The following is a 56,229-nucleotide window of genomic DNA, read 5'->3' on the forward strand; positions in this document are numbered from 1 at the left end:
CTGGCGCCGATGCTCGACCCAGCGAAGGTTCCCAGCATCGACCAGAGCAAGCTGCCGACCTCGCCGCCGCAGAATCTGGACCCGAGCTATCTCAAGGACCTGCTGAAAGCGGTCCAGTCGCAGGGTGTGAGCACTAACCCCGCATTGCAGTCGCTCGCCTGATCGGCGGGCGTACGGCGGGTCATCCGCCTAGCGGTCTAGCGGTTGACCTCGGTGACCGGGTGCAAGTAGGGCAGTTCGTCGGCAGGCAACGGGAAGACCACGTCGCCGAAGGGCGACAGGGCGCCGGTCCGGTCGGTTGCGAGTTCACTCACGGCGTGGTCGTCGGGGTTGGTCGTCGGCCAACCGTTGTCGACGTAACGGGTCTTCTGCGCCTTCTTGTCAGCCACGCGGTCCATTCTGACAGGTCGGGTGCGGCAACGCTGGCATTGCCCTCCCTCTGCCGGAAAGGGTCACTCGCTCGGCTGCTTTACGCTGGTCAGCAATGACCGAACACACCCCGGGCATCCCGCTGGGGTCTTGGCTGGCCGAGTTGCCCGACGACCGGTTGATCCGACTGCTCGAGCTGCGCCCCGACCTGGCCCAACCGCCGCCGGGCAGTATCGCCGCGCTGGCCGCCCGCGCCCAGGCTCGCCAGTCGCTGAAGGCCGCCACCGACGAGCTGGACTTCCTGCGGCTGGCGGTCATCGACGCGCTGCTGGTGCTCCAGGCCGACGCGGCGCCGGTGCCGGTCGCCAAGCTGCTCACGCTGATCGGCGACCGGGCCCCCGAAGCCGACGTTCTCGACGCGCTCGAGGACCTGAGAGAACGCGCACTGATCTGGGGGGACGTCGATGTCCGGGTGACCTCCGACGCCGGCGGCGGTCTGCCCTGGTACGTCGGGCAGGTGACGCTGGAAGACGCGAGCCAGAGCGCCGAGCAGATCGCCGAGCTGATCGACGGTCTCGACGATCCGCAACGCGAGCTGCTGGACCGATTGCTGGAGGGCTCGCCGCTGGGGCGGACCCGCGACGCCGCGCCCGGTGCTCCGGCGGATCGCCCTGTGCCACAACTGATTGCGATCGGACTGCTGCGCCGAGTTGACGCGGACACGGTGATCCTGCCTCGTCACGTCGGTCAGGTGATGCGCGGCGAGCAACCCGGGCCGGTGCGCCTGGCCGCCCCCGATCCGGTGGTGGCCACCACGACGCCTGCTGACGCGGACGCAGCAGCCGCCGGCGCGATCATCGACCTGCTCCGCGAACTCGATCTGCTCATCGAATCACTCAGCGCCGCACCGATTTCCGAGCTTCGCAGCGGAGGCCTCGGCGTGCGTGAGGTTCGCCGTCTGGCGAAGATCACCGGTGTCGAAGAAGCGCGCCTGGGGTTGGTCCTGGAATTGGCCGCCGCTGCGGGGCTGATCGCCAGCGGCCTTCCTGATCCGCTACCGAGTGTGGGCGACCCGCCCTACTGGGCCCCGACCGTGGCCGCCGACCGCTTCACCGAGGCCCCCATCGCCGAACGCTGGCATTTGCTCGCCGCCACCTGGCTCGACTTGGCGGCGCGGCCGGCATTGATCGGGACCCGGGGGCCCGACGCCAAACCCTATGCCGCACTGTCTGATTCGCTGTACTCGACGGCCGCTCCGCTGGATCGCCGTCTGCTGCTGAGCATGCTGGCCGAACTACCGCCGGGCGCGGGCGTCGACAAGGACACTGCGTCGGCGGCGTTGATTTGGCGGCGCCCCCGGTGGGCCAAGCGGCTACAGCCCGCACCCGTGGCCGACCTCCTGGAGGAGGCTCGGCAGCTGGGTCTGGTCGGCCGCGGGGCACTCAGTACACCGGGCCGCGTCTTCATCGCCGACACCGGCGAGACCGAGGCCATCGCCGCGATGGCCCGCGCGCTGCCCACCCCGATCGATCACTTTCTGGTGCAGGCCGACCTGACCGTGGTGGTGCCCGGGCCGCTGGAACGCCATCTGGCGGAGGAGCTTTCGACGGTCGCCGCGGTCGAGTCCGCCGGCACCGCGATGGTGTACCGGGTCAGCGAGCCCTCGATCCGGCATGCCCTCGACGTCGGCAAGACCGCCGACGAGCTGCACACCCTGTTTTATAAGCATTCCAAAACGCCTGTGCCGCAGGGGCTGACGTACCTGATCGACGACGTCGCACGACGGCACGGGCAGCTGCGGATCGGCATGGCCTCCTCGTTCGTCCGATGCGAGGACCCGACGCTGCTGACCCAGGCCGCGGCCGCCGCCGAACACCTCGGACTGCGGGTGCTGGCGCCGACCGTGGCGATCTCGCAGGCGCCGATCAACGACGTGCTGACGGCGCTGCAGGACGCCGGCTTCGCCCCGGCCGCCGAGGACGCCAGCGGGACCATCGTCGACATCAGGGCGCGGGGGGCCCGGGTCCCCACGCCCCAGCGTTACCGTTCGCACCGGCCGGTGCCACAACCCAGCAGCGAAACGTTGAGCGCAGTAGTCGCGGTCCTGCGGAAGGTGACCACCGCCCCGTTCGACAGTGTGCGCATCGATCCAGCGGTAGCCATGTCGCTGCTGCAAAAGGCGGCACGTGAAAGGGACACCGTGCTGATCAAGTATGTCGACGCCGCCGGCGTGGCCACGCAGCGGGTGGTGTCGCCGATCGCGGTGCGAGGCGGGCAACTGGTCGCATTCGATTCGGCGTCCAGCAGCGCCCGTGACTTCGCCATCCACCGCATCACGTCGGTGATGACTGCCGACGAAGACTAGCTGTCACCCCGATCCGGATAATGGACTCCTATGACTGACGGACCCCTGATCGTGCAGTCCGACAAGACAGTGCTGCTGGAAGTCGACCACGAGCTCGCCGGCGCGGCGCGCGCCGCCATCGCACCGTTCGCTGAACTGGAGCGGGCACCCGAACACGTGCACACGTATCGGATCACTCCGCTGGCCTTGTGGAATGCCCGCGCCGCGGGCCACGACGCCGAACAGGTCGTCGATGCCCTGGTCAGCTTTTCCCGGTACGCGGTTCCGCAGCCGCTGCTGGTCGACATCGTCGACACGATGGCCCGCTACGGCCGGTTGCAGCTGGTGAAAAGTCCGGCACACGGATTGACCCTGGTGAGTCTGGACCGCGCCGTGCTCGAAGAAGTGTTGCGTCACAAGAAGATTGCCCCGATGCTGGGCGCCCGCATCGACGACGACACCGTGGTCGTGCACCCCAGCGAGCGCGGCCGGGTCAAACAGATGCTGCTCAAGATCGGCTGGCCCGCGGAGGATTTGGCCGGTTACGTCGACGGCGAGGCGCATCCGATCGCCCTGCGGCAGGACGGGTGGCAGCTGCGCGACTACCAGGAGATGGCGGCCGACTCGTTCTGGTCGGGCGGCTCCGGGGTCGTGGTGCTGCCCTGTGGTGCGGGCAAGACGCTGGTGGGTGCGGCCGCGATGGCGAAGGCCAGTGCGACGACGCTGATCCTGGTCACCAACACCGTCGCGGGACGGCAGTGGAAGCGCGAGCTGATCGCGCGGACGTCGTTGACCGAGGAAGAGATTGGTGAGTACTCCGGGGAACGCAAGGAGATTCGGCCGGTCACCATCGCGACCTATCAAGTGATCACCCGACGCACCAAGGGCGAGTATCGCCACCTCGAGTTGTTCGACAGCCGCGACTGGGGATTGATCGTCTATGACGAGGTGCACCTGCTGCCGGCGCCGGTGTTCCGGATGACGGCCGATCTGCAGTCGAGGCGACGGCTCGGGCTCACCGCGACGCTGATCCGCGAGGACGGGCGCGAGGGCGACGTGTTCTCGTTGATCGGGCCGAAGCGCTACGACGCGCCGTGGAAGGACATCGAAGCGCAGGGCTGGATCGCGCCGGCGGAATGCATCGAGGTGCGGGTCACGATGACCGACAACGAGCGGATGATCTACGCCACCGCCGAGCCCGAGGAGCGCTACAAGCTCTGCTCGACCGCGCACTCCAAGATCGCGGTGGTCAAGTCGATTCTGGACAAGCACCCGGACGAGCCGACGTTGGTGATCGGCGCCTACCTGGATCAGCTCGAAGAGTTGGGCAACGTGTTGGGCGCGCCGGTCATTCAGGGCTCGACCAAGACGGCCGAGCGCGAGGAACTGTTCGACGCGTTCCGGCGTGGCGACGTGACCACCCTGGTGGTATCCAAGGTCGCCAACTTCTCCATCGACCTCCCGGAAGCCGCTGTGGCGGTGCAGGTTTCGGGAACTTTCGGGTCACGACAGGAAGAAGCGCAACGGTTGGGCCGGCTGCTGCGGCCCAAAGCCGACGGAGGCGGCGCGGTGTTCTACTCCGTGGTCGCCCGCGACAGCCTGGACGCGGAGTACGCCGCACACCGGCAACGCTTCCTGGCCGAGCAGGGCTACGGCTATGTGATCCGCGACGCCGACGACCTGCTGGGCCCGGCCATATAGAAAGGGCTTACAGCGACAGGATGGTCGCGGACGCGGTGCCGGGAGCGCCGTAAACCTGGGCCAGGCCGACGCGCGGGTTGCCCGGCACCTGACGCTCACCGGCCTCGCCGCGCAACTGCCGGACCAGCTCGTGCACCTGGCGTAGGCCCGACGCGCCGATCGGTTCGCCGTTGGCGATCAGCCCGCCGTCGGTGTTGACCGGGATCGACCCGCGGATCTCGGTGGCGCCGTCGGCCAGCAGCTTCTCCTGCTCGCCGTCGGCGCACAGCCCAGTCTCGGCCATGTGGATCACCTCGGCGCCCGCGTCGGTGTCCTGCAGCTGCGCGATGTCGACGTCTTCGGGTCCAATGCCTGCAGCCTCGTAGGCGGCTTTGGCGGCGTACACCGTCGGTGAGACGTCTTCGTCCAGCGGGGCGAAAGTAGCGTGTACCTCGTACGCGCCGAAGGTCCGGGTGCGAATCTCGCTGGCGCGCACATACACCGGCTTGTCGGTGAACTTGTGCGCGATGTCCGCACGACACATCACCACCGCGGCCGCACCCTCGTCGGGCGCGCAGAACATGTACTGCGTCAGCGGGTAGTTCAGCACGGTCGAGTTGAGGATTTGCTCCTCCGACATCGGCTTGCGGCGGAACGCGTTCGGGTTGATCGCGCCGTTGCGGAAATTCTTCGCGGCGACCTTGGCCAGGGTGGCCTGGGAGATGTTGTGGTCGTGGAGGTACTTGTTGGCCTTCATCCCGAAGAACTTGGTGGTGACGAACTGACCGTTGTTGGCGTACCACTGCGGCAACGCCAGCTTGGCGGGGTCGTCGGTGAACGCACCACGCGGGTTTGTCCAACCCGATCGCGATACCGATGTCGTACTTCCCCAGCCGAATGGTGTCCGCGGTCTGCTGAATAGCGCTGGCCGCGGTGGCGCACGCATTGAAGACGTTGGTGAACGTGATACCGGTCAGCCCGACCAGCCGAGTCACCGCGTCCGGGTTGGACACCTCATGGCTGCCGCCGAAGCCGAACTGGATGTCCTTCCAGTCCACCTTGGCGTCGGCCAGTGCGGATTGGATGGCTTCGGCGCCCATCTGCATGGCGGTCTTGTCGAACCTGCCGAACGGGTGCAGGCCGACACCGATGATCGCGACGTCATTGGACATCTCAGGCTCCTCTAGACGGGCTGGAACGCGAACGTGACGATCTCGTTGCCGTCAGCGTCGGTGGTGAAGGGGATCATCGTCAGCTCGACCTCCTGGCCGAACTTCAGTTTGGCCGGGTCGTTTTCGGTCAACCGGCCTTCGACACGGATGACGTCGCCGAGCTGGACCAGGCCCACGCCGAACGGCACGAAGTCGTCACCGGTCGGTCCGGCGTAGGGGGCACCGGGCGGGAATCCCTGGGTGGTCCAGGCGATCAATGTTCCACTCCGCGGCAGTTTGACCTCGACCATGGACGCGTGGCTGCATCGCGGGCACAGGTCCTGCACCGGGAACGTGGTCGCGCTGCAGTCGCCGCACTGGCTTCCGATCAGCTGGGGGTGATCGTCGGGCCAGGTAGAGATGCTGGGATCGATTGCCTTCTGCATTGAGGGATCCTCCGTCAACCGCCGATCTGATAATGCGCTCACCGAACGGTACAACAGCATTCCGCAAAATCGGAAACCGCATTCTCATTCTTGCTCGCGGAGGCGCCCGAATTCGCCCAATGGGTCGAACGTAGGTTCAACGGTGTGCCGGCAAGCGCGCAGCGCGAAGCGACGACCACGAGGAGATGACTATGACGGTGACGGTGACCCTTGAGCTCCGATTCAAGCCCGAAGAGGTTGCCGCGGGGCGCGAGCTGATGGGTCGGACGCTGGAAGTCACTCGGGCATTCGAGGGCAACGTTCGTACCTACACCTTGGTCGACGCGGACGACGAAGCGCATTGGCTGATCTACGAAATATGGGAGAGCGTCGAAGCGGACGACGCCTACCGCGCGTTTCGCGCCGGTGAGGGCAAGGTGACCCAGCTGCCTCCGCTGCTGGCCGCTCCCCCGGTGAAGACCCGCTACGTCGACAGCGACATTTAGCTCAGCGCCGGAATGACCTGGCGCTCAAAGAGTTCGATCCCCGAGCGGTCGTACGCGGCCTCGGGGAAATAACAGATCACGTACTCGCAACCCAGGTCGCGCAGCTTCTGCAGCCGCTCGATGACCTGCTCCGGGGTGCCGGCGGCCGAATCGGGTCCGCTGGTACTGCCGATCATCGAGTCGGCCGCTGATTCCGGGACGTAGCCGACCAGGCGGTCGCGGACGCGCTGCACGCGCTCTTTGACGCCGTGCTGGTCTTCGTCGACGATCGCGTTGACGTTGATCGACCGGACGATCGCGTCGAAGTCGGTGCCCACGTCACGGCAATGGCCGGCAAGCACCTCCGACTTGTGCTTGAAACCCTCCGGCTCGCCGGTGAAGTTGGTGTACTGCGCGTATTTCGCGGCGATGCGCAGCGTCTTCTGCTCACCACCACCGGCGATCCACAGCGGAATTCCATTGTCCTGCAGCGGCTTAGGCTCGACGATCGCGCCGTCGACCTGATAGTGCTTACCCTCGAAGGTCACTTTGCCGTCGCGCCAGGCGTCACGCATGATCTGGACACCCTCGTCGAGACGTCCCAGTCGCACGCCGGCGGACGGAAAGCCGTACCCGTAAGCCTTCCACTCATGCTCGTACCAGCCACCGCCGATGCCCATCTGGATCCGGCCGCCGGAGATGATGTCCGCCGTCGCAGCAACTTTGGCGAGGTAGGCCGGGTTGCGGTAGCTCATCGCCGTGCACATCTGCCCGAGCTTGATCCGCGACGTGGTGGCCGCGTAAGCCGACATCAACGACCACGCCTCGTGGGTCGCCTCGCCGGTTGGCATTGGCACGGTGTGGAAGTGGTCGTACACCCAGACCGAGTCCCACGCGCTGCCATCGGCGTAGGCGGCCAGCTCTCGCATCACCGCCCAGTGCTTCTCGACCTCGATATCGACCAGGTCCAATCGCCAACCCTGCGGGATGAAGAATCCGAAGCGCATAGCCTAGGACCTTAGCCCGACGACAGGTGGCCCGATTACGCGGCGGCGCTCAAGTAGCGAGTCACATCGTCGCTCGCCGAGGCGGTGTCCGATGTGCCCGCCTCACAGCGACAACCGCAGTCGATGTCGTACCGGCGTGCGACGTTTCGGTGATGATTCTCAGCGGTACCAATTTGCGCTATGTGCTGACTTTCCATCTAGCGAACCAGGGTCCGGCGACCGTCAGCGAGTTAATCAAAGGCCTCCGCCACCACGGTTTCTCCGTCAAGGGTCGGCCATCCAAAACCATTTCCGACGCGCTGCGCTGGGAGATCGAGCACGGGCGAGTACACCGACTCGCGCGTGGTCGATACGGCCCGGCCTACATTCCGCGTTCGACCGATTACCGGATCCATCGCCGGGTGCTGTCGCTGCGATCGGCAGTTGTCGCTGAGAGGCGGGCACAAGTGTGACAACTCCGGACCGGCCTACATTGGACCCATGGCTTCCAAGCACACGCTGTTTCGGATCTTCTACCGCATCGGCTTCACGCCATGGGACGGTCATCCGATCGCCGACAACCTTCAGGCCCTCGTCGAAGAGCTGCCCGCCGGCAAAGCCCTAGATCTCGGGTGCGGCACCGGGGACGCGTCGATCTATCTCGCGCAACACGGCTGGACCGTCACCGGCGTCGACTTCGTGCCGCAGGCCCTCGACAAGGCGCGGGCCAAGGCCGACGCGGCCAAGGCCTCGGTCGACTTCGTCAAAGCCGACGTCACGCAGCTGAGCCAGGAGGGTATCGGCGCCGATTTCCAGCTGATCGTGGATAACGGCTGCCTGCACAACATGAGCGACGGTGACCGGGACGCCTACGTCCGCGAAGTCAGCGCGGTGGCCGCACCCGGTGCGCGCCTGTTGATCGTCGCGTTCCTGCCGGGTGGCCGCTTCGGTGTGCGCGGCGTCCAGCCCGCCGAGATGGAACGACGATTCACCGCCGACTGGACGCAATTGTCGACCGGAAGCGAGCGCGAACTCGACCAAGAGCAAACGCCCGCGAAGTACTACATGTACGAACGCAAGACGCGATAACGGCGCCGGCTCATGCGTACCGCGACCCGGGACGCACGATCATCAGCACCACCACCGCGGCCCACAACAGGTTGAAAACACCGGCCAGCATGTGCAGGCTGCGCATCCGGGCGCCTGCGTCGGCGTGCGCCAAGGCATACCGCTGCCGCGGCAGGATCTGGAAGGCGAGGACGCCTCCGGCAACCGCGGTGAGGCCGATCGATACAAGGATCCATATTTCGGCCAAGCGGCCCTGCACCACCGCAAGCGCCAGTCCGAAAATTGGAACTACCAGCGCCAACAAGGCATAGACCCGAGTCACGCGGTGCAGCAGCTGCGCGGCATCACCGGCGGCCCACGCATACCGGGGAAAGAGGCTGGTGGCCACGGCCACCGGACCGACAAACACGATGGCGGCCATGACGTGCGCGGCAAGCAGGAGAGGCTTCATACCTTCAGTTTAACTGAAGGTATCTCCGGTCGCGATAGCACGCGCCAGATAGGCGCGCAGCGCCTCGGTCAACTCAGGGTGCCGCGCCGCGAATTCGGTGTCCAAGCCCACCACGACCTCGCGAGCGCGCGCCAGCAACGACTCACCCTCAGCCGTCACCCGCAGTGTCGACGCGGACCCGGCGTGCGCGGTTCCGTCGTCGACGAGACCGGCATCGACGAAAGCGGCCACCGCGGTGTGCGCGCTCTGCACGGTGATGCGCGACCGCCGGGCCAGTTCGCTGAACGAAATGCCCGGCGTTCCGCGAATATGCCCCAGCAGCCCGTACTTTCGGGTCGTCAACCCCAGTGGCTTGAGGGCTTCGGCGAACGCCGCGTCCCACACCCGGCTCACCGTCAACAACGTGACGGTCGGGCTGAACGGCGGCGGCTCGGGCATGGGGGCAGGCTACCCGCCGGGCACATCCGCCAACGCAAAAGCCCCTGAAACCGTTGGGCTCCAGGGGCTTTCGCGTGCTCGGCGTTACGTCAACGACGGCGGCGGCAGGAAGCGGTCACCGTAGCGGGCAGCCAGCTCGCGAGCCCGCGCCACGAAGGCTTCCTTGCCGATACCGTGCGCACCCTCGTACCCGACGATGAACTGCGCGCTACCACCGGTGTACGGCGGGAAGCCGATGCCCATGATCGAGCCGATGTTCGCGTCGGCCGTCGACGTGAGAACGCCTTCGTCCAGGCACTTCTGGGTTTCCAATGCCTCGGCGAACAGCATCCGGTCGATCATGTCCTGCAGCGGCAGCTCAGTCGAGCCGGACTTGAACGTCTCCCGCAGACCCGGCCACAACCGGGTCCGCTTGCCGTCGACGTATTCGTAGAAGCCGGCACCCTTGAGACGGCTGGGCCGCTCGAGCTCGATCATCTTCTCGACGACCGCCTCAGCCGGGTGCGGCTCGTACGTCCCGCCGGCATCCTCGATGCCCTTGCGGCTCGCGACCGCGATCTTGTGCATCAGCTCCAAGTTGAGCTCGTCGGACAGCTGCAGCGGCGGCGCCGGGTAACCGGCCTGCGAACCGGCGTGCTCGATGCTGGCCGGCTCGACGCCCTCGCCCAGCATCGCCAGCGCCTCGTTCACGAAGGTGCCGATGACGCGGCTGGTGAAGAAGCCACGGCTGTCGTTGACGACGATCGGGGTCTTGCCGATGGCCAGCGTGTAGTCGAACACCCGGGCTAGCGCCTCGTCAGAAGTCTTCTCGCCCTTGATGATTTCGACCAGCGGCATCTTGTCGACCGGCGAGAAGAAGTGGATACCGATGAAGTCCTCTTGGCGCTTCACGCCGCTCGCCAGCCCAGTGATCGGCAGCGTCGAGGTGTTCGAACCGAGCAGCGCGTTGGGTTCGACGATGTCCTCGATCTCCTGGAACACCTTGTGCTTGAGGTCCTGGTTCTCGAAGACCGCCTCGACCACGAAGTCGACGCCCTTCAAAGCCTCTGGGTCGGCGGCCGGCGTGATCCGGTCCAGCAGCGCCTTGGACTTCTCTTCGGTGGTCTTACCCCGCTCAATTGCCTTGGCCTCAAGCTTTTCCGAGTATGCCTTGCCCTTCTGCGCGGCCTCGATGCTGACGTCCTTGAGCACCACGTCGTAGCCGGCCTTGGCCGACACGTAGGCAATGCCGGCGCCCATCATGCCCGCGCCCAGCACACCGATCTTGTTGATCTTGACCGGCGCGATGCCGTCGGGACGCGATCCGCCGCCGTTGATGTGCTGCAGGTCCAGGAAGAACGCCTGGATCATGTTCTTGGCGACCTGACCGGTGACCAGCTGGGTGAAGTAGCGGCTCTCGATCCGGCTCGCGGTGTCGAAGTCCACCTGCGCGCCCTCGACGGCCGCGTCCAGGATGGCCCGCGGCGCCGGCATCGGCGCACCCTTCAGCTGCTTCTTCAGCAGGGCCGGGAACGACGGCAGGACGGCGGCCAACGCAGGGCTGGACGGGGTCCCGCCGGGCATCTTGTAGCCCTTCTTGTCCCACGGCTGGGTATAAGAGTCCTGATTGTCCTTGACCCCTTTTATCCAAGCCTTGGCGGCGGGCACCAATTCCTCGACGCTGCCGACGATTTCGTCGACCAGGCCGATCTCCTTGGCCTTGTCGGCCTTGAACCGCGTGCCCTGGGACAGGATGTTCATGAACGCGTTCTGGATACCGAACATCCGCACGGTGCGGGTCACGCCGCCGCCGCCGGGCAACAGGCCCAGGGTCACCTCGGGCAGGCCGACGACCAGGCCTTTGACGTCGGCGGCGATGCGGTGGTGACAGGCCAGCGCGATCTCCAGGCCGCCGCCGAGTGCGGCGCCGTTGATGGCGGCCACCACCGGCTTGCCGAGGGTTTCCAGCGCGCGCAGGTCACGCTTGACGCCCTCGACGGTGTCGAACGCCTCGCCGGCGTTCTCCGGGCCGAGCTTGATCATGCCCTTGAGGTCGCCGCCCGCGAAGAAGGTCTTCTTCGCGCTGGTGATCACCACGCCGGTGATCGAATCCTTCTCGGCGACAAGGCGTTCGACAGCGTTGTGCATCGACTCGCTGTAGTGCTCGTTCATCACGTTGGCCGACCCGGTGGGGTCGTCGAGGGTCAACGTGACGATGCCGTCGGCATCCTTGTCCCAGTGAATGGTGTTCTCTGCCATGGTCTTAAACCCTCTCGATGATGGTGGCGACACCCATGCCGCCGCCGATGCACAGCGTGATCAGCGCGCGGCGCGCGTTGCGGCGCTCCAGCTCGTCGACCATGGTTCCGGTGATCATGGCGCCGGTGGCACCCAGCGGGTGTCCCATCGCGATGGCGCCGCCGTTGACGTTGAGCTTCTCGTCCGGGATGTGCAGGTCCTTCTGGAACTTCAGCACGACGGAGGCGAAGGCCTCGTTGAGCTCGAACAGGTCGATGTCGTCGACCGTCAAGCCGGCGCGGTGCAGCACTTTCTGGGTGGCCGGGGTCGGGCCGGTGAGCATGATGACCGGGTCCGAGCCGCTGGTGGCGGTGGCCACGATGCGCGCCCGCGGGGTCAGGCCCTGCGACTTGCCGGCCGCCTCCGAGCCGACCAGCACCAGCGCGGCGCCGTCGACGATGCCCGAGCTGTTACCACCGGTGTGGACGTGGTTGATCTTCTCGACGGCGTGGTACTTGGTCAGCGCCACGTCGTCGAAGCCACCCATTTGGCCGATGCCGTCGAACGCGGTCTTGAGCTGGCCCAGGCCCTCCAGCGTGGTGTCGGGGCGCATGTGCTCGTCGTGGTCGAGGATGGTCAGCCCGTTCTGGTCGCGAACCGGCACAACCGATTTCGCGAAGTAGCCACCCGACCACGCCGCGGCCGCCTTCTCCTGCGAGCGCAGCGCGTAGCGGTCGACGTCCTCGCGGGAAAAGCCCTCGATGGTGGCGATCAGGTCGGCGCCGATGCCCTGCGGGACGAAGCCGATCGAGTAGTTGGTCTCGGGGTCGGTCGCCCAGGCGCCGCCGTCGGAACCCATCGGAACGCGGCTCATCGACTCGACGCCACCGGCGAGCACCAGGTCGTCCCAGCCGGAGCGAACTTTCTGCGCGGCGGTGTTGACGGCTTCCAGACCCGAGGCGCAGAACCGGTTGAGCTGCACGCCACCGGTGGTCTCGGGCAGTCCGGCGGCCAGAACCGCAGTGCGGGCGATGTCGCCGCCCTGGTCGCCGACCGGCGACACCACGCCCAGGATCATGTCGCTGATCAAGGTCTCGTCCAGGTCGGGGAAGCGCCGGCGCAGTTCGTCGACCAGACCGACGACCAGGTTCAGCGGCTTGACCTCGTTCAGCGAGCCTTTGCGCTGCTTGCCGCGCGGCGTGCGGATGGCCTCATAGATGAAGGCTTCTTCGGACATGACTGATTCCTCTTCACGATTGATTTTCGATCCGTGCGCCGGATCGGCCGTTGGCGACGGTAGTCCTCTGGCCGCCACCCTAACAAAGTGCCCGGCCAACCTGTTGGTTGGGAGGGCCTACCCTACGCTGATCACCCATGACGGTGTCGCGACTGCAACCGTATGCAACCACGGTGTTCGCCGAGATGTCGGCGCTGGCCGCCCGGGTCGGCGCGGTCAACCTGGGCCAGGGTTTTCCCGACGAGGACGGCCCGCCGGCGATGCTCAAGGCCGCCCAGGACGCCATCGCCGACGGCGTCAACCAGTACCCGCCGGGGATCGGCATTCCCGCGCTGCGAGAGGCGGTCGCCGCGCAACGGAAGCGGAAATACGGCGTCGACTACGACCCGACGACCGAGGTATTGGTGACCGTCGGCGCTACCGAGGCCATCGCGGCCGCCGTGTTCGGTCTGGTCGAGCCCGGCTCCGAGGTGATCCTGATCCAGCCGTTCTACGACTCCTACTCCCCGGTGGTGGCGATGGCCGGCGCCACGCGAGTGGTCGTGCCACTGGTGCCCGACGGCCGCGACTTCACACTCGACGTCGACGCACTGCGACGGGCGGTCACGCCACGCACCCGGGCGTTGATGCTGAACTCGCCGCACAACCCGACCGGCACCGTGCTGAGCGCGACCGAACTGGCGGCGGTCGCCGAGGCCGCTATCGCGGCCGACCTTCTGGTCATCACCGACGAGGTGTACGAGCATCTGGTCTTCGACGGCCGGCGGCATTTACCACTGGCCGGCTTCGACGGGATGGCCGAGCGCACCATCACAATCTCCAGTGCGGCGAAGATGTTCAACTGCACCGGCTGGAAGATCGGATGGGCTTGCGGGCCAGCGCAACTCATCCAGGGCGTGCGGGCGGCCAAGCAGTACCTGAGCTACGTCGGGGGTGCGCCGTTTCAACCGGCGGTGGCCGACGCCCTCAACAACGAGGACGCCTGGGTGGACGCGCTGCGAGACTCGTTGCAGGACAGGCGGAATCGCCTCAGCCGCGGGCTCACCGAGATCGGCTTCAGGGTCCTGAACAGCGCGGGCACCTACTTCCTGTGCGCCGATCCACGGCCGCTGGGGTATTACGACAGCACCGCGTTCTGCGCGGCGCTACCCGAACAGGTCGGGGTGGCCGCGATCCCGATGACGGCATTCTGCGATCCCGCCGCCGCCGACTGGGCTACCTGGAATCACTTGGTGCGCTTCACGTTCTGCAAGCGCGACGACACGCTCGACGAGGCGATCAGCCGGCTTGCGCAACTAAGGCCATGACCTTGCGTCGCAGTCCCTCGGTCGCGGCGTAGAGGACCTTTCGGCGCGCCCGGTTCACCAGGAACTCGGGTATCGGCGCCGACGGCTCGAGCGTGATCTCGAAGCGCACCCGCGTCCGGTCCTCGGTTTCGCGCTGCATCGTGTACTCCACGTGCTGCGCGTGCTGCTGCAACGTTTTGTGGGCGTCCCACACCAGCCAGTCGGGTCCCCAGTGGTATTCGAGCACCTCGGTGTCGACGATGCCGGAGACCCGGACGGTGACCTTCACATGATGGGGGCGGCCGTCGGGATAGCAATCAATGATTGCGGCCCGCTTGTGCACCGACGACCAGGACGGCACCGAGCCGACATCGGCCAGCGCCTCCAGAATCACATCCGGTGGCGCATCGATGACAACCTCACGCGATGCTTGTACGGCCACTACTAGCAAACTAGCAACGCCACCGCATTCGCGGAGCCTACTGTTGGAATATGCAGCAACTGAGTTGGACCGACGACATGGTGCTGCGAGCGGAAACGCCGGCAACGCCACTGCAAATTCAGCTGCTGCTGATCTATGACCCGGCGTCCGCGCCCGGCGGCGCAGTGACGTTCAAAGGCATCCTCGAGGAACTCGACGCCCGGCTGCATCTCGCGGATATCTTTCGGCGGCGCCTGACCGAGACGCCTGTTGGGCTCGATCGGCCGTACTGGACCGACGATCCGAACTTCGATCTCGAGTACCACGTCCGTCACATCGGGCTGCCGCAACCCGGCGACTGGCGACAGCTGTGCATCCAGGTCGCGCGGCTGCACGGCCGCCCGATCGACCTGCGCCGCCCGCCGTGGGAGATCACCGTCATCGAGGGGCTGAACTCTGTTCCCGGAGTGCCGAAGGGCTCCTTCGCGATGGCGTTGAAAATGCACCACTGCGCGGTCGACGGCATGGCCAGCGTGCAGATGATCGCCGCGTTGCACGACCTCGCCGCAGACAGCCCACGACCGGCGCCGCCCGATCAGCCGTGGCAGCCCGCCCCGCTGCCGACCACTGCAAACTTGTTGTCGCGCACGGCAATCAAGGCGGCGCTGTATCCCGTACGGGCGGGCGCGGTCCTCGCGTCGCACGCCCCTAAAGCTGCAGTCGGACTGGCGGGGCTGCCGAAGAAGTTGATCAACAGCGTGTCCAGAATCCCCGAACTCAGCGCGCCGTCGTTTCCACCGAAGACGCGTTTCAACCAAACCGTCTCGCCGCACCGGGTTTTCGAGGCCCGGTTCCACGACCTCGTCGACTTCAAACGGATCAAGGCGCGCGTGCCTGGATCGACGGTCAACGATGTGGCGCTGGCCTACGTCGGCGGCACGCTTCGCCACTACCTGGATCGGCACGGGGAACTTCCCGACGAGTCGCTCGTTGCGGCCTGCCCGATGTCACTGCGCCCAGCCGACGAAGCCACCCATGGGAACGCGCTGTTCGGGCGGTTGCAATCGCTCGGCACCGACATCGCCGACCCGCTCGTTCGGCTTGCCACCATCGCCGAGTCGACGGCGGGAAGCCGGTCGGGACCGGACCGTTCGGTGCACACCCAATTGATCGAGCTGGCTGGGACGGTGCCCACCGCACTGCTCGGAGTGGCGGCGAAGGCGGCGAGCGCGTTTCCGTTTTCGGGGCCGAACCTCGCCAACACCACCGTGACCAACGTGCCGGGCCCACCCGTGCCGCTCTATTTCTGCGGGGCGCAACTTCTGCGCGCGGCCGGGCTCGGACCGTTGACCGGTGGAATGAACCTCATTCACGTCGTCGCGAGCTACAACGGAACGCTGTCGATCAGCGCTACCGCGGATCGCGACGCGCTACCGGACCCAGCGACCTACGCCGAATGCATGGAACGCGCTTTCTCCGAACTGCTCTCCATCGCAGAGAGCGAGTGACGGGATTCGAACCCGTGTGTACGGCTTTGCAGGCCGCTGCCTAGCCGCTCAGCCACACCCGCATGAGGACCTACCGTGCCAGCACCACCCGTTGGCCGGCCACGGTTTTACTCGGCGCGATCTCTACTTCGGTTGTTCTGAGCCGAAACTGGCCATCACCTGATCACGAAGACCCTTGGTCGCGGCGTCGAGCACGATCTCGCTCGCCCGCCGGACGACGAACGCCGGCACTGGGCCCGACGGCTCGACGGTGATGTCGAACCGCACCCGGGTTCGGTCGACGCCGACCGGCTGGAGGTTGTATTCGACGTGCTGTCCGCGCTGCTGGAAGGTGTCGCCGGCATCCCAGACCACCCAGTTGGGGCCCCAGTGGTATTCCAGGATCTCGTTGTCGACGAGCCCGAAAATCTTGATGGTGGCTTTCACATGATGCGGGCGACCATCGGAGTACCAGTCCAGCACCTGAATCCGCTTGTGCACCGGCGACCATGTCGACAGCGACCCGACGTCAGCCAACGCCTCCAGGATCACCCCCGGCGGCGCATCGATGACAATCTCTCGGGATGCTTGTACAGCCACTAACGACCAAGCTAGCAACCAGGGGCTGATTACCAGCCGATTTCGTCGAGCAGAGTGGTCGCCTGCGGTATCGGCCCAACCGACGCGGGCGGAGTTCTGGAGAACCGGGGTGCGGGCGCGGCCTGGTCGACGCCGTGCGCGTTGACGACCGTGGCGCGTGCGGTGAGGTGCGGGTCGACGGCGGCTTCGCTCCAGGTCAGCACCGGAGTCACACATGCGTCGGTGCCGTCGAAGATCTTCGCCCATTCGTCGCGGGTCTTGCTCGCGAAACGCTCGGTAAAAGCGTCGAACATCGTTGAGTAGGCACCGATTTCGAATTGACCCGGCACGTCGTCGGGCGAGAGCTCCAGTCCGGCCAGCAGCGCCGCGAAAAACTGCGGCTCGATGGCGCCGACGGCCATGTATTTCCCGTCGGAGGTTTCGTAGCAGCGATAAAACGGGGCGCCACCGTCGAGCAGAAACGATTCGCGCTCGTCGCGCAGCGCACCAGTCGACTTCATGGTCCACATCATCTGCGCGAGCATGCTGACGCCGTCGACCATCGCCGCGTCGATCACCTGGCCGCTGCCCGAGCGCTCACGCTCGTAGAGCGCGGCGACGATGCCTAGCAGGACGAACATCGAGCCGCCGCCGAAATCGGCGACCAGGTTCAGCGGCGGCATCGGCGGCCGGTCGCGGTGCCCCAACGCCGACAGCGCCCCGGTCTGCGACAGGTAGTTGATGTCGTGGCCGGCCGTGCTGGCCCGCGGCCCGTCCTGCCCCCAGCCGGTGATGCGCGCGAAGATCAGCCGCGGGTTGACCGCCGCGCAGTCGTCGGGCCCGATGCCGAGACGCTCGCACGTGCCGGGGCGAAAGCAGTCCAGCAGCACGTCGGCCTTGGCGGCCAACGCGAGCAGTTTCTGCGGATCGGCTTTGACGTCCAGGTCCACGATCCGCTTGCCGCGGTGCAGCAGGTCGAGATTCTCCGCAGGCATCGTCAGGCCGCCCGGTCGGCGAACCCGCACGACGTCGGCGCCCAGATCGGCCAGCATCATCGCCGCGTGCGGGCCAGGGCCGATGCCGCCGAGTTCGATCACGCGTACCCCGGCAAGCGGCCCGGTCAAGCGTTGCCCTTCTTCACTTTCAGCACCTGATCGCGCAGGCCTTTGGTGCCGGTGTCGACCGTTCCTTTGATGGCTCGCTTGATCACGAACCCGGGCAGCGGCACCACGGGGTCGACACTGAGCTCGAAGGTGACCTTGGTCTTGTCGCCGTCGGGCGTCAACGTGTACGACGCGTCCTGCGAGCGCTGCTGACCGGAGCTGACCAGCGTCCAGCTGACCTTGTTCTTACCCCACGTGTACGCCACCACTTGTTCGTCGGTGATGCCCGCGGCCTTCACCTTCATCTTCACTTTCAGCGGCCGCCCGTCCTTGTCCTTCTCGAGAACCTCGGCGCTTTGGTGTGGCGGCGACCAGCTGGTGACCGAGTCCATGTCGCCGATCACGTCGAGGATCTCCTCGGGGGATGCCTCGATGACGATTTCACGGGTTTCGTTGATTGCCATGACTTCGACGTTAGCGAGACAGCACCGCGCGGAGGGCGGTTTCGACGGCACACGCGTAGCGTCGACGCCGTGACTGCTGCTTCGTACACCGTCGGCGACTACCTACTGGACCGTCTGGCGGAACTCGGCGTCACCGAGGTGTTCGGTGTGCCCGGTGACTACAACCTGGAATTCCTCGACCACATCGTCGCCCACCCGAAGCTCCGCTGGGTCGGCAACGCCAACGAACTCAACGCCGGGTATGCCGCAGACGGATACGGCCGGCTGCGCGGAATGTCAGCTGTGGTAACGACGTTCGGTGTCGGCGAGCTGTCGGCGGCCAACGCCGTCGCGGGCAGCTACGCCGAGCATGTGCCGGTGGTGCACATCGTCGGTGGGCCGTCGAAGGACGCCCAGGGCACCCGTCGGGCGCTGCATCATTCATTGGGCGACGGCGACTTCGAGCACTTCCTGCGAATCAGCCGCGAAATCACCTGTGCGCAAGCCAATCTCATGCCCGCCACCGCCACCCGGGAGATCGACCGGGTGCTCTGCGAGGTCCGCGAGCAACGCCGGCCGGGCTACCTGCTGTTGTCCACCGACGTGGCGCGCTTCGAGACCGAGCCGCCGAACGCACCGCTGCCGCATTTCAGCGGCGGGACCAGCCCGCGGGCGCTGGCGTTATTCACCGAAGCCGCAAGCGCACTCATCGGCGACCACCAGCTGACCGTGCTTGCCGACCTGCTCGTCCACCGACTGAATGCCGTCGACAAACTCGAGACGCTACTGGCCGCCGACGTCGTGCCGCACGCGACGCTGATGTGGGGCAAAAGTCTGGTCGACGAGAGCGCGCCGGAATACCTCGGCATCTACGCCGGTGCAGCCAGCGCCCAACCGGTCCGCGCCGCGATCGAAGAAGCCCCCGTGCTCGTCACGGCGGGCGTGGTGTTCACCGACATGGTGAGCGGATTCTTCAGCCAGCGCATCGACCCGACCCGGACCATCGATATCGGCGCACAGCAGAGCACGGTCGGGCTCGACGTGTTCGCGCCGTTGGAGATGGGCGCAGCGCTCGACGCGCTCACCGCGATCCTTACCGAGCGGGGCATCCGCTCGCCCGCGGTGACGGTGTCGGCCGACGACGCGCCGGCCGACAGGCCGGGCCGCGCTCAGCCGCTGAACCAGAAGGTGTTGTGGGACAGGTTCTGTGACGCGCTGACCCCCGGCAACATCGTCCTCGCCGATCAGGGCACCTCGTTTTACGGCATGGCCACCCACCGGCTGCCCAAGGGTGTCACGTTCATCGGTCAACCACTATGGGGCTCAATCGGATACACGCTGCCGGCCACCCTGGGCGCGGGTCTGGCCGAACGCGATCGACGACCGGTGCTGCTGATCGGAGACGGCGCCGCGCAGCTGACCGTTCAGGAGTTGGGCAACTTCTCCCGTGAAGGCTTGTCACCGGTCGTGGTGGTGGTCAACAACGACGGCTACACGATCGAGCGGATGATCCACGGAAAGACCGCGCCCTATAACGACATTGCACGGTGGAGCTGGGCCGATATTCCCAACGCGCTCGGTGTGACGAACCATCTGACGTTCCGGGCCGAGACCTACGGCGAACTCGATGATGCATTCGTCGCAGCGGCGGAACACCAGGACCGGATGGTGCTGATCGAGGCGGTGGTGCCGCGTCTCGACATCCCCGACCTGTTGACCGATCTGGTCGCACCGACGTCGGCGGACGGCAGCCCGCGGCGATAACTCAGCCGTTACGGTCACCGCTCGGCGTGCCGAGCAGTTTGCGCAAAGTGCGGCGGCAGCGGCCGCAGTCTGCGCCCGCCCCGCACGCCGTCGCGATCTGGTTGGTCGTCGACGCTCCTCCGGCGATGGCGTCGGCCACCACTTGGCTGGTGATCCCGTTGCACAGGCAGACGAACACGAACGGCCGCCTACTCGTCGATCCGCATCATGTCAAAGAACGTGCCGACGAACACCGGCGGATACGCTCCCCTTCCGGCGCCGTCGATCCAGGGCGCCGCCGCGTCGGGGTGGTCGATCCAGCGCCGTGCCTGGTCCTCGTCGTCGAGTTCCTGCAGAATCATCACTTCGTGGCTGTCGTCGAAGGCCTGGAACAGCCGGGTCTCCCGGATACCGGCGGCCGCGAATCTCGGTAGCGCGCTGCGGATTTCGTGCGTCAGGACGGGCACGTTGTCGACCGCCGACATCGCAGCGACCACGACGCCCGGTGCGGATTGTTCCGAACGCGCCCCCGACCCGAACCGCTCGACGATCTCACCCGCGAAGACGGCCGGGATGTCGTCGACGCCGACCGCGTCGAACCATTCGAAGAACACCCGCGAGCGCAGCAGCTCCACGATCGGCTCCCGGCTGCGCACGCCGATCGTCACGAGGACACGGCCATGGTCATGCGTCGAGGTGTACAGCAGCACGTGGTGCGCACCGATGTCGGCGAGGGCGGATCTGCGGCGGGTGAGCAACGGCCAGACCTGGTCGGGATCCGGCACGCGGTAGTCGGAGGCGATCACCAGCGAATGCGAGTGTGGGTCGTCTGCGCTCACCGGAGTTGGTCCTTCATCACCTTTCCCGTGGCATTCAAGGGCAGACGCGAGAGAAACTCGACGTATCGCGGCGCCTTGAATCCCGCCATCCGCTCACGGCACCACGACATCAGATCAGCTTCGGACACTGATGTTTTCAGCACCACAAAGGCCTTCCCCACCTGACCTAGCCGCTCGTCGGGCACGCCGATCACGGCGACCTGGGCAACCGCCGGGTGCTCCAGCATAAAGCCCTCGATCTCGGCCGGGTACGCATTGAACCCGCCAACGATGAACATGTCCTTTTTACGCCCGTCGATCTTCAACCGGCCGGTCTTGTCGAAATTGCCCAAATCTCCGGTGTGCAGCCAGCCGTCGTCGTCGATGGCCGCAGCCGTGGCCTGTGGATCGTCGAGATAGCCCTGCATGACACCGTAACCGCGCACCAGCACCTCGCCGTCCTCGGCAATGCGCACCTCCACGTCCTCGCAGGGCAAACCCGCGGTGGTGGCGACGTCCTCGAAGGAATCACCCGGCCGCGACAACGTGACGTTGCCGGCTTCGGTGAGGCCATAGCCGGTCATCAACGTCTCGAAGGGCAGTTCGTCGTGAATGCGCCGAACCAACTCGACCGGGATGTCGGCCGCGCCCGTCACGCCGGCCCGCAACGTCGCCAGCTTGGCCTTGTCGTCAACGGTCAGCAACGAATGATAGAGGGTAGGGGGTCCAGGCAACATCGAGATACGTTCACGCTCAATCACATCCACGACAGTGTCGACGTCGAATACCGCCAGCGGCAGCATGGTCGCGCCGCGCAGGAACGAGGCGATCAGGCCCGCCTTCAACCCGAACGTGTGGAAGTACGGGTTGATCATCAGGTAGCGGTCGCCCTCGCGAAGGTCCGCGAGCGTTGCCCATTCCTCGTACATCCGCAGTGTCTGGCGATGGTTCATCATCGCGCCCTTAGGGCGACCCGTCGTGCCCGAGGTGAAGATGATGTCGGAGATGTCGCCGCCGTCGACCGGACGCTCGAAAGGCGAACCGCTGGACAGGAACTCGGATGTCAGGTCGATGACCGGGGTTCCGGCGGGTGCCGGGTAGTCCTGGTCGAGGAATCCCTTCTGCACCAGAACGGCTTTCGCCTGACTGCGGGTGATGATGTCGCCGGCCTCGTCGGGTTTGAAGCGCGTGTTCACCGGCACCAGCACGCCGCCGGCGGTCAGCACCCCGAACGCGGCGACGATCCAGGCCGCCGAGTTCGGCGCCCAGATAGCCACCCGGTCGCCCTTGTCGATGCCGAGGTCAGCGAATGCGCCTGCGGCGCAACGAATCCGATCAACAAGCTCACGAAATGTCAAGCGCAGCGGACCGTCGACAACAGCTTCCGCGTCGCCGAAGCGGTCCGCCGCGCTCGCGACCATCTCGGGGATGGTCTGCCACGGTGGGCTAATGGGTCACACCGTGACGAGCCGACCGAGGTTGCCGCCCATGATCTTTGCCTGGTCTTCCGGCTTCAGGTGCGACAGCGCCTCGATGTAGTACGTCGGCTCCGCCAGCCCCTCAGGATGCGGCCAGTCCGATCCGTACAGCACCTGGTCGACACCGACGAGGTTGACCAGGTCATCGATGCCGTCCTCGAAAAACGGGCTGACGTGAATCCGGCTCTTGACCATCTCGACCGGGTCGCTCGGGAACGCCTCCGGAGCCTTCCGGAAGACCTCGGCGAGACCGTCGAGCAGCGGGGTCATCCACTTCGAACCGGCCTCGACGATCGCGACCTTCAGCTTCGGGTGCCGGTAGAGCGCACCGTGGATGACCCACGAGCCCACCGAGTCCTGGATCGGCCGCCACTCGTTGAGGATGCCCATCGCGTTGGTCTGGAACGGCAGCATCTCCTGGTCGGCGCCGTCCCACTCGGAGGTGTAGCGCGAGTAGCCGCTGTCGCTGGAGTGCATGCCGACCAGCACGTCGTGCTCGACGACCCGCTCCCAGAACGGGTCGAACTCGGGCACCGCGAACGACCGCGGACCGCGGAATCCGGGGACAGGTGCCGGGCGGACCAGGATGGCTCGGGCGCCACGCTTGACCGCCCACTCCAGTTCCTCGATCGCCTTCTCGACAATCGGCAGGGTGATGACGGGCGTGGTGAAGATTCGGTTCTGGTAGTTGAAGCCCCAGACCTCGTCCAACCATTCGTTCAGCGCGTGGACCAGCACATGGATGGCCAGCGGGTCGTCACGCAACCGCTCTTCCAGCAGGCTGGCCAACGTCGGGAACATCAGGGTGCGGTCGAGGCCCAGCTCGTTCATCGTCTCGAGCCGGGGGCCGGGCTCGAAGAACGCCGGGATCGCGCGCATCGGCTCACCGAACAGCTCACGCTTGGTCTTGCCGTCCGGATTGCCGTACTTGAAGTACTCCTCCCAGGCGCCCGGCCGGGCTACGACCTCGAAGGTCGGGTTGGGAATGTAGTTGCTGATCTGCCCGCGGATGGCGATCTTGGTACGGCCATTGACCTGCACGTACTGGACGTAGTCCTTGTACTCCTTGGGCAGGAACTTGGTCAGCGCCTCCGGCGGCTCGTAGAGATGGTTGTCCGCGTCAAAGATCGGGAACGGAACGTCCACCTTGTGCGACAGCTGCCCCATGAAATCCTCCTTCACATTTTGTGAGAATGATATTCTCACACCCAGGCTACCGCAATGCCCTCACCCCTGTAGACGTCCATCCGGCAGGAATATTGCGCATTGACTCCTGGGCCACAGTGCCAGACGCTAGGGTCATGAGGAGGGTGGTGGCGCAGTCATTCTCCGTTCAGGAGAACGCCAATATCGTCGGGCCGACCGACCGGAGGTGCGAATGACAACCGTCGGTAAGACCGCGCTGGCCGTGGCGTTGGCGGCGGTGGCGACCAGCGGTGCGACGCTGACCGCGGCACCGTCCAGGGCCGACGATCCTGTCATGCACAACGTCAGGTATGTCATCACCTCGGCCAGCCCGATTTGGGCCGACATCTACTACCTGGATCAGCAACCGGCGAAATACTCCGACTACAGCCACAACCCGTACCAGTACACCCCCAACGTCCAGGCCGACGTCGGACCCGGCCACCCATGGACGTCGCCCCCGGTAATGCTCACCGACCCCGACCACTACGCGATGGTGGTGGTCAGCACCGGTACCGAGCCGGGCACGCCGATGTTCCACTGCGCACTGGTGGTCGACGGCGTGGTCGTGAAATCCAACGACGGACCCAAGGGCACGCTCTGCTCGCTGCGTACCTGGTGAGTGGCCTAGATTTCCGGGTTGCCCTCTAGATGGCGCAGGTAGCGCTCGACGGTGTCGACGGTCTCGCGGTGGCCGGCCGACATGCCCAGCGCCTGCTCGATCACGAGGACCCGGGACACACTGGTCATCAGGACGGACCAGACCAGGGCCGGGATCCTGGCGGGATCGACGCCGTAGCGATCGAGAATCGTCGAGAGCGCTTTGCGTTGCTCCTCGCGAAAGCGCTCGGCGTAGTAGGCGATTTCAACCTTGAGCGCTTTGCGGTGGTTGGCCAGCGCGATGAATTCACTCGTGATCGCAGTAGCCGCCGGATCGGTGCTGAACCGCCACAGCGCCCACAGCGGTTGCGCCGACTGCAAAACCTGCGCCTGCACCTCGAGACCTTCTTCAGCGCGGCGGCGGAACGCGGCCAGGAACAACTCGTCCATGTTGCGGAAGTAGTAGTGGACCAGTTGCGGCTTGAGGTTGGCTCTTTCCGCGACCCGGCGCGAAGTGACTGCGGCATAACCTTCTTCGAGCATCAACTGCTCGGCGGCGTCGAGCAGCACCCCGCGATTCTTCGCGTCCGGGGCCCCGATCCTGCGGGCCGAAGTCATGCCGTGGTTCCACACTCTCGCCGAATAACTGCTGAACATGCCGATCGTAGCGGTGGGCCAGCCCGCGCCTTGACCACGACATTAGCGCCATGCTAAGCAGGTGCTCAGCAAGTTCCGTATATTTGCGGAAGTCAGTCCGGGGCGGCACCACATCTCGTTGCCCCAAACACCACGGGTAAAACAGCCTCGGGAGGCGCGTAACACCATGAGCACCTACGACACGATCGACTTCTTCACCGACCCGTCGCTGGTTCCCGACCCGCACCCCTACTTCGACTACTTGCGCAGCCAGAATCCAGTGCTGCGACTGCCGCACTACAACGTCGTCGCGGTCACCGGTTGGGAAGAGGCGAACGCGGTCTACAAGGACCCCGAGACGTTCTCCAACTGCGTGGCGCTCGGCGGGCCGTTTCCGCCCCTGCCGTTCGAGGTCGACTGTGACGACCTGACCGCCTTGGTCGAATCGCACCGCAGTCAGTTCCCGATGTTCGAGCACATGGTCACCATGGATCCGCCGGAGCACACCAAGGCGCGCTCGATCCTGAGTCGGTTGCTGACCCCGAGTCGGCTGAAGGAGAATGAAGAATTCATGTGGCGGCTGGCCGACCGCCAGCTCGACGAATTTATCGGCAACGGCGAGTGTGAATTCATCGCCGAATACTCAAAACCGTTCGCCACGTTGGTGATCGCCGACCTGCTCGGAGTGCCCGAGGAAGACCACACCCAATTCCGCCACATCCTGGGCGCCGACCGTCCCGGCGCGCGAGTGGGCGCGCTCGATCACGAATCGGTGGGCGTCAACCCGTTGGAGTGGCTGGACGACAAGTTCTGCTCCTACATCGAAGACCGGCGCAGCAGCCCCCGCGACGACGTGCTGACATCGTTGGCGACGGCCAAATATCCCGACGGTTCCACCCCCGAAGTGATCGAGGTAAGCCGTTCTGCGACATTCCTTTTCGCGGCCGGTCAGGAAACGACCGCCAAGCTGCTCTCGGCGGCGCTGCAGGCGCTCGGCGACCGGCCGGGGGTTCAGCAGGCGCTGCGCGACGACCGCAGCCTGATTCCCGGCTTCATCGAGGAATCGCTGCGAATGGAAAGCCCGGTCAAGAGCGACTCGCGACTCGCGCTACGGTCGACCACCGTCGGAGGCGTCGACATTCCGGTCGGGACCATCGTGATGGTGCTGCCTGGAGCCGCGAACCGCGACCCCCGCCGCTTCGAGAATCCGCACGAATTCCAGATCGACCGCAAGAACGTCCGCGAGCACATGGCGTTCGCCCGCGGCGTGCACTCCTGCCCGGGCGCGCCACTGGCCCGCGTCGAAGGCCGGGTCTCGATCGAACGGATACTGGACCGGATGTCCGACCTCTCCATCAGCGAGACCCAGCACGGGCCGGCCAACGATCGGCGTTACACGTTCGAGCCGACCTACATCCTGCGTGGGCTCAGCGAACTTCACCTGACATTCACGCCCCGGCCCGCGCTGGAACCGGTGCACTAGCCGTCGCTCCTTATCGGGTGAAGACGGGTAGCCGCGCCCAGCCACGCACACTGGCGGTGTGCGCCCGTTCGGCGTTGGCGTAGTCGACGTTCCACTCCGGCCAACGCTTGAGGACCTCCTCGAAGGCCACCCGGGCTTCCAGGCGCGCCAACGCCGAACCGAGGCAGAAGTGCAGCCCCTGCCCGAAGCTAAGGTGGCTACCCCGTCGGTGAATGTCGAAGCGGTCCGGATCCGGGAACTGCGATTCGTCGCGATTCGCAGATGCGTTGAGCAGCAACATGAACGACCCCTCCGGAACCACACGGCCGTACAGCTCGGCGTCGCGTGCGACGTAGCGGGCCTGCACCGGCGACGGCGGCTCGTAACGAAGCGATTCCTCGATGGCGCCGGGGATCAGGGACTGGTCGTCCACCAGTTGACGGCGTTGGTCGGGATGATCCGAAAGCAGTTGCGCCATAAAGCCGATCAGCCGAGTGGTGGTCTCGTTGCCGGCGCCAGCGATCATCGCCGTGTAGGACAACACTTCGGTGCGCGACAGCGCCCGACGGGTGCCGTCGAGCTCTTCGACCTCCGCCGCGAGCAGTTCGGTCATCAGGTCATCGGACGGATGCTCCGCCCGCCACTCGATGAACTCGGCGAACATCACGATAGTGTCTTCGAAGATCTTCTGGCTCACCTCGCCCGGTTCACGTCCACCCGCCACATCGAGGAAGGCGCCGTTGCGATCCCGGATGTGGGCCTGGTGCTCCTCGGGGATGCCGAGAAGATAGCCGATGGTCCGCATCGGCAGCACCGCACCGAGGTCGGCGATGAAGTCGAACCCGTCCGCACCAAGGAGCGGATCCAGTTCGCTGGTACAGAAGTCGCGCACCAGTGACTCGACGGCCAGCATGCGACGCGGCGTGAAGACCCGCGACAACAGCCGCCGATGCAGATCGTGCAGCGGCGGGTCCTCGAACAGCAGGATGCCCGGCGGCACTTCGATGTTGTTGAACAAGATGTCGGCGGTGGTTCCACGACCGGAGCGATAGGTCTCCCAGTTGTGCAGTTCGCGGGCCACGTCGTCATACCGGCTCAGAGCGTAGAAGTTGTACTTCTCGTTGTAGTACAGCGGCGCTTCTTCACGCATCCGCTTCCACACCGGGTACGGGTTGTCGTCGATGTCGGAATCGTATGGATCGTAATACAATTCGACCGTTTCGGTGTCTGACATCTAGCGTGTGAATCCCTTCAATCGTTGCGGTGCAGGAAACCGTGCAGAATCGCCTGCACGAGCTCGTCGACGATCACTTCTCGCGATGGCGGCCGGGCGCCGAAGTAGGTGGATCGCAACGCCGCCATACCGGCGATCATCGCGACCGTGGAGTGCGCGGGCAGGTCGGGATGGTCCGATCGGAGTCCGCGAATGTTCATCCCCTCGGCACTGATTCGGCCGAGGACATTGAGCGCTCGCCGGACGTCGGCGATGCCGGTCTCGGCGATTTCCTCCTCGCTCAACGCCTCCGACGCCATCAGCGTCACCAGCAGCCCCTGGTGTTTCACGAACAAGTCATAGAGCTGTCCGACGAATTGCCCAGCCAGCTCCTGCTCGTCCGTCTTCTCGGGAATGACGGATTGCCAGGCATCACCGAATTCGTCGATGAAGCTGGTGAACGGCAGCACCAACGCCTCACGGAAAAGCGCGGCCTTCGAACCGAAGTTGCGGAATAACAGATGCTCGGTAACCCCTGCGGCGGTGGCGATTTCGCGGGTGGTCGTGCTGCGGTAGTCCTGACGGGCGAACAGGGTCCGAGCCGCGTCGAGCAGTAGCCGCCGCGGCTCGCCGCGAGGCCGGCGCACCATGGCGGGGGCCTCGGCAGGGCGCTGCTTGGCGGCTGATCGCTGGGGCACAAATTGAGGATAGTATGTGCTGTCCAATTAGGATAGTATCCACTATCCAAAGAGCCGATGCTGTCTCGGAAGGATGGTCGACGTGGGCGCACTGATCATGCTCGGCACGTTGTTCGGGTTGGTGGCGCTGATCTTCGGCCTGGTACTGCGGTTCGACCCGGAAGCTCGCCGATGAGTGGCCAGATGACTCTGGCCATGCAGGCCGGCAGCGCCTTCGCTCTCGTCGGCGGCATCTCGTTCACCGCATTGGCCGTGTACCTGAGTGTTCGGCAACGTCGCGTACATCCCCTTCTGCTGCTGTGCATTTCGGCGATGTCGTTTTCGTGGATCGAGGCGCCCTACGACTGGGCGATGTACGCGCAGTTCCCCACCGCCCTCCCCCGGATGCCGTCGTGGTGGCCGCTGAACATGACCTGGGCCGGACTCCCGCTGTTCGTCCCGATCGGCTACATCTCGTATTTCGTGCTACCGGCCCTCACGGCCACCGCGCTCGGCCGATGGCTGATCGGGCGTTTTGGGTGGCGCCGGCCCCAGACGTTACTGATCGTCGGCCTTTTCGTCGGCTTCGCCTGGGCGCTGTTTTTCAACGCGTTCTTGGGCGCCAAGCTCGGCGTCTTCTACTACGGCCGGGTCATTCCCGGGCTGGCGATCCGTGAGGGAACGGTCCACCAGTACCCGCTCTACGACTCACTGGCGATGGCCATCCAGATGATGGTCTTCACCTATCTGCTGGGTCGCACCGATACCGAAGGACGCAACGTCATCGAGATGTGGGCGGGCAAGCGATCGACGACTCAGCGGCAGACATCGGTGCTGTCCGTCGTCGCGGTGATCGTCGTCGGAAACCTGCTCTACGGCGCGGTTTTCGCGCCGCACTTGATAACCAAGCTCGGGGGCTGGGTGACCGTGGAACCCCCGGGCCAGTTGTTCCCGGGCGTGCCGAACCAGCCCAAGTGATGTCTCGCTCAGTCAAAGACGTGACGTGGCAACGTGATCGGGACGTCCAGCGAGCTCAACAGTCCGGGCGCCGCGTCGATGACATAGGGGATCGCATTGACCACGCGCATCGCCGTAGAGGTCATGGTGGCGCGGCCAGCGCCGTGGCCTTCGGCCTCGCCAAGTGTCATCTCGCAGTGAATGTCCGGATCGCCGACGATATCGACCCGGTAGGTGGCGTCGCACGCCGAGCGCGGCCAGTCGGGTGCGACGTCGCGCGCCATTCGGATGATGTGCTCGATCACGATCGCCTCGCGGCCGTTGACGACGCCCGCCGCGCGCGTCCGCACCGCGCCGCACGTGCCAGCCGCGATGGTGCCGAATGCGACATCGATTTCCCGCTCAGTGAGCTCGCGGTCGAGTGTTCCCCAGATCTCCTCGATCTCGACACCGAGGCCGGCGGCCATCAGGTGAATCGGTGCCTTCCAGGCCATTTCGATAAATCCCGGCGTCTTCAACATCGGCTCGAAATCAAGCGGTCGGCCAAACCCCATCCCGTCCATCATCACGTCGGCAACTGGGTAGTGGTCGTTGAGCGCCACTTCGCTTGCGGTGATGCATCGGATGTTCTTCGACTGAGTGCTCATCAACAGCGCGAGCTGGTCGGAGGCGAAACCCGGAAAGATGCCCGACCCGTAGAACGATGCGCGGCCGGCCTTGGCGGCGGCGTCGAGTTGGTGGTACCAATCCGGCGCGAAATACGCCGGCGGGTAGACCAGGCTGGTCGACGAGGTCGAGACCACATTGATGCCGGCTTCCAGCAGCCGCAGATAGTCGCGCACGGCGGCCGCGTCACGCTCTGGACCGCTTGCGAAGTACACCACGCAATCGGGGGCGAGCGCAATCAACGCGTCGGTGTCGTCGCTGGCCGTCACGCCGATCGGCCCGCAACCGGCCAGCTCCCCCGCGTCCTTGCCCACCTTGTCTTGCGAATGTACCCATACACCAACGAGTTCCAGGTCCGGCCGGCGTCGGATCGCATCGATCGCGGCCGCGCCGACTCCTCCGGTGGACCAGGCAACGACACGAAGGGGTCCAATGGACATGTTGCTCCTTCAGTTCGACTGGGCCCGCGCGCTGGCAGCACCGGCCTGCTCCAGGTAGCGCCACGCCGTGTCGGGCGGGATGCCACCGCACAGTGGGTGCAGTGGCAGTGGCCGCCCGCCGCGGATGAAATCGACCGCCTGATCGAGCGTAAGGATTCGGTACGGACCGTCGTCCGCCCGCAGGGCGGAGACGGTGTCGGCGCGGGTGATGCTGGCCACCGAGTTGTCGTGCGGCCGATAGGAAGCCGCCGTCACGGCATCGTGGACCAAATTCGGGCCGAGCACCTCCCACGCCTCGTCGACGTCGTCAGCGACGAAAACCGTTGTCGGAGTTCCGGGTACGGGGAATTGGACGACGCCGGGTTCGTGGCCGGCGGCGCGACACCGGGCATCGTAGAATTCGCGCAGTTCCGGCGAGTCGGTCTGCGAGATGAAGCCGAGCCCGTGGTCCGCGGCTCGTCGCGCAGCGGCCTTGCTACCACCGGCGATCATGATCAACGACCCGGCCGCCGATCCGCAGGGCGGGGTGACTCGAACGCGACGGCCTTGGTATTCGACGAGTTCGCCGTGCAACAGGCCGTCGAGTGCATCGATGATTTCGTCGGCAACCAGACCGCGGTTCGACATGTCGACACCGAAGTGGTCGTACTCCTCGCTGCGGTGGCCGATACCGAACACGTAGGACACCCTGCCCCTGCTGATGAGATCCAACACGCAGATCTCCTCCGCCAGTCGCACCGGATCCCACAGCGGAATAGGCACTGCCGCAAGCATTATCGCCAACTGGTTCGTCTTCGCGGCGATCGCGGACGCCAGAATCAACGGGGTCGGCCAAATGCCCATCGTCGGCGCCGTGATGCTCGGAGAGCACCGCGAGGATCGCGCCACGCGTCTCCGCCCACCCGCACATGTCGAGAGCCGCCCCATAGAGGTCGGCCACCGGCGCCGCCCAGTGGGGAGCGCGCATGTCGAACCGCAGCGTGAACACCAGTTGAACCTAACATTTGGTCGCACGGAGGAGAATACACATGACAAATCAGCTTCGCGTTGTCGTCTGGGCCACCGGCGGCATCGGGTCGATCGCCATCCGACTGCGTCATCTACGCCGCGAGCGGCCCGGAACGCGATGCGCTGGCCATCCCCGACTACGTCAAATTACTCGAGGCCGGGATCAACGTGGTCACGACAAGCACGACGCGACTGGTCAATCCGCACCTGTACGAGCCGGCGGAATGGCGCGATCAACTCGCGGCCGCGGCCAAGCAGGGACAGGTGTCGCTGTACGCATCCGGCATCGAGCCGGGCTTTGCCGCCGACTACCTACCGCTGGTGCTGTCGACACAGTCGTCGCAGATCGAGAAGATCCATGCGTTCGAGATCGGCTTGTACGACGACTACGGTGTGCCCGACATCATGATCAACGCGTTGGGCTTCGGACAGCCACTGGACTACCAGCCATGGATCAGCTATCCGGGGGCGATCGCCGGCGAATGGCAGGGGCAGATCCGATTGGTCGCCGACGCGCTCGGTGTCGAATTGCAGGAGGTGCGTGAGGGTTTCGATCGCGCGGTGACCGATCGGACTCTGAACGTCGCCATGGGCACCGTCGAGGCCGGGACGTGCGGCGCCATCCGGATGCAGGCGATCGGTGTGGTGGACGGCCACGAGGCGATCGTCATCGAACACGTCACCCAATTGGCCCATGACGTTGCGCCCGATTGGCCGATCGGGATCGGCGATCTGTCCTATCGCGTCGTCATCACCGGCGATCCCGACATCGACTGCACCTTGGCCGCGACGTTGCGCGACCCGAAGCGGGCCGGCATCGCGGGCATGACGTCGGGCGCCGGCGCGATGGTCGCCACCGCGATGCGGGTGCTCAACGCCGTGCCGTATGTCTTTGCCGCAGAACCGGGTCTGCTGAGTTCGGTAGACCTACCGCTGACGATCCCGCGCAATGCCTTTGCCTGATGGCTCAAGTGTCGGCGCGGGTCCAGAACGTATGGCCTTCCTCCGCGATGCAGATCAGAATCAGCCCGTCGGGCGCCTGGGCAACGTAGTTCGTCCACTGGTGGCAGTCGGAATTCTCTTCCTTGATGCCTGCCATCGGCGGTGAACGGAACCATCTCGGCTGGTATCGCCTGGGCGAGCCGCAGAACATCAGCCGTCCCGGCTGGGTCGCGGGTACATAGCCGCCCGACACCCCAAAGGCGTAGTAGGTGGTGTTCTCGCACGGCGCACCCAAGACCATGTTCGGCGCGATGCCCGGGGTACACGCGGGATAGTCGCAGACCGTCGGCCCCGCGGCAGCCGTCGGCGGCATCCACGCACCGACTCCGATCAGCGCAGCCACTGTCGCCACGATGAAACGCACAGCAATATTTTTGCATGGGCGATAGGAAAATTCTCTTCTTCGGAGAAGATCACATACCCGAGGCAGGACCCTGAATATTGGGTCTCCCCGCACCGTCAGGCCAGCGACTTTGGGGTGATAACGTGATTCTCCGTGTGTAGTCCGGAACGAGCCGTGAGTCGTAGTGCGCTTGCGCCGGCGATTGCCCAGGACCAGTGACGGACTCCGACGCCGAGCCATCGACCATCGACGCTCCAAAATCGCTCGCGGAAGCCGAAGAAGAGCTCGCTCGGGCGGAGGAGCGCGCCGAGGCCGCGCGAGCCCGGGCGGTCGAATTGCGCCTGCAGGCCGAGTCGAGCGAACAAACTGAAGCGACCGCCGACGCTGAGGCCGACATCGTCGAGGCCAAGCCGGCTCGCTGGCGATCAAGGCTTCGATGGCCGCGGCGGCTCCGTCTTCCTACCAGGAAAACAATCGGCGTCGGCACCGCAATCGTGGTCCTGTGCTCCTCCCTGGCTGCCAGCGGTTACATCCTCTGGCAGCACCGCATACTCGTGCAGCATCGCCAGCAGGCGGCGGAGTTTGCCGCCGCGGCCCGGGAGGAAGTTGCAACGATGATGTCGATCGATCCCGCGCACGCGAAGGAGAATGTTCAACGCAGCATCGACGACACGACCGGGGCGCTCAAGAGCCAGCTGGAAGCCACATCAAGCTACGTGGTCAAGAACGCGCAAGATGCACAGGTCAAGACGAAGGCCACCGTGCAAGATGTCGCGATCGAGTCGATGACCGGTAATTCCGCAGTCGTCCTAGTCATCACAAAATCCGACACCGTCAATGCCGACAAATCGAATCGACCGTCGGTGTTCTGGCGACTCAGCGTCAATATCGAGCGGGACGGTGACCGGCTCAAGATGTCGAAAATTGACTTCGTCCAATGAATTCCGAGTCAGAGTCGCCGCCCGATGATGCGGAGACCGCCCAGAAGGAGCCGGACTCGCAGGATGGCAGCACCACGTCTGCATCCCCGGGCGAATCGCGCGACGACGGGATGGGCGCGATCGGTCGGGTGGCCTCCCACGTGCTCATGCACTGGCGTGCAGCCCTTTTGACGGCGTCGGTCATTGCCGCAGTGGGCCTGACTGCGTGCTTATTTGTTCTTCAGTACCGTCCGGATCGACAGATCGATGACGCCGCGGCGCAGCGAGCAATCCGGGCGGCCTCCGACGGCGCCGTTGCGGCGCTGTCCTACTCGAGCGAGAACACGGACCGTGATTTCGCCAAGGCGAGATCACATCTCACCGGTGATTTTCTCGCCTACTACGACAAATTCACCAAAGAGATCGTCAAACCGACGGTGCAACAAAAGCAAATCTCGCAGACCGCCTCGGTGGTGAAAGCGGGCGTGTCAGAACTGGCGCCGAACTCGGCCGTCGTGCTGGTGTTCCTCAACGAGACCACGGTAGGCAAGGACAAGAGGCAACCTTTGATAACCCCGACCAGCGTGCGAATAACGCTCGCGAAGGTCAACGGTTCCTGGCTAATCTCGAAGTTGGATCCATTCGGGTGACGGCAGGTAACGCCGATGCTATTCTCGTCGCACGAGAATGCCGCTACCGGTGGCGATATTGGCCCCTGGGCACTTTCGGTTATGCCCGTCGAGGAGCACACGATGCGTTCAGCTGGCACGATCACCGCCGCTGTACTGTTGGCTGCCAACGTATTCGGCGTTTTGGGTCCGCCATCTGAGGCCCGAGCAACGACGAAGGAAGACGTCGCGATCAACGGGACGTACAAGGTCACGTCAAACGGCAACTGGGCCAAAATCAACGATCAGTACAACAACGAGCCGACAGTCGTCAGCACCTGGACGATCAGCTCCACTTGCTCCAATTTTCAGACATGCAGCGGCACGATGAAGAGCGACCAGGGCTGGAGCGCGCCGGTCACCATGAACGACGGGCTGGTGTGGTACGTCAGGCGTGACCTGCCAAATTGGGAGCGGTGCCAAGACGGCACCGCGTTCACCGGCAAGCAGATCTTCTACTTCTATCAAGCTGATCCCGAGGGTAGCGGTGAATACCGACTCGGGTCGCCGGTGATGGCCGGCAAAGACCGGACATTCGGTCCGAGCGGCGCTTGCGGGCAAAACCAGTGGCTTGCAATCGAAATGCCGATGCGGCTCGACAAGATCGGCTGACTAGCCAGGCATAGTTCGATTGTCCGGCTCGCCCCCGCAAGCGGGCGGTACCCCCACCTCAAGCCGGTTCCCGGCCCGCATCGTCGCCGGGCACCTTTAAGTCGGAAACAGGTCCTGCCATTGCTTGGGCGCTGACCCCGTTGCAAGATCCGACTGCTGGTACAACTTCCCGTCCGGAGCGACATAACGACCGGAACGCGGATCGTATGGGGTCACCGCGATCGAGGGCGCTGTTTGAGATGCCTTGGTCCCGAACGAACTTGGATGCGCCTGCGACGGTCCACCGTTGATCACGGCCGGTGGCCTCGGGGGCGCGGGCGACCGGTGCACGGCAGGTGGCGGCGCGACGTCGAGTGGCGCAATGGACGGAAAGTCGTTCGCCTGCGTCGACATGTTGGCCGACGACGGTGCCGGTGGCGCGGCTGCGCCCAGCGTGCCTGGAGGCGGAGATGCGCCCCGAGGCCCTGGGGGGGTGCCCCGCGGGACGGCCCCTGGTGGCAGCGGCGTTCCCTCAAGCGGTCCGAAGATTCGTTGGTCGGCAGTGACCCGGTCGTCGAGCGGGATGCCCTGGGACAGCAGGTTCGGATCAATGGGAGAAGGGCCGAGGACATGCTGGCGCATCGCCAGCGGCATGAATGGCTTGTCACTGTTGCAGATTTCGACGGTGGGCGCGCGCTTTCCGGGGTGTCCCATGCAGGGATAGTTGCGGGCGCCGCGAACCGAGATCGGTGAATCCTGCGGCAGTTTGCAGTACAACCCGTCGGGCGTGTCGATGTCGCTGGTGTCGGACGGGGATCGCCACATGTTTTGCGGCAAGAAACCGACCGTGCAAATGGGCGGATCGTCGACCGTGAATGAAAAGTCGCCCTTGGACCAACCCTCGGGATGGTTGAAAGGTCCTGCCGTTTGCTCTATGGCAACGGCCGGCGGCAGCAACACCAACAGCTGCTCCAGTGAGGGGTGGTAGGTGACGCCGATCTGCCCGATCGTGGTCAGATTGGCCAGCAACACCGGCAGCGTCGGCTTGATCTGCTCGAACAGCCGCGACGCCTCGTCCGCGGCCCCGGGACCGTTTTGCAGCACGGTGCGAAGCCGGGAATCGTCGGTCGCCACCACGTCGGAGATCCCGGCCAGGCTACGCGCCCAGGTGCGAACGGAATCGGTGGTCTTCGCCTGTGAATCCAACAGCGGCCCAGTGTCTTCGATGAGGGCTCGCGTGCGATCGACAACATCGTTCGCGTCGGCGGAGATTCGCGACGTCGAGTCGGACAAAGAACCCAGATCGTATCCGGCCCCGTTGAAGGCTTGGAACGTTTCGTCGAGCAATTGGCCGATTTTGTTCTTGGGAAGGCTCTTGATCAAGGCATTGACCTGATCGAGCATTGGTCCGACCGCTTGCGGAATCGTGGTGTCGCGCATGGCAATAACCGATCCGTCGCGTAGATACGGCGCCGAATCGGTTCGTGGCCGCAAGTCCACATACTGCTCGCCTACCGCGGATACGCTCAGCACATCCGCTTGCAGGTTCGCCGGGATCTTGGGTGAGCTGCCAAGCGACAGCGTTGCTTTGGCACCGTTCGCGGTGAGCGCCACCGCGGTGACCTTGCCGACCTGCACTCCGCGGTAGGTGACGTTGGAGAACCGGTACAGGCCGCCGGTGGCCGGCAGCTCGAGGGTGACGGTCATCCGACCGATGCCGAGCAGGGTCGGCAGCTGGATGTAGAAGAGGACCATCGCGATAATCCCAATGATGCCGACGATCGCGAAAATCGCCAGCTGAATCCGCACGAAGCGCGTCAGCATCTATCCGCCCCCTCCTGCTGGCGGGAATCCCGCCGGCGGACCAGGATTCGGCCCTGCCGGCGGTTGGGCTGGCGGCGCAGCCGCGGGACCCGGTAAGGGACCAAACCCCGGTGGCGGCGCCGCGGGTCCCGGTAGCGGAGCGCTGAATTGGAGATTCGGCTGAGCAGGTCCGGGCGGCGGAGCTTGAGGACCAGCCGGCGGAACGCCCGGCGGTTGCGCCGGGCCGGGCGGCGGCGGTGCCACGGGACCAGGCGCCTGGGCGGCGCCGGCGCGCAATGGATCATAGGTGTAATTCAGGTAATACGGCTCCCCGGGCGCGGGTACCTGCTGTTCGCCCAGTGCTCCCCAGTGCGTCCCAAGCAGCAGGCTGTTCTTGAGTTTGGGAATAGTGAAGTCGAACTGAAATTGCAGGTTGAAGTAATCACCTCGAATGGCTCGATCGACGAAGTTCTGGGTGAACGGGAAGACCGTCGACCCCGCGAGCGCCGTGCCAAGCCCCGGTCCGACGTCGGCGAGCGCGCGGATGGTCGGCTCCAGGTTTTTCAGATTCTTGACCAAGTCGGCCTGAGTGTTGTTGATCAGCCCGGTGGCGGTGTTGCTGAATACGCGCAGGTGATCCAACGCCGCCGTTAGGCGCGGCCGCTCCTTGATGAATACCTCAAGCGCGGGCGGTACCTTGCGCAGCGCCTCGGTGAGAACGTCGCGCTGTCCGGCGAATGTCTCGGCAAGCCGGTTCAGCGCCTGGATCGACGCAACGATGTTGTCCCGCTGCGCATCCAGCGTCCCCACGAACGTGTCGAGCCGATTGAGCAAATCGCGAACAGCACCCTCGCGCCCGGATAAGGCGGCGCTGAAATTGTGGATGATTTCCCCGATCTGGCCGAGTCCGCCCCCGTTGACGACCAGCGACAGCGACGACAGGGTTTGCTCCGTCGAGGGATAGATCGACGACCGATTCAGCGGGATGGTGGCGCCCGGGCGTAACCGTCCGGTACCGGGTTGGCCCAGCGGCGGATTGAGCTCCACATGCATGGATCCCAGCAGGCTGGTCTGGCCGACACTGGCAACCACGTTAGCGGGGATGACAGCATCACGCTTCACCGAAATCTCGACGTCGGCGTGCCAGTCTTTCACCCTCATCGGGCCCACACTGCCGACCACGACATCGTCCATCATCACCGGCGAATTCGACTCCATCGTCAGGACATTCGCGAGTTCGACGTGGTAGATGTCGGCGCCCGCTCCACGCCCGACCGCGCCGGGCAACGGTAGCGAGTTGAGGCCGTGGAACGCGCACCCGGTGGCGGTCAGCGCCACACAGGAGCCGATAGCAAGTACTCGGCGAACGGTCAGCCGACCCATCATGGATGTGTCCCTTCGGCCGGCAACAACGGTGGCGGAGGCTGTGGCGTCGACGGCGGCGGCGGCAGCGGCATCGCCGCGCCAGGTATCCGGGGCAGCGGCTCCGACGGTGCCGGGCCGGATACCACCGAGTCACCATTCAACCCGGTGTAGGCCGATATCGCGGGCGGGATCTCGGGCGGTCCTGGCTTCGGGCCCTCGCCGCCAGGAGCGAGGCGCGGTTCACTGTAAACAACGTTGGCCGGATCCACCGACTTCTGGAGGAATGGGTTGATGGGGAACGGCACGCTGTTGAAATTGAGCAGCCGCATTCCGGGACCCAGAAACAGCGCACACAGCTTGCCCGATTCGACGGCGGTGATGCTCTCGACGGTTTCCAACATCGTGCAGCCGGGGGCGGGCAGCGGAACAAACATGCCCGCCCACGTAGGGTTGGCGAAGTTCATGACCCCGAACCCGCCCACAATGGTTCCGGTGTCGGCGTTGTAGTCGTTGAAGAAGTTGCCGAGCGCGTTCGGCGCACCGTGCAAGATGTTCTCCAGGGCCATGTGCTGATCGACGATAGGCTGGAGGGCATCGCCCAATCGCGCAACCTGCTCGCTGGTCTGGTCGCGGGTTTCGGCGATGAATCGCTGCACTTCGCCCACTGCCGTGGAGAGATCGGTCAGCGCCGCGTCCAGCTCGGATCTGCTGTCGTTGACCACGCCGGTTAGGGTGGCCAGCCGGTCGTTGAACTGCACGATTTGGACGTTGCTGTCGCGCAGTGCGGTAACGAAGGTCTGCAGATTCTTGATGATGTCGACGATGTTGCCGCTCCCGTTGGCGAGGATGCGCCCGACCCCTGACAGTTGAGCGAGTGTTTGCCGCAGCTTGTCGCCATTGCCCTGTAGCGCGTTGGCGGCGCTGTCGACCAACCGCGCGATCGACGGCGTCGACACCTTGAGATTGGGACCCAAATCTGTTGCCAGCCGCATCAATTGGTTTTTAACCTGGTCCCACTCGATAGGCACGGCCGTGCGTTGTACCGGGATCACCGCCCCGTCGGCCATGACCGGGCCGCTGCTCCGGTAGGCGGGAGTGAGCTGGACGTAACGGGCAGCCACCAAATTCTGGGTGACGATCACGGCTTTCGCGTCCGCCGGAATCGGCACACCGTGGTCGATCTTGAGGATCATTTTGGCCTGCGTCCCCGCGGGATCGATGGACTTGATCGTGCCGATCTTGACACCGGAGACCCGCACCTGATCGCCGGGGTAAATCGCGGTGGCGGTGGTGAAGTAGGCGGTCACGGTCGTCGGGCCAAAGAACACGTCACGCACAATCAGTCCTGTGCCGGCGACGATCAGCCCGGCGAGGACGGCCGCCGCAATAGCCGTGAGCCTCTTACGCGGGATCCGAGGCATCCGGGAAATCATTGGCCCCCTCCGATCCGGCCGCCCAACGTACAGCCAGGGCACGGCGGAATGCCGTTGTACAGTTGCGGCACCAAGGACCGCGGTACCTGTGACGGGAAGCCTGGGCCGCGCGCGGTGTCGAAGGTTCGGAATCCCCAGAGGTAATCCAGGAACGGCCCGAAGAGTTCCGGAATAGCGGCGTTCGGGGCGAACGCCTGGTAGGCGTACATGCTGGAGATCGCCTCGCCCACCGTGATCTCGAATTTCGCGAGGCCGGGCAGTGCTTTGCTGATGTTGTCGCGGTTCTTTTCCAGCATCGCGGTCACCGAATTCAGCTTCTCCAGCGTGGGGGCCAACTTGCTTTCGTTGTCGTGCACCAATCCGGTCAGCTGTTTGGCCACCGTCGAGGTATTGGCCAACAGCGAGACGATCTCTTGTCGGCGCGTCACCAACACCTGAAGTAGGTCGTCGGAGTTCAGGATGAGCTTGTTGACCTGTTGGCTGCGTTCCGACAGGATTCCGGTGACGTCGCTGGCACTTTTGAGCAGCTCGCCCAGGGATGTGTTGCGGCTGTTGAGGCTTCGCGATAACCGGGTGACGGCGTCGAAAGTGGGTCCCAGCTGTGGGGCGATCTGGTTGAGCGTCGCCGATAGCGTGTCGAGTGACTGGTTCAAGGTCGCGGTGTTGGTATCGCCGGCGTACGAGGTGAAGTCACTGACCGCGTCGGTCAGCGAGTACGGCGAACCGGTGCGCGATATCGGGATGACATCCAGCGGATGCATCATTCCGCCGCCGGCCGATTCCAGGGTGAGCACTCGCTCGCCCAGCAGTGTGCCGGTGCGGATGTGCGCGGCAGTGTCGGTTCCGAGCGGAACATTGCCCTTCATCGTGAACGTGACCAGAGCGTCGCCGTTGCGCAACGACACATTCGACACCGTGCCGACTTTGATTCCCGACACCGTCACAGCGTTGCCGACGGCAAGGCCGCCGGCTTCGGAGAACAGCGCCTGATACCGGACGGAGCTCGCCAACGACACAATCCGGTCGGGCGACAGGCCTACCAGGATGATCATCCCGATCAGGACGGCCCCGATGAATCCGGCTTTGATCAGGCCCGTTCCGCGGTATTTCAGCATCAGTGTCCCTCCGGATCCGGTTCCTGGCACCGCTTCGCTTCGGACCTGAACCAGGGGGCCACCACCGTCTTGCCTTGCAGGTCCGTGCCACGGAGTGTGAACTCGCAGATGAAGTACGGGACGGTGGCACCGAATACGCCGAGTCGGACCAGCTTGCGGTAGTTCTTCGGCGCCTTCTGCAGCGCGGTGTCGAGGCGGTCCTTGTCGTTCTCGAGTAGCGGGGCCAGCCGACCGAGCTGCTCAATGGTGCCGGACAGCGGTGGTCTGGCCTTGCTCAGCAGATCGGCCAGCGAAGCGGTTCCCTTGCTCAATGCGTCGATAGCGGGTGCGATGGTGTTGCGGTCGTCAGACAGTCCGGTAACCAGCCGCTGGAGGCGATCGATGGCGGCAGAGAACTTGCCGCCATCTTTGTCGAGGGTGGCCACCACGGTGTTCAGGTTTTGGATCAATTGCTGAACCGTTTGGTCGTTGTCGCCCAATGCATTCGAGAACGATGTCGTTTTGGAGAACAACGACTGAAGAGTGCCACCCTCGCCTTGGAACACCTGCAGTAGCGCTGACGAGAGCGCATTGACATCGTTCGCGTTCAAGCCCTGCACAACGGGTCTCAATCCGCCGAGCAGCAGGTCGAGGTCAAGCGCTGGCGCGGTGTGATCGACACCGATCTCTCCCCCGGCCGGCAGCCTTCGAGTCGAGCCCGGGCCGTCGACGAGTTCGAGGTAGCGGTCACCAACCAGGTTGAGATAGCGAACCGCTGCCTTGGTGCCGTCGGTGAGTACGACTGATCGGTCCGTGTCGAATTTGACCACGACCTTTTTGTCCGGCTGCAACGAAATACCGTTGACGGTGCCCACCCTGATGCCGGCGACTCGCACCGAATCCCCGTTCTTCAGTCGTGACGCATCGTTGAAGACCGCCGAATACCCGTTTGTCGCACCGGTTCGGTACTGGCCGAAGATGAAGAACAGAAACGCGGTCAGCATCGCCATCACGACGGCGAAGACACCGAACTTGATGAGCGTCGCGCGCAGTGAGCCCCTCATCCCTGTTGTCCAACCTGAGCTGAGTTGCGTGGCGGGCCGGTGATCGGCCCGTACAACAGCTGTTTAAGGCCGTCGAAGTTGAGCAGCAATTGCTGGTTTCCGTACTGCACCGGGTTGGCGCCGATATCTGCGACGACAACCTTCGCATTGGTGTCGAAGGGAACCTTCGGTAAATCCAGGCATTGCGGGCCGCCCGTGGCCGCGACCTTAGGCAGGTTAGTCGGATACCGATAACGTTCGGCCCCCCAAGTGAGACTTGCAATGATATTGATGCTCGGTTCCGACAACGGCGGATTCTTGGCTTGTTGTGCGAGACCCGCGAAACCGCACCACAGCGCTTTGTTGTACTCGTTGGTCAGATCGGTGGTCGGCCTCAGCAGATGGATGACATCCGTCAAACCCTGCCGGTTAGCGGACAGGACGTCGTTGCCGACGTCGGCCAAACCGATCGCGCTCACCAGCAGCGCGTCGAGGTTGTGTTGCTCGTCGACGAACGTCTGGCTGATCTGTGCTGAATTACGAACGGTTTTCACCAGGTCCGCCGACGCGTCGGCGTAGGCATTGAATACCGGCGCCGAAACCGCGATGTCGTGGCTCAGCGCGGACAGGCTCGGATTGAACTTCACCAGGAACGAGTCCAGGTCGCTGAACGCCTGACCGATCTTTTGGCCCCGGCCGCTGAGCGCCTGGCCGATCGCCCCAAGGGTCTCGTTGAGCTTCGCGGGATCGAGCGAGCCCAATACTTCGGTCAAGTGCTTGAACACCGTGTTCACCTCGACCGTGACGTGCTGGCTGTCAAGCACCTGGCCGGCGCGCAGGGATCGCGGTGCCGGTTGCGCCGGCGGTACCAGGTCAACGAACTTGGCGCCGAAAACCGTTGGCGACGTGAGGTCGACGAGCACATTGGACGGAATCAGATGCATGTCCGAGGGATACATCGCCAAATGCAGGACCGCTTGGCCGTTTGCGCGCGACTCGATCGAGTCGACCTTGCCCACTTGCACGCCACGCATCTTCACCTTGGCGTCCGGGTTCATCACCAAGCCGGCCCGCGACGACAGCACGGTCACCGGCACACTTTCGGTGAAGCTGCCCCGGAACAAGCCGACGGCGCCGGCAACGATCGCGACGAGGGCCGCGACGGTCACCAGGCCCGTCAGCGCGCGTATCCCGTTGTGACCCATGGAGAGTATTCCCCTATCCCGAGAGGTTGAAGTTGCCGTTTGAGCCGTAGATCGAGAGCGAGACCAACAGCGTCACCGACACCACGACGATGAGCGAAGTACGTACCGCGTTTCCGGTTGCGACGCCTACGCCCTCTGGCCCGCCCGTCGCGAAAAACCCGTAGTACGTGTGCAAGAGCAGGACCGCGATGGCCATCAGCACCGCCTGCAGGAACGACCACAACAGGTCGACCGGGTTCAGGAAAGTGTCGAAGTAGTGTTGGTAGAGCCCACCCGATTGACCGAACAGCACAACGGTCGTGAATTGGCTTGCCAGAAAAGACAATATGACCGCAATGCTGTACAGCGGGGTGATGGCGAGCATGCCCGCGATGATCCTTGTGCTGACCAGGTACGAGATCGGCCGGATCGCCATGGCTTCCAGCGCATCGATTTCTTCGCTGATCCGCATAGCACCGAGTTGCGCCGTCACACCCGCGCCGAAAGTGGCCGCCAGACCGATTCCCGCGACGACTGGTGCCGCGATACGGACGTTGATGAAGGCAGCCAAGAATCCGGTGAGCGCTTCGATGCCGATGTTGCCCAACGAGCTGTAGCCCTGCACCGCGAGTGTGCCACCGGCGGCCAGCGTCAGGAAGCCGACAATGACAACGGTTCCGCCGATCATCGCCAATGTCCCTGCGCCCATGCTGATTTCAGCAACGAGCCGAATGATCTCCCGGCTGTAGCGGGTGACCGCGAAGGGTATGCCGGCCAGCGCCTTCCCGTAGAACACGGTGTGATCGCCGATCGAGGCCAGCGCACCAACGGGCCTGCGCCACCGGCCGAAGACCCGAAAGGCCCGCGGATAAGTGGCTTTCAGCGTCGTCACCGACATGGCATATCCCCCATCACTTCGTAGTGAATCGGATGCCGATCGCCGTAACGACCACGTTGACAACGAATAACGCCATGAACGCGTAGACAACGGTCTCGTTGACCGCGTTGCCCACCGCCTTCGCTCCACCGCCGGAGACCGTCAACCCGCGGTAGCACGCCACCAGGCCCGCGATAATGCCGAACAGCGAGGCCTTGATGCACGAGATCACCACCTCGGGCACCCCGGTGAGCAAGGTGATTCCTGCAGCGAACGCCCCGGGGTTGACGTCTTGCACGAAGACCGAAAACACGTACCCGCCAACGATTCCGATGATGACGACCAGGCTGTTGAGCAATAGGGCGACCAGGCCGGCGGCGAGCATCCGCGGTGTGACCAGCCGCTGCACTGGGTTGATGCCCAGTACCTCCATCGCGTCGATCTCTTCACGGATGGTTCGGGATCCGAGGTCCGCACACATTGCGGTCGCTCCGGCGCCGGCCACGATCAACACCGTCACCAACGGACCGACCTGGGTGACCGCGCCGAATGCGGCACCCGCGCCGCTGAGGTCCGCGGCCCCCAGTTCTCGCAGCAGAATGTTGAGGATGAAGCTGATCAGCACTGTGAACGGAATGGCCACGAGGAATGTGGGAGCCAACGCGACGCGGGCGATGAACCAGGACTGCTCCAAAAACTCTCGGGCCTGAAATGGTCTGCGGAAGGCAAATTTGATCGCGTCGGCTCCCATCGCGAAGAGCCCACCGACCGCCTGCATCGCACCGGCCAGACCGTTGGGCATGCTGATCCCGGTGGACCAGCGCTCCGCGCCTTTAGTCGCCATCGGTGCCCACCGTCCCTCCGTATCGCGCGCGTGAAACCACGCTCTTGAGCGGGGCGGGGCGGACAACCCCCACTTCTAGAAGCGTCCGGCGATTATTACCCATGCCGGATGCGGCGGGAGTGAGAATTGACAACCGAGGGACCTCCAATTAAGTGACGGCACCGATGGTTTTGAGCTCGATAATGCGGTCCCAGTCCAGACCGAGCTCCTGCAGGATGTCGTCGGTCTGTTCGGCGAACCCGGGCGCGGGTCCCGACATCGGAGCGGCCACGTCGAACTGGACCGGGTTGGCGACCAGTTCGAGTTCGCCTGCCTGTACTAGATATTCGTTCGCCCGGATCTGAGAGTCATTGGCTACCTGCAAGGTGTCCTGCACCGGCGCCCACGGCCCGGCCAGCGTCGCGAAGCGTTCGCTCCATTCCGCGAGACTGCGCTCCGCGATCGCCTTGCTCAGGATTTCCACCGCCACTGCGGTATTCGCGGCAATGTTCGCGTCGGTGTCGAAACGCGGGTCGCCTGCCAGTTCTGGTTGATCGATATGGCGGCAAACATCGGCCCAGAACTTACTGGCTTGCATCATCACAAAGGAGATATAGCGACCATCGGACGTCGCGTACAGCCCCACCAATGGGTTGATCGGGGAGCCGTGCACGCCGGGCGGGAAGGCCTCCATGCGCTGGTTCAAGTGAACGGTCAGTGCCACGGTGTGTCCCATCGACCACAACCCGCTGCCCAGCAGTGAGACGTCGACAACCGATGGTTCGCCAGTGCGCTCACGCTTGAGTAGCGCCGCGGCGATGCCGCCGGCCAGGTTGGTGCCGGAGATGGTGTCGCCGTACGCGGGACCCGGAGGGCCGACCATGCCTTCGGTGCCGGGCGGGGTGATGGTCGCGGCGGTTCCGGCCCGACACCAGAAGGCGGTCATGTCGTAGCCGCCTTTCTCGGACTCCGCGCCGCGCGGGCCCAACGCACTGCCGCGCGCATAGATGATGTTGGGGTTCACGGTACGAATGTCGTCGACGTCGATGCCGAACTTCTTCCGGTGACCGGGAAGGAAGCTGGTCAAGAACACGTCGGAGCGGCGAGCCAACTCGTAGAGCACCTCTTTGCCTTCGGGCACCGACATGTCGAGGCCGACGCTGCGCTTGCAGCGGTTGGCGTGCTCGATGTTCGGGTTGGGGTCGCCCTCCACGCGCAGCAGTCCGGTCTGCCGCAGACCGCGCTGCGGGTCTCCGGTCACCGCGTGCTCGACCTTGACGACGTCGGCGCCCCACTCGGCCAGCACTGCGCCCGCCGACGGCACGAACCCGTACATCGCCACTTCGAGGACGCGGATGCCCTCCAGCGGCCGTGTCATGCGGTGCCTTTAGCGCTGGGTGCCGCCACGGGGACGGCAAAAGTCTTGCGCTCCAAGAATTCCTCCAAACCTGCCACGCCCATCTCACGGCCGACGCCGGACTGCTTGAAGCCCCCGAAGGGGGCGTCGGCGCTGAAGTAGTTCCCGCCGTTGATGGAAAACGATCCGGTGCGGATCCGTCGCGCGACCGCCAACGCCCGCTCTTGATCAGCGCTGAACACCGCGCCAGCCAGACCGTAGATGGAGTTGTTGGCGATGCGTACGGCGTCGTCGTCATCGTCGAAGCCGATGACGACCAGCACCGGGCCGAAGATCTCTTGCTGCGCGATCTCACTGCCGGGGTCGACATTGGTCAGCAGGGTGGGCGCATAGAAGTAGCCAGGGCCCATGCGCGTCCCTCCGGTGACCAGCGTGGCGCCCTCGGCGACGGCCCGTTGCACCATCGCATCGACTTTGTCGCGCTGGCGCTCGTTGATCAGCGGTCCCATGAACGTCTTCGGGTCGGCGGGGTCGCCGTGTCGGACCTTGGCGAAGTTCTGCGCAATCAACTCGACGATCTCGTCGTGGTGCTTGTTCGGCACCAGCAGCCGCGACGTCAGCGCACATCCCTGCCCGGCATGCGTGACCATCGAGAAGGCCGCGAACATGGCGGCGCTCACGAAGTCGGCGTCGTCGAGCATGATCGCTGCCGACTTACCGCCCAGCTCGAGAAAGACGCGTTTGACGGTGTCGCTGGCCGCGGCCATGATTCGGCGCCCGACCGGGGTCGATCCGGTGAACGTGATGACGTCCACGTCGGGGCTCGTCGTCAGCGCTTCTCCGACGGCGGCGTCCGACGAGCTGAGCACGTTGACCACGCCGGGTGGGATGTCGGTGTGGTTGGCGATCAACTCCCCTAGCGCCAGCGTGACCAGCGGGGTGTCCGGCGCACCCTTCAGCACCACCGTGCAGCCGGCCGCCAGCGCGGGTGCCAACTTCGCCAACGCCAGCTGATTCGGGTAGTTGTACGCGATGATCGCGCCCACTACGCCGGCGCCTTCCTTTTCCACCCAGCGCTTGTGCCGCATTCCGCGCGATTCGACTTCGCCGAGGTCCTCGGTCATCGAGTAGTTGCGCAATACCTCGGCGTAGTAGCGGACGATCTTGATCGGCTCGTCCAGTTGAGCGCCCTGGGTGAGCGTGCGCGTGGCGCCGACCTCGGCGATCGTCAGCTCGCGGAGTTCGTCGGCGTGGTCGAGCAGCGCCTGGTGCAACTGGTCGAGGCAGCGGACCCGGAACGCCGCATCGGTCGACCACGTGCTGGTGTCGAAGGCTCGCCGCGCGGCCGTGATGGCGCGCTGCGCCTCGGCGATGCCGGCGTCGGGGGGGTGTCCGATCACGTCACCGGTGGCCGGGTTGATGGATGCGAAAACGCGGTCGGTGGTGACGAGTTGACCATCGATCAGCAGGCGCCGATCAGGCCCGCTGTCCGTCGATCGGCTACTGCCCACAGTGGCGGTGGCGGCATACTGCGGCGGCATTGGATCTCCTCAACACGTGGATAATTGCATTCTCATCCTGGCGAATCTTACATTCCGACTACGAGAATTCAACCAAACGGAAGAAACGAGACTGCCATACTCGTAGGCGCTATGTGCACTCGCGCGTAGCGGCGTCATCGCAGGCTAGGGCCGGTTTCTGGGCTGTCTTGCGGGCGCCCACAACGCGAGAGTAAGGTTCTCGTATTCGGAAGGGAGATTCTTTGTGTGTGACACGGCCCCTGTCCCGGTGACCCCATGAGAACGGCGGTCGTCACCGGCGGCGGCTCCGGAATCGGCCTCGCCGTCGCGGAGCGACTCCGCAAAGACGGCTACCGGGTCGCGGCCGTCGACCTCAAGCCGTCCGACACCGAGCTCGCGTTCACCGCTGATGTCACCGACCGCGGACAGATCGACGCCGCGTTGGCCGGCATCCGGGCGGAGGCCGGGCCGATCACCGTTCTGGTCAACGCCGCTGGGCTCGACGGCTTCAAGCGCTTCACCCACATCGAGTTTGCGGACTGGCAGCGCCTTATCGATGTCAACCTCAACGGGGTCTTTCACATGACGCAGGCCGTGCTGCCCGACATGCTGGACGCGAAATGGGGACGCATCGTCAACATCTCGTCCTCCAGCACGCATTCCGGCGCCCCCTTCATGTCGCACTACGTTGCCGCCAAGTCCGCGGTCAACGGGCTGACCAAGGCGCTCGCCCTGGAGTACGGCCCCCACGGCATCACCGTCAACGCGGTACCGCCGGGCTTCATCGACACCCCGATGCTGCGCAGCGCCGAGCAGCGCGGCAATCTCGGCGACATCGAAAAGACCATCGCCACAACGCCTGTGCGTCGGATCGGCAAGCCCGAAGACATCGCGGCGGCCTGCGCATTTTTGGTGTCCGAGGAGGCCGGCTACATCACCGGCCAGATCCTGGGCGTCAACGGCGGCCGAAACACCTAGCGGCCAAACATATTTCGTTGGTGAAACCAAGAGGAGAAGTAGTGGGAGAAGCGCAGGGCCGGGTAGCGGGCAAGGTCGCATTCGTGACGGGCGCGGGCCGTGGCCAGGGACGCTGTCACGCCGTCCGGTTGGCCGAGGAGGGCGCCGACATCATCGCGGTCGACATCTGCCGCGACATCGACACGATCGGCTACCCGATGGCCGGCCCGGAGGATCTCGACGAGACCGCGCGGCTGATCGAGAAGACCGGTCAGCGAGTGGTGATCGCGCAGGCCGACGTCCGCGACGCCGCGGCGTTGCAGGCGGCTTTGGAGAGCGGGCTGGCCGACTTCGGCGGCAAGCTCGACATCGTGGTGACGGCGGCCGGGGTCGCCGGGATGAAGGGCCAGCCGCCGCTGCGGGCGTGGACCGACGTGATCAACACCAACCTGGTCGGGACCATCAACGCGATTCAGGTTGCTTTGTCGCACCTTAACGAGGGTGCGTCGATCGTCGCGACCGGGTCTACTGCCGCGCTGATGGACACCTCGAAGAAGGACAACCCCGGCAAGGATCCGGGCGGAATGGCCTATGTGCACTCGAAACGCGCGCTGTCGAGTTACGTCCACGACCTCGCGACGGAGCTTTCGGCCTTCGGTATCCGCGCCAACGTCGTGCACCCGACCAACACCGATACCCCCATGCTGCAAAGCGAACCGATGTACCGTTCGTTCCGACCCGATCTCGAGAACCCGACTCGTGCTGACGCCGAACCGGTTTTCGGTGTGCAGCAGGCGATGAAGATTCCGTTCGTCGAGCCGGAGGACATCAGCAATGCCGTGCTGTGGCTGGCCTCCGACGAGGCCAGGTATGTGACCGGCTTGCAGCTGCGCGTCGATGCCGGCGGCTACCTCAAGTGGTACGACTACCGCACGTAAGGGACATCCATGAAAGTTCGGGTTGATTCAGACCGTTGCCAGGGGCACACGCTGTGCTCGATGATCGCGCCGGAGTCGTTTGAGCTCGACGACATCGAAGGTCACGCGTCGGCGGTGTCGGAAGACGTTCCGCCAGAACAGGAAGACGCGGTTCGCGAGGCGGCGCATTCCTGCCCGGAACAAGCGATCCTCATTACGGAGACCTCATGAGTATCGACGACGACATCGACCGCAAGAAGAATCGGTATCACTTCGATCGGCACACGCCCGAGTATCGGATGCAGTTCGAGAAGATCACCGAAGAGATCCACGACAAGTGCCCGGTCGCGTGGACCGACACCTACGACGGCCACTGGGTCGCCGGCGGCAGCAGCGCCGTGTTCGAACTCGCGCGCTGCCCAGTCGTGTCCAACGATCACGATATCAACGGTGAACGCAAAGGCTACCAAGGCATTTCGATTCCCAAAGCCAAGCGCGCCAGTGGCGTGCGCGGTGGCATCCTGGAGATGGACGAACCCGAGCACCGCATCTACCGCACCGTGCTCAACCCCTACCTCTCGCCCGCGGCCGTCAAGCGTTGGGTGCCGTTCATCGACGAGGTGACCCGTGCCTGCCTCGACGAGAAGATCGAATCGGGCCGCATCGACTTCGTCGACGATTTGGCCAACATCGTTCCCGCGGTGCTGACGCTGGCGATGTTGGGCATCCCACTCAAGCGATGGGCGATCTACAGCGAACCGGTGCACGCCTCGGTGTACACCCCCGAGCACTCCCCCGATATCGACAAGATCGTCGCCATGCATCGGCAGATGGGTCTGGACCTGCTGAACAACATGGTCGAGATCAAGGAGAAGCCGCGACCGGGAATCGTCAACGGGCTGCTCCAGATCCGGATTGACGGCGAGCCAGCGCCCGACCTCGAGATCATGGGCAACCTCGGCCTGGTCATCGGCGGCGGCTTCGATACCACCACCGCGCTGACCGCGCACTCGATGGAGTGGCTGTCCCAGCATCCCGACGAGCGGGAGCGTCTCAGCCGTGAGCGGGACACTCTGCTCGATTCCGCCACCGAGGAGTTTCTGCGCTATTACACACCCGCGCCCGGTGACGGCCGTACCTTCTCCGAAGACGTGGAAGTCGAAGGGACGCAGTTCAAAGAGGGCGAGCGGCTATGGATCTCCTGGGCGATGGCCAATCGCGACCCGTCGGTGTTCCAGGAGCCCAACAAGATCATCATGGACCGCAAAGGTAACCGGCACTTCAGCTTTGGGCTCGGTGTCCACCGCTGCATCGGTTCCAACGTGGCGCGCACGGTATTCAAGTCGATGCTGACCGCGGTGCTCGACCGGATGCCGGACTACGTATGCGACCCCGAAGGCACCGTGCACTACGAAACCATCGGCGTCATTCAGGGCATGCGGCACCTGCCGGCCGCCTTCACCCCCGGCAAGCGACTGGGCGCGGGTCTCGACGACACGCTGGAGAAGCTACAGAAAATCTGCGACGAGCAGGAACTGGCCCTGCCGATCACCGAACGCAAAGAAACCGCCGTCATCGACTAGACGAGCCCGACCTATGGCCAGCAAACAACTGACAGCGGGCGCGCGGAGAGCCTATATTCGGCCGAAGCTAACAGGAGGACAGCCGTGAAGTCGTTGGCGCTGAGTATGTTGCTGATCGCTGCGGCGACGGCATTGTCTCCGACCGCCCGTGCAGGGATGTTGATTGGAAATTATGAGGTGCACACGCCGCGCGATCCGGGCCACTCCTGGCTATGGGCAGTGCGAAAGTGCGAGCCCGGCCACCCCGCCGAGTGCGTCCACGTGCAGGCCATACCCCGGCCCAACGGCCAAGCAACGCCGTGGAATGGGGACGGGTTGCTGGCAAATGGCAGCTACACCATGAGCGTCGATGTACCCGACGGCGTGCGATGCACCATCTACTTTCTCCCTTCGCACGATGTCTACACCTGGGACTCGGTGGCACTCACCGGTTCTGTGCACTCCACCTTCGACGCCGGCTGCGGTGGGGCGCCGGGCGGGTCCGCCGACTACCCCTTCGAACTTGTCCGGTACTGAGACGGCGTCCTATCGGCCCGGCAGTCCCAACACCCGCTGGGCGATGATGTTGCGCTGGATCTCCGAGGTGCCGCCGGCGATGGTCCCGGAGAAGCTGCGGGCGTAGCGCTCGAACCAGCTGCCGAAGTAGTGGTCCAGGTTCATCGGCTCGTACGGCCCGGTCAACGCCGGATGCAGCAGTCCATCGGATCCCGCTGCGGACAAAGCGTTTTCGCATGCCTGCCGTTCGGCTTCGGAGCCGAGCAGCTTGAGCACCGACAGGGCAGGGACGTCCTCTTCCCCGCGCGCGGCTCGCGCCAGCGCCACCGACCCGAGCAGCCGAAGCGCCTGCCGGTCCATGACCGCGGTGGCGTACTGGTCACGCTCGAGGTCGTTCGCCGGGTGAAAGTCGGTGATGACGTTGTCCAGGCGGTCGGCGAATCCGAGCCACATCATCGTGCGCTCATGCCCTAGCGAACCGTTGGCCACCCCCCAGCCCTGATTGAGCGGTCCGACCAGGTTCTCTGCCGGCACCTTCACGTCTTCGAAGAACACCTCGTTGAAATCCACGTTGTCCTGGCCGCAGATATCCGGGAACGGCCGACGCGTCACGCCAGGTGTGTCAGTGGGGATCACCAAAGCGCTGATTCCCTTGTGCTTCGGTGCATCTGGATCGGTACGCACGAACGTCAGCAGCACGTCGGCGTCGTGTGCTCCCGACGTCCACACCTTCTGGCCGTTGACCACGAAGTGATCGCCGTCGCGCACCGCTTTCGTCCGCAGCGACGCCAGGTCCGACCCGGCGCTGGGCTCGCTCATGCCCAGCGACGCGGTGATCTCGGCCCGTAGAATCGGCACCGCCCAGCGTTGCTTCTGCTCGTCGCTGCCGAACGAGATCAACGACGCGGCAATGATATTCACGCCCTGTGGGTTGAAGCTGTGGTAGATCCGCCGCTTGCACAGCTCTTCCAGGTAGACGTACTGCTGCAGCACGGTGGCATTGCGGCCGCCGAATTCGGGTGGCTGCGTGGGTAACAGCCACCCGTTGTCGAACAACAGCCGTTGCCAGCGGCGGGCCCAATCCGGCATGTGCGACACCGATTTCGGGCGTTCCAGCGCCTCCGCCGCCGCGGTGGGTGAGTGTTCGTCCAGGAACGCGACGAACTCCGCGCGGAACGCCTCGACGTCTGGATCAAAGGTGAGCTGCACGGTATTCCTCGGTAACCCTCGCGCGGTGCTCGGCGGTCCCGCCGAGCATGAGTTCGCCGGCCTTGGCCCGCTTCAATGCGAACTGCAGATCGTTCTCCCAGGTGAATCCCATCGCGCCGAACAGCTGTAGGCCGTGGCGGAATACCAGCGATTGGCATTCGCCCGCACCGGCTTTCGCCATCGCGGCGGCCAGCCGACGGCGCGGGTCGTTTGCAGAGATCGTCAACGCCGAGTAGTAGGCCAGTGCCCGGGCGCGCTCGATCGCGACGTGCATATCGGCCGCCTTGTGCTGGACTGCCTGGAACGATCCGATCGGCACACCGAACTGGTGACGGCTGCGCACATGGTCGAGGACGAGGTCCAGAATGCGTTGGCACGCACCGACCATCGTCATCGCCATACCCATCAGCGCGACGTGGTGTGCCCGGTCGGTGTCGACACGTAGCCTGGCGGAATCAGGTACCCGCAGCCCGGTGAAGGTCAGGTCCGCGACGTGGAGCACCGGATCGAGTACGGCGCTGCGTCGCCGGGACAGCTGCGCGCCGGCGTCGTCGGCCTTGACGATGAACACCGCGGCATCGGTGACGACGGCCAACCAATCTGCTCGGTCGCCGTCCAGTACGTGGCGCGCGGTACCGTCCAGCACCCACTCCTCGCCGTCGCGGTGCACGGTGATACCGCTGTAGACGGCCGCGCCGGATGCCTGTGGGTCGAAGCGGTCCCCGGCCAGCGGTGCGAACTGGGTCATGGTCGCCAGGAACGGAGTGGGATCGGTCGCACGTCCGAGTTCCTCGAGGACGATCGCCAATTCGACGGCCGTCTCGGGATCACTCATCTCGGTCCAGCCGTGCTCGACATAGGCCTTCCAGACCGGGGCCGGGTCTACACCGTCCTCGGCGATACCTCTGACCAGCGTCGGTGGGCACTGTTTGCCGACGGCATCCCGGACGGTCTCCTGCCAGAGCCGCTGATCAGGGTCGAATTCCAGCAGCATCCGGCCAACTCCTTAGATCGTCAATGTGCTGTGAGAATACTATTCTCTTAATAGCACAGTGACAATCTCGCGGGCCTAGCTGCGAGAGATCGCGATGTCGTCATCGGCCATCCAGTGCACGAATCGCTGCAAGGGGTACATGGCATCGTGCGGGCTGCCCAGGGCATGCGCGTTCGCGGTGCCGAGGCGGCACAAGCGCTGCGCTCCGGCGCTGGCCAGTCGGTCGCGCAGTCGAGCCTTGCGTTCGTCGGGGTAGACACCGACCGTCTGGGTGGCGACGTTGACGTAGCGGATCGCATCGTCGAGCGAGTCGACCATCACGACGTTTGACGTCTTATTCGACGGAAGGAACTCAACGGGCTCGTCGGACAGGAGCACCAGACCGCGGCCGTCGAACGCGCCCCACAGCGTGACCTCGCCCATCGCGGCCATCACTTCGACTTCTTCGCGCACCTCCGCCGAAGGCGGCGGAGCCATAGCCGACGCGAAGTCCCGGTCGACTGTCAGCCGCGGCGCGAGTTGCGCGCACAACGCCTCGACCTGATCCCGACGGCCTTCGACGAAGGCGTATCTGCTTGCCAGACAAGCCTCTTGGTTGAACACCGTGGTGTCGGCCGCCAGTCGCTCGGCGACATCGGCGACAGCGTCGTCAGAATCGAATGCCTCCCGGCCGATCATCGAGATCGACGACTTGGGATCGAAGGAGATCAGCTGGATGCCGGGACCGAGATATTGAATGACGTTGTTGATCGCGTCGCCGCCACCCCAGGCCACGATCTTGTCGATGTACTGCGGACGGTAGATGGTTCCCTCGATCGAGGCGTCACCGCCCTGCCAGTACACCGCGGACATGGACCGCACGACGGGGTGACTCGGGTCGATCTCTGCCATCGTGCGCAGCACCGCGACGGTGGTGAACGGGTCGCTGGACGGCATCTTGAAGATGTTGACCGCCTTGACAAGTGCGCCCTGGGCGATCGACGCCACACATCCCGAGGGAGCATTGCCAGCCAGCATGTGGACCATTCGCGGCGGGAACGCCCGGACCGCCAGCTTGCTGCCGTACGGGTCGACTCGTTGCACCCAGCCGTCGAGCTCGTCGCGGCCGGCGAAGTTCGCGTCGATGATGCTCTCGAGGACGTGCCGGCTCAGATAGTAAGGCGCTTCCCGGTAGAGGTTCTCCACCACGCGCCGGGGCAGCGGATTGGTCGCGGCGATCAACTCGACACACTCTTGCAGGTGCGGATTGCGGTCGAGATGCAGACGCTCACCGGTCTCGACCAGGAAGTCGACGATCTCCGAGAGTTTGACGTCGAGCAGAGGCGGCAGCTGCGAGCGCGGCATGATCAGGGCATCGAGATCGATTGCCGGAGTGATGAAGTCAGCACCGAGGTCTCGGGAGCGATGCCGAACCGCGTAGCCGTTCACCACCACGCCGCGAACGAAGTGCGGCGCCGGCAGCGTCGTCACGACACACCCCGGACGTAGGCGTCGATACTGCCCGCACAGGTGATCTTGTCACCGCCCGGCAGGTCCGCATAGCGGGTGATGTCTCGACCGATGGTCGGCCCCTGATGGCCGCAGCCGCATGCGGCAAAGCTGACGTGAACCTTGTCGCCGCTGATCACCCCGCCCCAACGGCCTTCGATCGACGCGTCGAAAAACGCTGCGCGGCATTCGGTCTCGTCGGCAATGATTAGCCGCTCGCCGGCAGGGTCCAGCGGCAGCATGATCACCCACGGCGAGACGTGGTAGCGGCCCGCGTGGCACAGCGGGAAGGTCGCGTTGATCTCGCGCATGCTGTAGGCGTGATACAGCCGCTCCTCGGCGACATTGAAGGTCTCCAGCACGAACTCACGGTAATTCGGCGGTAGCTCCGCACCCTTGAGGCCGCCGGCCACCATCATGGCGTTGTCGGAACGGAAATCGTTGCCGCCGTGGCCTTTAGCCACGATGCCCTCGGCGATCTGGTAGAGCGTGGCGAACATGCCCGTCGCAAGCAGCGGAAGTGATCGGGACTCGATGACCGCGTCGACCGCCTTCTTTGCCGAGGACTCCATATCGGCTGCCCGTTGGGTGGCGATCTTCTCGAACTCGCTGATCTCACTGGGACGGGCCGTGCCGTCGGTGAGCTTTCGCCTCAGCGTGACCATGTCCACCATCGAGCCGACCGTGATCGGCTCACCGTCGCCGAACTGATAGGGCTCGTACCGCGTGGAGAAGGCGTCGATCATCGCTTGCCGGATCGCGTCTTCGCGGGGGGCGGCGAATTGTGGTCCGAGGCCGAGGAACTTGCGATCCTCACCGCGCTGTAGCCCGGTGGCCCAGAGCAGCGCTTCGATATTGACCCGTGCCGATAGCGCGATGTCGCCCTCGGTGCAGCTGAGCATGGCCGGCTTGCCGGTGGTGCCGCTCGAGCAGGACAGGTAGTGGCCAACGGTTTCCAGCTGCTTGATCCAGTCGTCGAGGGATTTCACCCCATCGGTGTCCAGGCCGTCGACCGGGCGGGTGGAGACCGTGGCCAACCACTTGCCCATCCGGTCCCATCGCTGATCGTTGAGCCATCCTTCGTTGTAGGTCTTGTATGTCGTGTGCGCGAACAGCAATGGCACCAGTTCGTCGAGCTCGTTAATTTCCCTCGTACCAGCCGATTCCGCTCGATTGCGGAGCAGCCCGATGTCACCAACCTGGCTCTGCAATCGCTCGTTGGCCGCCTGCACCTGCAGCAGCAACAGATCGTCCGGTGGGATGTCGAAGCAGTCCTGCGCCCCGATGAGACTGGTCAGACGTTCAGTCGCAGATGTCATCGAATTAAGTAAACACGTCCGTATATTAATGTCAACCGGTGGCCGAGATCATCGTGGCAAAATGCCGCGAAGGAACAGCGTCACCGCGTGCCGCAGATGCCGGTCCTCTTCCCGCCGGCTGCGGTACACCCCGAAGTCAGCGAGACGGGCGGGCATCAGCTCGACCAGCGCGAGAAAATGCTCGGCCGCCA

The 56,229-nt window shown here is 64.8% G+C and carries 56 protein-coding genes, 1 tRNA gene and 1 pseudogene (1 of these 58 only partly in view); 20 read left to right on the forward strand and 38 right to left on the reverse strand.

Annotated features, from left to right (window positions below; translation table 11 throughout):
• Positions 1–197: 197 nt before the first annotated feature.
• The gene (locus A5658_RS21035) at positions 198–398 is read right to left on the reverse strand and encodes a hypothetical protein (RefSeq protein ID WP_067339701.1); all 201 of its coding nucleotides are present in this window, start codon (positions 396–398) and stop codon (positions 198–200) included.
• An 86-nt stretch (positions 399–484) separates the two neighbouring features.
• Here A5658_RS21035 and A5658_RS21040 point away from each other — a divergent pair, with 86 nt between their 5' ends.
• Positions 485–2,734 (forward strand): helicase-associated domain-containing protein, encoded by a 2,250-nt coding sequence (locus tag A5658_RS21040; protein ID WP_067339703.1) that lies wholly within the window; start codon positions 485–487, stop codon positions 2,732–2,734.
• A gap of 30 nt (positions 2,735–2,764) precedes the next feature.
• The gene (locus A5658_RS21045; protein ID WP_067339707.1) at positions 2,765–4,414 is read left to right on the forward strand and encodes a DNA repair helicase XPB; all 1,650 of its coding nucleotides are present in this window, start codon (positions 2,765–2,767) and stop codon (positions 4,412–4,414) included.
• Positions 4,415–4,421: 7 nt separating this feature from the next.
• Here A5658_RS21045 and A5658_RS21050 read toward each other — a convergent pair.
• Both A5658_RS21050 and A5658_RS21055 read right to left on the reverse strand, forming a co-directional pair.
• Positions 4,422–5,565, reverse strand: a pseudogene (locus tag A5658_RS21050) (thiolase family protein).
• Positions 5,566–5,576: 11 nt separating this feature from the next.
• The gene (locus A5658_RS21055; RefSeq protein ID WP_067339709.1) at positions 5,577–5,990 is read right to left on the reverse strand and encodes a Zn-ribbon domain-containing OB-fold protein; all 414 of its coding nucleotides are present in this window, start codon (positions 5,988–5,990) and stop codon (positions 5,577–5,579) included.
• Between the two features lie 191 nt (positions 5,991–6,181).
• Between A5658_RS21055 and A5658_RS21060 the strand changes: the two genes are divergently transcribed.
• A complete protein-coding gene (locus tag A5658_RS21060) occupies positions 6,182–6,475 on the forward strand; it encodes a putative quinol monooxygenase (RefSeq protein WP_067339712.1) in 294 nt (97 codons plus the stop codon).
• On the opposite strand, the gene A5658_RS21065 is transcribed toward A5658_RS21060, so the two are convergent.
• On the reverse strand, positions 6,472–7,461 hold the full coding sequence (locus tag A5658_RS21065) for an LLM class F420-dependent oxidoreductase (RefSeq protein ID WP_067339714.1): 990 nt from the start codon (positions 7,459–7,461) through the stop codon (positions 6,472–6,474). The two genes, A5658_RS21060 and A5658_RS21065, sit on opposite strands and share 4 nt — an antisense overlap.
• A gap of 152 nt (positions 7,462–7,613) precedes the next feature.
• Here A5658_RS21065 and A5658_RS28960 point away from each other — a divergent pair, with 152 nt between their 5' ends.
• Positions 7,614–7,913 (forward strand): hypothetical protein, encoded by a 300-nt coding sequence (locus tag A5658_RS28960; protein ID WP_067339716.1) that lies wholly within the window; start codon positions 7,614–7,616, stop codon positions 7,911–7,913.
• A 28-nt stretch (positions 7,914–7,941) separates the two neighbouring features.
• Entirely contained in the window at positions 7,942–8,529 is a 588-nt protein-coding gene (locus A5658_RS21075; protein ID WP_067339718.1) for a class I SAM-dependent methyltransferase, read from the forward strand.
• Positions 8,530–8,539: 10 nt separating this feature from the next.
• Here A5658_RS21075 and A5658_RS21080 read toward each other — a convergent pair whose 3' ends face one another.
• From A5658_RS21080 to A5658_RS21095, 4 genes are all read right to left on the reverse strand, one after another.
• Positions 8,540–8,959: a hypothetical protein gene (locus A5658_RS21080; RefSeq protein ID WP_067339721.1), complete on the reverse strand. Its 420-nt coding sequence runs from the start codon at positions 8,957–8,959 to the stop codon at positions 8,540–8,542.
• Positions 8,960–8,968: 9 nt separating this feature from the next.
• Entirely contained in the window at positions 8,969–9,397 is a 429-nt protein-coding gene (locus A5658_RS21085; protein ID WP_067339724.1) for a MarR family winged helix-turn-helix transcriptional regulator, read from the reverse strand.
• A gap of 84 nt (positions 9,398–9,481) precedes the next feature.
• Positions 9,482–11,635: a 3-hydroxyacyl-CoA dehydrogenase NAD-binding domain-containing protein gene (locus tag A5658_RS21090; protein WP_067339726.1), complete on the reverse strand. Its 2,154-nt coding sequence runs from the start codon at positions 11,633–11,635 to the stop codon at positions 9,482–9,484.
• 4 nt (positions 11,636–11,639) lie between these two features.
• Complete coding sequence (locus A5658_RS21095; RefSeq protein ID WP_067339729.1) at positions 11,640–12,851, reverse strand: acetyl-CoA C-acetyltransferase; 1,212 nt, start codon at positions 12,849–12,851, stop codon at positions 11,640–11,642.
• A 137-nt stretch (positions 12,852–12,988) separates the two neighbouring features.
• Here A5658_RS21095 and A5658_RS21100 point away from each other — a divergent pair, with 137 nt between their 5' ends.
• Positions 12,989–14,158 carry a pyridoxal phosphate-dependent aminotransferase gene (locus A5658_RS21100; RefSeq protein WP_067339731.1) on the forward strand — a complete coding sequence of 390 codons (1,170 nt, stop codon included), beginning with the start codon at positions 12,989–12,991 and terminating at the stop codon, positions 14,156–14,158.
• Here the strand turns inward: A5658_RS21100 and A5658_RS21105 are convergent.
• Positions 14,130–14,579 carry an SRPBCC family protein gene (locus A5658_RS21105; protein ID WP_067339734.1) on the reverse strand — a complete coding sequence of 150 codons (450 nt, stop codon included), beginning with the start codon at positions 14,577–14,579 and terminating at the stop codon, positions 14,130–14,132. The two genes, A5658_RS21100 and A5658_RS21105, sit on opposite strands and share 29 nt — an antisense overlap.
• Before the next feature lie 50 nt (positions 14,580–14,629).
• On the opposite strand from A5658_RS21105, the gene A5658_RS21110 reads away from it, so the two are divergent.
• The gene (locus A5658_RS21110) at positions 14,630–16,066 is read left to right on the forward strand and encodes a wax ester/triacylglycerol synthase family O-acyltransferase (RefSeq protein WP_067339737.1); all 1,437 of its coding nucleotides are present in this window, start codon (positions 14,630–14,632) and stop codon (positions 16,064–16,066) included.
• Here the strand turns inward: A5658_RS21110 and A5658_RS21115 are convergent.
• The 4 genes from A5658_RS21115 to A5658_RS21130 all read right to left on the reverse strand — a co-directional run bounded on the left by A5658_RS21115 (position 16,058) and on the right by A5658_RS21130 (position 18,191).
• Positions 16,058–16,128 (reverse strand) — tRNA-Cys (locus A5658_RS21115). The two genes, A5658_RS21110 and A5658_RS21115, sit on opposite strands and share 9 nt — an antisense overlap.
• A 61-nt stretch (positions 16,129–16,189) precedes the next feature.
• Positions 16,190–16,645 carry an SRPBCC family protein gene (locus tag A5658_RS21120; protein ID WP_082993332.1) on the reverse strand — a complete coding sequence of 152 codons (456 nt, stop codon included), beginning with the start codon at positions 16,643–16,645 and terminating at the stop codon, positions 16,190–16,192.
• Between the two features lie 29 nt (positions 16,646–16,674).
• The gene (locus A5658_RS21125) at positions 16,675–17,748 is read right to left on the reverse strand and encodes a CaiB/BaiF CoA-transferase family protein (protein WP_067339739.1); all 1,074 of its coding nucleotides are present in this window, start codon (positions 17,746–17,748) and stop codon (positions 16,675–16,677) included.
• On the reverse strand, positions 17,745–18,191 hold the full coding sequence (locus A5658_RS21130) for an SRPBCC family protein (RefSeq protein WP_067339742.1): 447 nt from the start codon (positions 18,189–18,191) through the stop codon (positions 17,745–17,747). The genes A5658_RS21125 and A5658_RS21130 overlap by 4 nt, the downstream gene beginning before the upstream one ends.
• Positions 18,192–18,260: 69 nt before the next feature.
• Between A5658_RS21130 and A5658_RS21135 the strand changes: the two genes are divergently transcribed.
• Positions 18,261–19,934 (forward strand): alpha-keto acid decarboxylase family protein, encoded by a 1,674-nt coding sequence (locus tag A5658_RS21135; protein WP_067339745.1) that lies wholly within the window; start codon positions 18,261–18,263, stop codon positions 19,932–19,934.
• Between the two features lies 1 nt (position 19,935).
• On the opposite strand, the gene A5658_RS21140 is transcribed toward A5658_RS21135, so the two are convergent.
• From A5658_RS21140 to A5658_RS21155, 4 genes are read right to left on the reverse strand one after another with little or no spacing between them, the layout of a single operon-like run.
• Entirely contained in the window at positions 19,936–20,112 is a 177-nt protein-coding gene (locus tag A5658_RS21140) for a bacterioferritin-associated ferredoxin (protein WP_067339747.1), read from the reverse strand.
• A 10-nt stretch (positions 20,113–20,122) separates the two neighbouring features.
• Positions 20,123–20,752 carry a fatty-acid--CoA ligase gene (locus A5658_RS21145; protein WP_067339749.1) on the reverse strand — a complete coding sequence of 210 codons (630 nt, stop codon included), beginning with the start codon at positions 20,750–20,752 and terminating at the stop codon, positions 20,123–20,125.
• Entirely contained in the window at positions 20,749–22,152 is a 1,404-nt protein-coding gene (locus A5658_RS21150) for a FadD3 family acyl-CoA ligase (protein WP_067339751.1), read from the reverse strand. Before A5658_RS21150 ends, A5658_RS21145 begins: the two co-directional genes overlap by 4 nt.
• A gap of 33 nt (positions 22,153–22,185) precedes the next feature.
• On the reverse strand, positions 22,186–23,376 hold the full coding sequence (locus A5658_RS21155; RefSeq protein WP_067340125.1) for an amidohydrolase family protein: 1,191 nt from the start codon (positions 23,374–23,376) through the stop codon (positions 22,186–22,188).
• A gap of 211 nt (positions 23,377–23,587) precedes the next feature.
• Between A5658_RS21155 and A5658_RS21160 the strand changes: the two genes are divergently transcribed.
• Entirely contained in the window at positions 23,588–24,016 is a 429-nt protein-coding gene (locus tag A5658_RS21160) for a hypothetical protein (protein WP_067339753.1), read from the forward strand.
• Positions 24,017–24,021: 5 nt separating this feature from the next.
• On the opposite strand, the gene A5658_RS21165 is transcribed toward A5658_RS21160, so the two are convergent.
• Positions 24,022–24,612: a TetR/AcrR family transcriptional regulator gene (locus A5658_RS21165; RefSeq protein WP_067340128.1), complete on the reverse strand. Its 591-nt coding sequence runs from the start codon at positions 24,610–24,612 to the stop codon at positions 24,022–24,024.
• Positions 24,613–24,817: 205 nt separating this feature from the next.
• Here A5658_RS21165 and A5658_RS21170 point away from each other — a divergent pair, with 205 nt between their 5' ends.
• On the forward strand, positions 24,818–26,113 hold the full coding sequence (locus tag A5658_RS21170) for a cytochrome P450 (RefSeq protein ID WP_067339756.1): 1,296 nt from the start codon (positions 24,818–24,820) through the stop codon (positions 26,111–26,113).
• A gap of 10 nt (positions 26,114–26,123) precedes the next feature.
• Here A5658_RS21170 and A5658_RS21175 read toward each other — a convergent pair whose 3' ends face one another.
• Entirely contained in the window at positions 26,124–27,326 is a 1,203-nt protein-coding gene (locus A5658_RS21175; protein WP_067339758.1) for a cytochrome P450, read from the reverse strand.
• Positions 27,327–27,343: 17 nt separating this feature from the next.
• Positions 27,344–27,955: a TetR/AcrR family transcriptional regulator gene (locus A5658_RS21180; RefSeq protein WP_369830557.1), complete on the reverse strand. Its 612-nt coding sequence runs from the start codon at positions 27,953–27,955 to the stop codon at positions 27,344–27,346.
• A gap of 219 nt (positions 27,956–28,174) precedes the next feature.
• On the opposite strand from A5658_RS21180, the gene A5658_RS21185 reads away from it, so the two are divergent.
• Positions 28,175–28,960, forward strand: a complete 786-nt coding sequence (locus A5658_RS21185; RefSeq protein WP_067339760.1) for a spirocyclase AveC family protein — start codon at positions 28,175–28,177, stop codon at positions 28,958–28,960.
• Between the two features lie 8 nt (positions 28,961–28,968).
• Here the strand turns inward: A5658_RS21185 and A5658_RS21190 are convergent, their stop codons facing one another.
• Positions 28,969–30,045, reverse strand: a complete 1,077-nt coding sequence (locus A5658_RS21190) for a dihydrodipicolinate reductase (RefSeq protein ID WP_067339763.1) — start codon at positions 30,043–30,045, stop codon at positions 28,969–28,971.
• Positions 30,046–30,054: 9 nt separating this feature from the next.
• Positions 30,055–30,888: an LLM class flavin-dependent oxidoreductase gene (locus A5658_RS21195; RefSeq protein WP_231997400.1), complete on the reverse strand. Its 834-nt coding sequence runs from the start codon at positions 30,886–30,888 to the stop codon at positions 30,055–30,057.
• 204 nt (positions 30,889–31,092) lie between these two features.
• Here A5658_RS21195 and A5658_RS21200 point away from each other — a divergent pair, with 204 nt between their 5' ends.
• Positions 31,093–32,016: a dihydrodipicolinate reductase gene (locus A5658_RS21200; protein WP_231997401.1), complete on the forward strand. Its 924-nt coding sequence runs from the start codon at positions 31,093–31,095 to the stop codon at positions 32,014–32,016.
• Between the two features lie 4 nt (positions 32,017–32,020).
• Here the strand turns inward: A5658_RS21200 and A5658_RS21205 are convergent, their stop codons facing one another.
• Positions 32,021–32,368: a hypothetical protein gene (locus tag A5658_RS21205; protein ID WP_067340133.1), complete on the reverse strand. Its 348-nt coding sequence runs from the start codon at positions 32,366–32,368 to the stop codon at positions 32,021–32,023.
• A 365-nt stretch (positions 32,369–32,733) separates the two neighbouring features.
• Here A5658_RS21205 and A5658_RS21210 point away from each other — a divergent pair, with 365 nt between their 5' ends.
• The 3 genes from A5658_RS21210 to A5658_RS21220 all read left to right on the forward strand — a co-directional run bounded on the left by A5658_RS21210 (position 32,734) and on the right by A5658_RS21220 (position 34,598).
• Positions 32,734–33,339, forward strand: coding sequence for a hypothetical protein (locus A5658_RS21210; protein ID WP_231997402.1), 606 nt, complete (start codon positions 32,734–32,736; stop codon positions 33,337–33,339).
• On the forward strand, positions 33,336–33,968 hold the full coding sequence (locus tag A5658_RS21215; RefSeq protein ID WP_067339765.1) for a hypothetical protein: 633 nt from the start codon (positions 33,336–33,338) through the stop codon (positions 33,966–33,968). The genes A5658_RS21210 and A5658_RS21215 overlap by 4 nt, the downstream gene beginning before the upstream one ends.
• A 102-nt stretch (positions 33,969–34,070) precedes the next feature.
• Positions 34,071–34,598, forward strand: coding sequence for a hypothetical protein (locus A5658_RS21220; RefSeq protein ID WP_067340138.1), 528 nt, complete (start codon positions 34,071–34,073; stop codon positions 34,596–34,598).
• Positions 34,599–34,694: 96 nt separating this feature from the next.
• Here the strand turns inward: A5658_RS21220 and A5658_RS21225 are convergent, their stop codons facing one another.
• The 10 genes from A5658_RS21225 to A5658_RS21270 form a co-directional block, all read right to left on the reverse strand.
• Positions 34,695–36,401: an MCE family protein gene (locus A5658_RS21225; RefSeq protein ID WP_067339768.1), complete on the reverse strand. Its 1,707-nt coding sequence runs from the start codon at positions 36,399–36,401 to the stop codon at positions 34,695–34,697.
• The gene (locus tag A5658_RS21230; protein ID WP_067339771.1) at positions 36,402–37,766 is read right to left on the reverse strand and encodes an MCE family protein; all 1,365 of its coding nucleotides are present in this window, start codon (positions 37,764–37,766) and stop codon (positions 36,402–36,404) included.
• The gene (locus A5658_RS21235) at positions 37,763–39,178 is read right to left on the reverse strand and encodes an MCE family protein (RefSeq protein WP_067339773.1); all 1,416 of its coding nucleotides are present in this window, start codon (positions 39,176–39,178) and stop codon (positions 37,763–37,765) included. Before A5658_RS21235 ends, A5658_RS21230 begins: the two co-directional genes overlap by 4 nt.
• Entirely contained in the window at positions 39,175–40,293 is a 1,119-nt protein-coding gene (locus A5658_RS21240) for an MCE family protein (protein ID WP_067339775.1), read from the reverse strand. The genes A5658_RS21235 and A5658_RS21240 overlap by 4 nt, the downstream gene beginning before the upstream one ends.
• Entirely contained in the window at positions 40,293–41,336 is a 1,044-nt protein-coding gene (locus A5658_RS21245) for an MCE family protein (RefSeq protein ID WP_067339778.1), read from the reverse strand. Before A5658_RS21245 ends, A5658_RS21240 begins: the two co-directional genes overlap by 1 nt.
• Positions 41,333–42,520 carry an MCE family protein gene (locus tag A5658_RS21250; protein WP_082993334.1) on the reverse strand — a complete coding sequence of 396 codons (1,188 nt, stop codon included), beginning with the start codon at positions 42,518–42,520 and terminating at the stop codon, positions 41,333–41,335. Before A5658_RS21250 ends, A5658_RS21245 begins: the two co-directional genes overlap by 4 nt.
• A 13-nt stretch (positions 42,521–42,533) precedes the next feature.
• Complete coding sequence (locus A5658_RS21255) at positions 42,534–43,397, reverse strand: ABC transporter permease (RefSeq protein WP_067339780.1); 864 nt, start codon at positions 43,395–43,397, stop codon at positions 42,534–42,536.
• A 13-nt stretch (positions 43,398–43,410) separates the two neighbouring features.
• Positions 43,411–44,220, reverse strand: coding sequence for an ABC transporter permease (locus A5658_RS21260; protein WP_067339783.1), 810 nt, complete (start codon positions 44,218–44,220; stop codon positions 43,411–43,413).
• 148 nt (positions 44,221–44,368) lie between these two features.
• A complete protein-coding gene (locus A5658_RS21265) occupies positions 44,369–45,577 on the reverse strand; it encodes a CaiB/BaiF CoA-transferase family protein (RefSeq protein ID WP_067339785.1) in 1,209 nt (402 codons plus the stop codon).
• Entirely contained in the window at positions 45,574–47,097 is a 1,524-nt protein-coding gene (locus tag A5658_RS21270; protein ID WP_082993335.1) for an aldehyde dehydrogenase family protein, read from the reverse strand. Before A5658_RS21270 ends, A5658_RS21265 begins: the two co-directional genes overlap by 4 nt.
• A 255-nt stretch (positions 47,098–47,352) precedes the next feature.
• On the opposite strand from A5658_RS21270, the gene A5658_RS21275 reads away from it, so the two are divergent.
• The 5 genes from A5658_RS21275 (at position 47,353) to A5658_RS21295 (ending at position 51,049) form a co-directional block, all read left to right on the forward strand.
• Positions 47,353–48,054 carry an SDR family NAD(P)-dependent oxidoreductase gene (locus A5658_RS21275; RefSeq protein ID WP_067339787.1) on the forward strand — a complete coding sequence of 234 codons (702 nt, stop codon included), beginning with the start codon at positions 47,353–47,355 and terminating at the stop codon, positions 48,052–48,054.
• Between the two features lie 41 nt (positions 48,055–48,095).
• Positions 48,096–48,971 carry a mycofactocin-coupled SDR family oxidoreductase gene (locus A5658_RS21280; protein ID WP_067339791.1) on the forward strand — a complete coding sequence of 292 codons (876 nt, stop codon included), beginning with the start codon at positions 48,096–48,098 and terminating at the stop codon, positions 48,969–48,971.
• Positions 48,972–48,980: 9 nt separating this feature from the next.
• Complete coding sequence (locus A5658_RS21285; RefSeq protein WP_067339793.1) at positions 48,981–49,181, forward strand: ferredoxin; 201 nt, start codon at positions 48,981–48,983, stop codon at positions 49,179–49,181.
• Positions 49,178–50,533 (forward strand): cytochrome P450, encoded by a 1,356-nt coding sequence (locus tag A5658_RS21290; protein ID WP_067339795.1) that lies wholly within the window; start codon positions 49,178–49,180, stop codon positions 50,531–50,533. Before A5658_RS21285 ends, A5658_RS21290 begins: the two co-directional genes overlap by 4 nt.
• 105 nt (positions 50,534–50,638) lie before the next feature.
• Positions 50,639–51,049, forward strand: a complete 411-nt coding sequence (locus A5658_RS21295) for a hypothetical protein (protein ID WP_067340145.1) — start codon at positions 50,639–50,641, stop codon at positions 51,047–51,049.
• 9 nt (positions 51,050–51,058) lie between these two features.
• On the opposite strand, the gene A5658_RS21300 is transcribed toward A5658_RS21295, so the two are convergent.
• The 5 genes from A5658_RS21300 to A5658_RS21320 form a co-directional block, all read right to left on the reverse strand.
• Positions 51,059–52,237 (reverse strand): acyl-CoA dehydrogenase family protein, encoded by a 1,179-nt coding sequence (locus A5658_RS21300; RefSeq protein WP_067339797.1) that lies wholly within the window; start codon positions 52,235–52,237, stop codon positions 51,059–51,061.
• Positions 52,221–53,231, reverse strand: a complete 1,011-nt coding sequence (locus A5658_RS21305) for an acyl-CoA dehydrogenase family protein (RefSeq protein ID WP_067339800.1) — start codon at positions 53,229–53,231, stop codon at positions 52,221–52,223. Before A5658_RS21305 ends, A5658_RS21300 begins: the two co-directional genes overlap by 17 nt.
• Positions 53,232–53,306: 75 nt before the next feature.
• Positions 53,307–54,701 (reverse strand): acyl-CoA reductase, encoded by a 1,395-nt coding sequence (locus A5658_RS21310; protein WP_082993336.1) that lies wholly within the window; start codon positions 54,699–54,701, stop codon positions 53,307–53,309.
• Positions 54,698–56,038, reverse strand: a complete 1,341-nt coding sequence (locus tag A5658_RS21315; protein WP_067339804.1) for a hypothetical protein — start codon at positions 56,036–56,038, stop codon at positions 54,698–54,700. The genes A5658_RS21310 and A5658_RS21315 overlap by 4 nt, the downstream gene beginning before the upstream one ends.
• Positions 56,039–56,086: 48 nt before the next feature.
• A protein-coding gene (locus A5658_RS21320) for a TetR/AcrR family transcriptional regulator (protein WP_231997404.1) crosses the window boundary here: on the reverse strand, positions 56,087–56,229 show its end. It continues 547 nt past the right edge of the window; only the last 143 of its 690 coding nucleotides appear in the window; the start codon falls outside the window, past its right edge; the stop codon is at positions 56,087–56,089.

The sequence above is a fragment of the Mycobacterium sp. 1245111.1 genome (genome assembly GCF_001673405.1).
Lineage (GTDB): Bacteria > Actinomycetota > Actinomycetes > Mycobacteriales > Mycobacteriaceae > Mycobacterium.

What these genes read in the sequence shown, in the direction of transcription:
- A5658_RS21075 (WP_067339718.1), top strand. Translation starts at nt 7,942, where the DNA reads ATGGCTTCCAAGCACACGCTGTTTCGGATCTTCTACCGCATCGGCTTC.
- A5658_RS21080 (WP_067339721.1), bottom strand. Translation starts at nt 8,959, where the DNA reads ATGAAGCCTCTCCTGCTTGCCGCGCACGTCATGGCCGCCATCGTGTTT.
- A5658_RS21170 (WP_067339756.1), top strand. Translation starts at nt 24,818, where the DNA reads ATGAGCACCTACGACACGATCGACTTCTTCACCGACCCGTCGCTGGTT.
- A5658_RS21040 (WP_067339703.1), top strand. Translation starts at nt 485, where the DNA reads ATGACCGAACACACCCCGGGCATCCCGCTGGGGTCTTGGCTGGCCGAG.
- A5658_RS21215 (WP_067339765.1), top strand. Translation starts at nt 33,336, where the DNA reads ATGAATTCCGAGTCAGAGTCGCCGCCCGATGATGCGGAGACCGCCCAG.
- A5658_RS21165 (WP_067340128.1), bottom strand. Translation starts at nt 24,612, where the DNA reads ATGACTTCGGCCCGCAGGATCGGGGCCCCGGACGCGAAGAATCGCGGG.
- A5658_RS21195 (WP_231997400.1), bottom strand. Translation starts at nt 30,888, where the DNA reads ATGGGCATTTGGCCGACCCCGTTGATTCTGGCGTCCGCGATCGCCGCG.
- A5658_RS21155 (WP_067340125.1), bottom strand. Translation starts at nt 23,376, where the DNA reads ATGGGGCAGCTGTCGCACAAGGTGGACGTTCCGTTCCCGATCTTTGAC.
- A5658_RS21270 (WP_082993335.1), bottom strand. Translation starts at nt 47,097, where the DNA reads ATGCCGCCGCAGTATGCCGCCACCGCCACTGTGGGCAGTAGCCGATCG.
- A5658_RS21230 (WP_067339771.1), bottom strand. Translation starts at nt 37,766, where the DNA reads ATGATGGGTCGGCTGACCGTTCGCCGAGTACTTGCTATCGGCTCCTGT.
- A5658_RS21090 (WP_067339726.1), bottom strand. Translation starts at nt 11,635, where the DNA reads ATGGCAGAGAACACCATTCACTGGGACAAGGATGCCGACGGCATCGTC.
- A5658_RS21100 (WP_067339731.1), top strand. Translation starts at nt 12,989, where the DNA reads ATGACGGTGTCGCGACTGCAACCGTATGCAACCACGGTGTTCGCCGAG.
- A5658_RS21265 (WP_067339785.1), bottom strand. Translation starts at nt 45,577, where the DNA reads ATGACACGGCCGCTGGAGGGCATCCGCGTCCTCGAAGTGGCGATGTAC.
- A5658_RS28960 (WP_067339716.1), top strand. Translation starts at nt 7,614, where the DNA reads ATGATTCTCAGCGGTACCAATTTGCGCTATGTGCTGACTTTCCATCTA.
- A5658_RS21180 (WP_369830557.1), bottom strand. Translation starts at nt 27,955, where the DNA reads ATGGTGCGCCGGCCTCGCGGCGAGCCGCGGCGGCTACTGCTCGACGCG.
- A5658_RS21245 (WP_067339778.1), bottom strand. Translation starts at nt 41,336, where the DNA reads ATGAGGGGCTCACTGCGCGCGACGCTCATCAAGTTCGGTGTCTTCGCC.
- A5658_RS21285 (WP_067339793.1), top strand. Translation starts at nt 48,981, where the DNA reads ATGAAAGTTCGGGTTGATTCAGACCGTTGCCAGGGGCACACGCTGTGC.
- A5658_RS21250 (WP_082993334.1), bottom strand. Translation starts at nt 42,520, where the DNA reads ATGGGTCACAACGGGATACGCGCGCTGACGGGCCTGGTGACCGTCGCG.
- A5658_RS21305 (WP_067339800.1), bottom strand. Translation starts at nt 53,231, where the DNA reads ATGCTGCTGGAATTCGACCCTGATCAGCGGCTCTGGCAGGAGACCGTC.
- A5658_RS21315 (WP_067339804.1), bottom strand. Translation starts at nt 56,038, where the DNA reads ATGACATCTGCGACTGAACGTCTGACCAGTCTCATCGGGGCGCAGGAC.
- A5658_RS21175 (WP_067339758.1), bottom strand. Translation starts at nt 27,326, where the DNA reads ATGTCAGACACCGAAACGGTCGAATTGTATTACGATCCATACGATTCC.
- A5658_RS21065 (WP_067339714.1), bottom strand. Translation starts at nt 7,461, where the DNA reads ATGCGCTTCGGATTCTTCATCCCGCAGGGTTGGCGATTGGACCTGGTC.
- A5658_RS21085 (WP_067339724.1), bottom strand. Translation starts at nt 9,397, where the DNA reads ATGCCCGAGCCGCCGCCGTTCAGCCCGACCGTCACGTTGTTGACGGTG.
- A5658_RS21110 (WP_067339737.1), top strand. Translation starts at nt 14,630, where the DNA reads ATGCAGCAACTGAGTTGGACCGACGACATGGTGCTGCGAGCGGAAACG.
- A5658_RS21185 (WP_067339760.1), top strand. Translation starts at nt 28,175, where the DNA reads ATGAGTGGCCAGATGACTCTGGCCATGCAGGCCGGCAGCGCCTTCGCT.
- A5658_RS21205 (WP_067340133.1), bottom strand. Translation starts at nt 32,368, where the DNA reads ATGCCGCCGACGGCTGCCGCGGGGCCGACGGTCTGCGACTATCCCGCG.
- A5658_RS21055 (WP_067339709.1), bottom strand. Translation starts at nt 5,990, where the DNA reads ATGCAGAAGGCAATCGATCCCAGCATCTCTACCTGGCCCGACGATCAC.
- A5658_RS21290 (WP_067339795.1), top strand. Translation starts at nt 49,178, where the DNA reads ATGAGTATCGACGACGACATCGACCGCAAGAAGAATCGGTATCACTTC.
- A5658_RS21275 (WP_067339787.1), top strand. Translation starts at nt 47,353, where the DNA reads ATGAGAACGGCGGTCGTCACCGGCGGCGGCTCCGGAATCGGCCTCGCC.
- A5658_RS21260 (WP_067339783.1), bottom strand. Translation starts at nt 44,220, where the DNA reads ATGGCGACTAAAGGCGCGGAGCGCTGGTCCACCGGGATCAGCATGCCC.
- A5658_RS21235 (WP_067339773.1), bottom strand. Translation starts at nt 39,178, where the DNA reads ATGATTTCCCGGATGCCTCGGATCCCGCGTAAGAGGCTCACGGCTATT.
- A5658_RS21255 (WP_067339780.1), bottom strand. Translation starts at nt 43,397, where the DNA reads ATGTCGGTGACGACGCTGAAAGCCACTTATCCGCGGGCCTTTCGGGTC.
- A5658_RS21240 (WP_067339775.1), bottom strand. Translation starts at nt 40,293, where the DNA reads ATGCTGAAATACCGCGGAACGGGCCTGATCAAAGCCGGATTCATCGGG.
- A5658_RS21220 (WP_067340138.1), top strand. Translation starts at nt 34,071, where the DNA reads ATGCGTTCAGCTGGCACGATCACCGCCGCTGTACTGTTGGCTGCCAAC.
- A5658_RS21295 (WP_067340145.1), top strand. Translation starts at nt 50,639, where the DNA reads ATGTTGCTGATCGCTGCGGCGACGGCATTGTCTCCGACCGCCCGTGCA.
- A5658_RS21060 (WP_067339712.1), top strand. Translation starts at nt 6,182, where the DNA reads ATGACGGTGACGGTGACCCTTGAGCTCCGATTCAAGCCCGAAGAGGTT.
- A5658_RS21095 (WP_067339729.1), bottom strand. Translation starts at nt 12,851, where the DNA reads ATGTCCGAAGAAGCCTTCATCTATGAGGCCATCCGCACGCCGCGCGGC.
- A5658_RS21045 (WP_067339707.1), top strand. Translation starts at nt 2,765, where the DNA reads ATGACTGACGGACCCCTGATCGTGCAGTCCGACAAGACAGTGCTGCTG.
- A5658_RS21130 (WP_067339742.1), bottom strand. Translation starts at nt 18,191, where the DNA reads ATGGCAATCAACGAAACCCGTGAAATCGTCATCGAGGCATCCCCCGAG.
- A5658_RS21160 (WP_067339753.1), top strand. Translation starts at nt 23,588, where the DNA reads ATGACAACCGTCGGTAAGACCGCGCTGGCCGTGGCGTTGGCGGCGGTG.
- A5658_RS21190 (WP_067339763.1), bottom strand. Translation starts at nt 30,045, where the DNA reads ATGTCCATTGGACCCCTTCGTGTCGTTGCCTGGTCCACCGGAGGAGTC.
- A5658_RS21035 (WP_067339701.1), bottom strand. Translation starts at nt 398, where the DNA reads ATGGACCGCGTGGCTGACAAGAAGGCGCAGAAGACCCGTTACGTCGAC.
- A5658_RS21225 (WP_067339768.1), bottom strand. Translation starts at nt 36,401, where the DNA reads ATGCTGACGCGCTTCGTGCGGATTCAGCTGGCGATTTTCGCGATCGTC.
- A5658_RS21150 (WP_067339751.1), bottom strand. Translation starts at nt 22,152, where the DNA reads ATGGTCGCGAGCGCGGCGGACCGCTTCGGCGACGCGGAAGCTGTTGTC.